The 55,566-nt window shown below is 63.5% G+C and carries 55 protein-coding genes, 1 tRNA gene and 1 riboswitch (2 of these 57 running past the window's edge); of the genes, 17 read left to right on the top strand and 39 right to left on the bottom strand.

The genetic code is table 11. From position 1 onward, the window contains the following. From E0473_RS10495 to E0473_RS10485, 3 genes are all read right to left on the bottom strand, one after another. Nucleotides 1-884: the 5' portion of a globin-coupled sensor protein gene (locus tag E0473_RS10495; protein WP_161981571.1), read on the bottom strand. It extends 544 nt beyond the left edge of the window; only the first 884 of its 1,428 coding nucleotides appear in the window; it begins with the start codon at nucleotides 882-884; the stop codon falls past the left edge of the window. Between the two features lie 154 nt (nucleotides 885-1,038). Continuing rightward, nucleotides 1,039-2,019 carry an NAD(P)H-dependent flavin oxidoreductase gene (locus E0473_RS10490; protein WP_137680784.1) on the bottom strand — a complete coding sequence of 327 codons (981 nt, stop codon included), beginning with the start codon at nucleotides 2,017-2,019 and terminating at the stop codon, nucleotides 1,039-1,041. 26 nt (nucleotides 2,020-2,045) lie between these two features. Next, entirely contained in the window at nucleotides 2,046-3,338 is a 1,293-nt protein-coding gene (locus tag E0473_RS10485; RefSeq protein ID WP_137680783.1) for an aspartate kinase, read from the bottom strand. A 56-nt stretch (nucleotides 3,339-3,394) separates the two neighbouring features. On the opposite strand from E0473_RS10485, the gene ubiG reads away from it, so the two are divergent. Both ubiG and E0473_RS10475 read left to right on the top strand, forming a co-directional pair. After that, complete coding sequence (ubiG, locus tag E0473_RS10480) at nucleotides 3,395-4,144, top strand: bifunctional 2-polyprenyl-6-hydroxyphenol methylase/3-demethylubiquinol 3-O-methyltransferase UbiG (protein ID WP_137680782.1); 750 nt, start codon at nucleotides 3,395-3,397, stop codon at nucleotides 4,142-4,144. Nucleotides 4,145-4,147: 3 nt separating this feature from the next. Further along, entirely contained in the window at nucleotides 4,148-5,041 is an 894-nt protein-coding gene (locus E0473_RS10475; protein WP_137680781.1) for a bestrophin family protein, read from the top strand. On the opposite strand, the gene E0473_RS10470 is transcribed toward E0473_RS10475, so the two are convergent. From E0473_RS10470 to E0473_RS10460, 3 genes are all read right to left on the bottom strand, one after another. Next, entirely contained in the window at nucleotides 5,034-6,080 is a 1,047-nt protein-coding gene (locus tag E0473_RS10470) for a glycerophosphodiester phosphodiesterase family protein (protein WP_421721785.1), read from the bottom strand. The genes E0473_RS10475 and E0473_RS10470 overlap by 8 nt on opposite strands. After that, entirely contained in the window at nucleotides 6,059-6,421 is a 363-nt protein-coding gene (locus E0473_RS10465) for an ArsC family reductase (protein WP_137680780.1), read from the bottom strand. The genes E0473_RS10470 and E0473_RS10465 overlap by 22 nt, the downstream gene beginning before the upstream one ends. Before the next feature lie 103 nt (nucleotides 6,422-6,524). Further along, nucleotides 6,525-7,265 (bottom strand): class I SAM-dependent methyltransferase, encoded by a 741-nt coding sequence (locus tag E0473_RS10460; RefSeq protein WP_137680779.1) that lies wholly within the window; start codon nucleotides 7,263-7,265, stop codon nucleotides 6,525-6,527. Nucleotides 7,266-7,473: 208 nt separating this feature from the next. Here E0473_RS10460 and E0473_RS10455 point away from each other — a divergent pair, with 208 nt between their 5' ends. Next, entirely contained in the window at nucleotides 7,474-8,277 is an 804-nt protein-coding gene (locus E0473_RS10455) for a sulfotransferase family protein (RefSeq protein ID WP_161981570.1), read from the top strand. A 75-nt stretch (nucleotides 8,278-8,352) separates the two neighbouring features. On the opposite strand, the gene E0473_RS10450 is transcribed toward E0473_RS10455, so the two are convergent. The 7 genes from E0473_RS10450 to E0473_RS10420 form a co-directional block, all read right to left on the bottom strand. Continuing rightward, complete coding sequence (locus E0473_RS10450; protein ID WP_137680777.1) at nucleotides 8,353-8,661, bottom strand: antibiotic biosynthesis monooxygenase family protein; 309 nt, start codon at nucleotides 8,659-8,661, stop codon at nucleotides 8,353-8,355. 59 nt (nucleotides 8,662-8,720) lie between these two features. Next, the gene (gene ruvC / locus E0473_RS10445; protein WP_137680776.1) at nucleotides 8,721-9,197 is read right to left on the bottom strand and encodes a crossover junction endodeoxyribonuclease RuvC; all 477 of its coding nucleotides are present in this window, start codon (nucleotides 9,195-9,197) and stop codon (nucleotides 8,721-8,723) included. A 114-nt stretch (nucleotides 9,198-9,311) separates the two neighbouring features. Beyond that, nucleotides 9,312-10,058 (bottom strand): YebC/PmpR family DNA-binding transcriptional regulator, encoded by a 747-nt coding sequence (locus E0473_RS10440; RefSeq protein ID WP_137680775.1) that lies wholly within the window; start codon nucleotides 10,056-10,058, stop codon nucleotides 9,312-9,314. Between the two features lie 83 nt (nucleotides 10,059-10,141). Further along, nucleotides 10,142-10,459 (bottom strand): heavy metal-binding domain-containing protein, encoded by a 318-nt coding sequence (locus E0473_RS10435; protein WP_137680937.1) that lies wholly within the window; start codon nucleotides 10,457-10,459, stop codon nucleotides 10,142-10,144. A 102-nt stretch (nucleotides 10,460-10,561) separates the two neighbouring features. After that, nucleotides 10,562-11,515, bottom strand: coding sequence for a hypothetical protein (locus E0473_RS10430; protein WP_137680774.1), 954 nt, complete (start codon nucleotides 11,513-11,515; stop codon nucleotides 10,562-10,564). A gap of 181 nt (nucleotides 11,516-11,696) precedes the next feature. After that, a complete protein-coding gene (locus E0473_RS10425; RefSeq protein ID WP_119591694.1) occupies nucleotides 11,697-11,933 on the bottom strand; it encodes a DUF2312 domain-containing protein in 237 nt (78 codons plus the stop codon). 92 nt (nucleotides 11,934-12,025) lie between these two features. Beyond that, a complete protein-coding gene (locus E0473_RS10420) occupies nucleotides 12,026-12,337 on the bottom strand; it encodes a DUF1244 domain-containing protein (RefSeq protein WP_137680773.1) in 312 nt (103 codons plus the stop codon). A 52-nt stretch (nucleotides 12,338-12,389) separates the two neighbouring features. Between E0473_RS10420 and pyk the strand changes: the two genes are divergently transcribed. Together pyk and E0473_RS10410 are read left to right on the top strand one after the other, a co-directional pair. After that, nucleotides 12,390-13,874, top strand: a complete 1,485-nt coding sequence (gene pyk / locus E0473_RS10415; protein ID WP_137680772.1) for a pyruvate kinase — start codon at nucleotides 12,390-12,392, stop codon at nucleotides 13,872-13,874. A 104-nt stretch (nucleotides 13,875-13,978) separates the two neighbouring features. After that, complete coding sequence (locus tag E0473_RS10410; RefSeq protein ID WP_137680771.1) at nucleotides 13,979-15,940, top strand: glycoside hydrolase family 127 protein; 1,962 nt, start codon at nucleotides 13,979-13,981, stop codon at nucleotides 15,938-15,940. A 67-nt stretch (nucleotides 15,941-16,007) separates the two neighbouring features. Here E0473_RS10410 and E0473_RS10405 read toward each other — a convergent pair. Next, nucleotides 16,008-16,082 (bottom strand) — tRNA-Gly (locus tag E0473_RS10405). Between the two features lie 193 nt (nucleotides 16,083-16,275). Between E0473_RS10405 and E0473_RS10400 the strand changes: the two genes are divergently transcribed. Further along, a complete protein-coding gene (locus E0473_RS10400) occupies nucleotides 16,276-17,184 on the top strand; it encodes a tetratricopeptide repeat protein (RefSeq protein WP_137680936.1) in 909 nt (302 codons plus the stop codon). Between the two features lie 16 nt (nucleotides 17,185-17,200). Beyond that, the gene (locus E0473_RS10395) at nucleotides 17,201-17,824 is read left to right on the top strand and encodes an LON peptidase substrate-binding domain-containing protein (protein WP_241657445.1); all 624 of its coding nucleotides are present in this window, start codon (nucleotides 17,201-17,203) and stop codon (nucleotides 17,822-17,824) included. A 24-nt stretch (nucleotides 17,825-17,848) separates the two neighbouring features. Here the strand turns inward: E0473_RS10395 and E0473_RS10390 are convergent, their stop codons facing one another. From E0473_RS10390 to E0473_RS10345, 11 genes are all read right to left on the bottom strand, one after another. Continuing rightward, the gene (locus E0473_RS10390; RefSeq protein WP_137680770.1) at nucleotides 17,849-18,469 is read right to left on the bottom strand and encodes a MarC family protein; all 621 of its coding nucleotides are present in this window, start codon (nucleotides 18,467-18,469) and stop codon (nucleotides 17,849-17,851) included. A 3-nt stretch (nucleotides 18,470-18,472) separates the two neighbouring features. Next, complete coding sequence (locus tag E0473_RS10385) at nucleotides 18,473-19,231, bottom strand: hypothetical protein (protein ID WP_137680769.1); 759 nt, start codon at nucleotides 19,229-19,231, stop codon at nucleotides 18,473-18,475. Nucleotides 19,232-19,248: 17 nt separating this feature from the next. Beyond that, on the bottom strand, nucleotides 19,249-19,542 hold the full coding sequence (locus E0473_RS10380) for a YggT family protein (RefSeq protein ID WP_137680768.1): 294 nt from the start codon (nucleotides 19,540-19,542) through the stop codon (nucleotides 19,249-19,251). A 99-nt stretch (nucleotides 19,543-19,641) separates the two neighbouring features. After that, the gene (gene argB / locus E0473_RS10375) at nucleotides 19,642-20,541 is read right to left on the bottom strand and encodes an acetylglutamate kinase (RefSeq protein ID WP_137680767.1); all 900 of its coding nucleotides are present in this window, start codon (nucleotides 20,539-20,541) and stop codon (nucleotides 19,642-19,644) included. A gap of 81 nt (nucleotides 20,542-20,622) precedes the next feature. Beyond that, a complete protein-coding gene (locus E0473_RS10370) occupies nucleotides 20,623-20,868 on the bottom strand; it encodes a hypothetical protein (protein WP_137680766.1) in 246 nt (81 codons plus the stop codon). A gap of 111 nt (nucleotides 20,869-20,979) precedes the next feature. Next, nucleotides 20,980-21,126, bottom strand: a complete 147-nt coding sequence (locus E0473_RS15510; RefSeq protein ID WP_162848945.1) for a hypothetical protein — start codon at nucleotides 21,124-21,126, stop codon at nucleotides 20,980-20,982. A 70-nt stretch (nucleotides 21,127-21,196) separates the two neighbouring features. Further along, nucleotides 21,197-21,442 (bottom strand): hypothetical protein, encoded by a 246-nt coding sequence (locus tag E0473_RS10365; RefSeq protein WP_137680765.1) that lies wholly within the window; start codon nucleotides 21,440-21,442, stop codon nucleotides 21,197-21,199. A 108-nt stretch (nucleotides 21,443-21,550) separates the two neighbouring features. Then, the gene (locus E0473_RS10360) at nucleotides 21,551-22,237 is read right to left on the bottom strand and encodes a hypothetical protein (protein ID WP_137680764.1); all 687 of its coding nucleotides are present in this window, start codon (nucleotides 22,235-22,237) and stop codon (nucleotides 21,551-21,553) included. Between the two features lie 9 nt (nucleotides 22,238-22,246). Further along, a complete protein-coding gene (locus tag E0473_RS10355; RefSeq protein ID WP_137680763.1) occupies nucleotides 22,247-23,311 on the bottom strand; it encodes a ribonucleotide-diphosphate reductase subunit beta in 1,065 nt (354 codons plus the stop codon). Between the two features lie 127 nt (nucleotides 23,312-23,438). Then, nucleotides 23,439-23,738 (bottom strand): hypothetical protein, encoded by a 300-nt coding sequence (locus tag E0473_RS10350; RefSeq protein WP_137680762.1) that lies wholly within the window; start codon nucleotides 23,736-23,738, stop codon nucleotides 23,439-23,441. A 126-nt stretch (nucleotides 23,739-23,864) separates the two neighbouring features. Continuing rightward, entirely contained in the window at nucleotides 23,865-25,904 is a 2,040-nt protein-coding gene (locus E0473_RS10345; RefSeq protein ID WP_137680761.1) for a ribonucleoside-diphosphate reductase subunit alpha, read from the bottom strand. A gap of 540 nt (nucleotides 25,905-26,444) precedes the next feature. On the opposite strand from E0473_RS10345, the gene E0473_RS10340 reads away from it, so the two are divergent. Further along, on the top strand, nucleotides 26,445-26,684 hold the full coding sequence (locus tag E0473_RS10340; RefSeq protein WP_241657444.1) for a hypothetical protein: 240 nt from the start codon (nucleotides 26,445-26,447) through the stop codon (nucleotides 26,682-26,684). Between the two features lie 37 nt (nucleotides 26,685-26,721). Here the strand turns inward: E0473_RS10340 and E0473_RS10335 are convergent, their stop codons facing one another. Together E0473_RS10335 and nadB are read right to left on the bottom strand one after the other, a co-directional pair. Continuing rightward, nucleotides 26,722-28,485: a methyl-accepting chemotaxis protein gene (locus E0473_RS10335; RefSeq protein WP_137680760.1), complete on the bottom strand. Its 1,764-nt coding sequence runs from the start codon at nucleotides 28,483-28,485 to the stop codon at nucleotides 26,722-26,724. A 130-nt stretch (nucleotides 28,486-28,615) separates the two neighbouring features. After that, nucleotides 28,616-30,202 (bottom strand): L-aspartate oxidase, encoded by a 1,587-nt coding sequence (gene nadB / locus E0473_RS10330; RefSeq protein WP_137680759.1) that lies wholly within the window; start codon nucleotides 30,200-30,202, stop codon nucleotides 28,616-28,618. Between the two features lie 171 nt (nucleotides 30,203-30,373). On the opposite strand from nadB, the gene gntA reads away from it, so the two are divergent. Next, nucleotides 30,374-31,048, top strand: a complete 675-nt coding sequence (gene gntA, locus E0473_RS10325; protein WP_137680758.1) for a guanitoxin biosynthesis heme-dependent pre-guanitoxin N-hydroxylase GntA — start codon at nucleotides 30,374-30,376, stop codon at nucleotides 31,046-31,048. A gap of 16 nt (nucleotides 31,049-31,064) precedes the next feature. Continuing rightward, nucleotides 31,065-31,655 carry a DUF1989 domain-containing protein gene (locus E0473_RS10320; protein ID WP_137680757.1) on the top strand — a complete coding sequence of 197 codons (591 nt, stop codon included), beginning with the start codon at nucleotides 31,065-31,067 and terminating at the stop codon, nucleotides 31,653-31,655. 103 nt (nucleotides 31,656-31,758) lie between these two features. Here the strand turns inward: E0473_RS10320 and E0473_RS10315 are convergent, their stop codons facing one another. Both E0473_RS10315 and E0473_RS10310 read right to left on the bottom strand, forming a co-directional pair. Further along, entirely contained in the window at nucleotides 31,759-33,618 is a 1,860-nt protein-coding gene (locus tag E0473_RS10315) for a GGDEF domain-containing protein (protein WP_241657443.1), read from the bottom strand. Between the two features lie 139 nt (nucleotides 33,619-33,757). Further along, nucleotides 33,758-34,696, bottom strand: coding sequence for an ABC transporter ATP-binding protein (locus E0473_RS10310; protein ID WP_137680755.1), 939 nt, complete (start codon nucleotides 34,694-34,696; stop codon nucleotides 33,758-33,760). Nucleotides 34,697-34,788: 92 nt separating this feature from the next. Here E0473_RS10310 and E0473_RS10305 point away from each other — a divergent pair, with 92 nt between their 5' ends. Beyond that, entirely contained in the window at nucleotides 34,789-35,016 is a 228-nt protein-coding gene (locus E0473_RS10305; protein WP_137680754.1) for a zinc-finger domain-containing protein, read from the top strand. 118 nt (nucleotides 35,017-35,134) lie between these two features. Then, a complete protein-coding gene (locus E0473_RS10300) occupies nucleotides 35,135-35,539 on the top strand; it encodes a hypothetical protein (protein ID WP_137680753.1) in 405 nt (134 codons plus the stop codon). A gap of 104 nt (nucleotides 35,540-35,643) precedes the next feature. Here the strand turns inward: E0473_RS10300 and E0473_RS10295 are convergent, their stop codons facing one another. From E0473_RS10295 to E0473_RS10270, 6 genes are all read right to left on the bottom strand, one after another. Beyond that, nucleotides 35,644-36,054, bottom strand: a complete 411-nt coding sequence (locus tag E0473_RS10295) for a hypothetical protein (protein WP_137680752.1) — start codon at nucleotides 36,052-36,054, stop codon at nucleotides 35,644-35,646. Nucleotides 36,055-36,206: 152 nt separating this feature from the next. Beyond that, complete coding sequence (locus E0473_RS10290; protein ID WP_137680751.1) at nucleotides 36,207-38,306, bottom strand: phosphocholine-specific phospholipase C; 2,100 nt, start codon at nucleotides 38,304-38,306, stop codon at nucleotides 36,207-36,209. Nucleotides 38,307-38,339: 33 nt separating this feature from the next. Beyond that, nucleotides 38,340-39,353 (bottom strand): phosphonate ABC transporter, permease protein PhnE, encoded by a 1,014-nt coding sequence (phnE, locus tag E0473_RS10285; RefSeq protein WP_137680750.1) that lies wholly within the window; start codon nucleotides 39,351-39,353, stop codon nucleotides 38,340-38,342. Then, nucleotides 39,350-40,144, bottom strand: a complete 795-nt coding sequence (locus tag E0473_RS10280; protein ID WP_241657442.1) for a phosphonate ABC transporter ATP-binding protein — start codon at nucleotides 40,142-40,144, stop codon at nucleotides 39,350-39,352. The genes phnE and E0473_RS10280 overlap by 4 nt, the downstream gene beginning before the upstream one ends. Nucleotide 40,145: 1 nt before the next feature. After that, on the bottom strand, nucleotides 40,146-41,072 hold the full coding sequence (locus E0473_RS10275) for a phosphate/phosphite/phosphonate ABC transporter substrate-binding protein (protein ID WP_241657441.1): 927 nt from the start codon (nucleotides 41,070-41,072) through the stop codon (nucleotides 40,146-40,148). A 151-nt stretch (nucleotides 41,073-41,223) separates the two neighbouring features. Next, on the bottom strand, nucleotides 41,224-43,869 hold the full coding sequence (locus E0473_RS10270; RefSeq protein WP_137680749.1) for a TonB-dependent receptor plug domain-containing protein: 2,646 nt from the start codon (nucleotides 43,867-43,869) through the stop codon (nucleotides 41,224-41,226). Between the two features lie 329 nt (nucleotides 43,870-44,198). On the opposite strand from E0473_RS10270, the gene E0473_RS10265 reads away from it, so the two are divergent. Continuing rightward, complete coding sequence (locus E0473_RS10265) at nucleotides 44,199-45,083, top strand: MurR/RpiR family transcriptional regulator (RefSeq protein WP_137680748.1); 885 nt, start codon at nucleotides 44,199-44,201, stop codon at nucleotides 45,081-45,083. On the opposite strand, the gene E0473_RS10260 is transcribed toward E0473_RS10265, so the two are convergent. Continuing rightward, nucleotides 45,080-45,781, bottom strand: a complete 702-nt coding sequence (locus E0473_RS10260) for an HAD-IIA family hydrolase (protein ID WP_137680747.1) — start codon at nucleotides 45,779-45,781, stop codon at nucleotides 45,080-45,082. The genes E0473_RS10265 and E0473_RS10260 overlap by 4 nt on opposite strands. A 160-nt stretch (nucleotides 45,782-45,941) precedes the next feature. Next, nucleotides 45,942-46,673: an endonuclease III domain-containing protein gene (locus E0473_RS10255; protein WP_137680746.1), complete on the bottom strand. Its 732-nt coding sequence runs from the start codon at nucleotides 46,671-46,673 to the stop codon at nucleotides 45,942-45,944. 132 nt (nucleotides 46,674-46,805) lie between these two features. Beyond that, nucleotides 46,806-46,992, top strand: a riboswitch (cobalamin riboswitch). Nucleotides 46,993-47,089: 97 nt separating this feature from the next. Between E0473_RS10255 and E0473_RS10250 the strand changes: the two genes are divergently transcribed. Continuing rightward, nucleotides 47,090-48,979: a TonB-dependent receptor plug domain-containing protein gene (locus E0473_RS10250; protein ID WP_241657440.1), complete on the top strand. Its 1,890-nt coding sequence runs from the start codon at nucleotides 47,090-47,092 to the stop codon at nucleotides 48,977-48,979. Nucleotides 48,980-49,093: 114 nt separating this feature from the next. Next, nucleotides 49,094-49,945, top strand: a complete 852-nt coding sequence (locus tag E0473_RS10245; RefSeq protein WP_137680745.1) for a DMT family transporter — start codon at nucleotides 49,094-49,096, stop codon at nucleotides 49,943-49,945. A 55-nt stretch (nucleotides 49,946-50,000) separates the two neighbouring features. Here the strand turns inward: E0473_RS10245 and guaA are convergent, their stop codons facing one another. Next, entirely contained in the window at nucleotides 50,001-51,575 is a 1,575-nt protein-coding gene (gene guaA / locus E0473_RS10240; protein WP_137680930.1) for a glutamine-hydrolyzing GMP synthase, read from the bottom strand. A 188-nt stretch (nucleotides 51,576-51,763) separates the two neighbouring features. Between guaA and E0473_RS10235 the strand changes: the two genes are divergently transcribed. Next, complete coding sequence (locus tag E0473_RS10235) at nucleotides 51,764-52,066, top strand: UrcA family protein (protein WP_137680744.1); 303 nt, start codon at nucleotides 51,764-51,766, stop codon at nucleotides 52,064-52,066. Nucleotides 52,067-52,537: 471 nt separating this feature from the next. On the opposite strand, the gene E0473_RS10230 is transcribed toward E0473_RS10235, so the two are convergent. Beyond that, a complete protein-coding gene (locus E0473_RS10230) occupies nucleotides 52,538-53,236 on the bottom strand; it encodes a ZIP family metal transporter (RefSeq protein ID WP_137680743.1) in 699 nt (232 codons plus the stop codon). A gap of 109 nt (nucleotides 53,237-53,345) precedes the next feature. Here E0473_RS10230 and gyrB point away from each other — a divergent pair, with 109 nt between their 5' ends. Continuing rightward, on the top strand, nucleotides 53,346-55,566 hold the 5' portion of the coding sequence (gyrB, locus tag E0473_RS10225) for a DNA topoisomerase (ATP-hydrolyzing) subunit B (RefSeq protein ID WP_137680742.1). It continues 302 nt past the right edge of the window; 2,221 of the gene's 2,523 nt are visible here — the first part of the coding sequence; the start codon lies at nucleotides 53,346-53,348; its stop codon lies off the right edge, out of view.

The raw sequence follows: 55,566 nt of genomic DNA, 5'->3' as shown, positions 1-55,566 counted from the left end.
TTGCGAGTGGCTTCCACCGCTTCGGAAACGGTCGAGCGGCCGGTATCGGCCGTGGAAAGCGTTTCGGCCAAAGCCGAGGACATTTCGCGCGTAGCCTTGGCGGTATCCTCGACGTCGCTCGCGAGACTCTTGGTTGTAGCCGAGGTTTCCTCGAGCGTTGCCGCCGTGGTCTGGGTGCGAATGGCGAGATCGTCGGTTGCCTGGCGGATCTCGGTGGCACCGCGATCGATCGATTCCGCGGCATTCGACACGCCCGAGAGCGCTTCGTTGACGGACTTGCGCATCCGCTCGAAGTCGGCGGCAAGGTTGGCATATTCCGGCGGAAGCTCGCCGAGCCCGCGCGAAAAGTCGCCATCGGCCATCCGGTTCAGGCCCGCTGCCAGCTCGTCCAGCGCTTCGGTGCGCTTGGTCTGCTCGGCGATGAAATAGGCCGAAAGCGCTATTTCCATGTCCAGAAGCGCCATCTTGATCAGCCCGCTCAGCTTGTCGGCAAGGCCGCGGCCTGCAACGCGCAGGATCGGCGACGCGCCGACCATCTTGCGCATTACCTGGCCAAGCACGCGGGCATAGCCGCCGATATACCAGCTCGGCTCGAGGCCGATCTTCGCATGGATGAAACCGATCTTGCGGCTGCGGCCGACCTGTGCCTCGTCGGGCTTGCCGGCGAACAGCGCCTGCCAGTGCGACAGCTGCGCCTGCTTGGCATGGTTCATGTGCTCGGCCGAGCGAAACTTCTCTCTAAGCTCGGGGCGCGCATTGATAGTGTCGTAAAGGTCATCAAGAGCCGCCGGCGCATGGCGGGCCAGCTGCTTGGCAACCGCAGAAAAGCTGCGGACGTCGTCTTCGCTAAGGTTGAAAAAGCGGGAGCGGTCTTCTGGAGTCATATTCTGCATCCGAATCTGGAACCGATGCAGAATATGGTTCGACGAGTTAATGTTGATTGCACATGACCTAGCAGAAAGCCGCAGGCAAACCAGCCAGATAGACACTGGATCTTAATGATAATACCAAAGCTGCCGCAGATCCGACCTCGCCAGCCTAACGCCGGGTAAGCGCAGCCTCGCTTTCACGCATCAACCGGGCGATGATATCGACCACCGGCTCTTCCTGTGTCACCATGCCAACGCTTTGCCCCGCCATCAGCGAGCCGTTCTCGATATCGCCATCGACCACCGCACGGCGCAGCGCGCCGGCCCAGTAGCGCTCGATCTGCAACTGCGCCTCGGCCATTTCGACGCTGCCCTGATCGAGCAACAAGGCGACCTCGCGCTGCTTGCTGGCGAATTCGTCCGTGCCCTTGTTCTTGAGCGCTCGGACCGGGATCACCGGCAGGCGCGTGTCGATCTGCACGCTCGCCTCGGCATCGCGGGCCTTGGCGCGGAAGAAGGCCTTCTTGAAATTGGGATGCGCGATAGACTCGCTGGCACAGGCAAAAGCCGTGCCCATCTGCACGCCCGCCGCGCCCATTTCGAGATAGGCCGCGATCATGTCGCCGCGCCCGATCCCGCCGGCCACGAACACCACATGCTCGGCGGCGAGCTCAGGCAGGAACTCCTGCGCCAGCACGCTGGTGGAGATCGGGCCGATATGGCCGCCCGCCTCGCTGCCCTCGATCACCAGCGCATCGGCGCCGCCACGGAACTGCTTTTTTGCGAGCGCCAGCGTCGGCGCGAACACGATCACCTTGGCTCCGAAGGCCTTGATCGCATCAATGGAGCCCTTGGGCGGAATGCCGCCCGCCAGCACCACATGGCTCACGCCATGCTTTTCGCAGACGCCGATCAGGTCGAACAGATCGGGGTGCATGGTGATGAGGTTCACGCCAAAGGGCTTGTCCGTCAGCGCCTTGGTCCCGGCAATTTCCGCATCGAGCAGCTCGGGCGTCATCGCCCCGCAGGCGATCACCCCGAAGCCGCCCGCATTGCTCATCGCGGCAACGAGGTTGCGCTCCGACACCCAGCTCATCGCGCCGCACAGGATCGCGGTTTCGCTGCCTAGGAACGCGCAGCCGCGCGCCATCAGCGCACTCGTTTTGGCAAAGGTGCTCAAGCGTCGGCCCCGTCAACCGCTGCTTCGGCATCGAGGTCATAGGCAGTGTGCAGCACGCGCACGGCCAGCTCAGTCTCGTCCGAATCGATCAGCACCGAAACCTTGATCTCGCTGGTCGAGATCGCCTGCACGTTGATGCCGCGGTCGGCCAGAGCCTTGAACATGGTGGCGGCAACGCCGGTGTGGCTCTTCATGCCCATGCCCACGACCGAGACCTTGGCCACCTTGGTATCGGTGATGATGCGGTTGAAGCCGATCTTGTCGCGCAGCGTTTCGAGCAGCGCCTGCGCGCGCGGCAGTTCGGCCTGCGGCACGGTGAAGGTCACGTCGGTCTCGCCCTTGTCGCGGCCCACGTTCTGGATAATCATGTCGACATTGATGCCGGCCTCGCCCAGCGGCAGGAAGATCTCGGCCACCGCGCCCGGCTTGTCGGGCACGCGGGTGAGGACAACGCGGGCTTCGTTCTTGTCGAGCGCGATCCCGGTGACGGTCTGGCGTTCCATGTTCTCTTTCTCCAGGTAGGCTTCCATCTCCGCTTCGGAGACGATCATCGTGCCGGGCAGGGTATCGGCGCTGGGGGCATCGGCATCGACGAAGCTGCTGAGCACCTGCAAGCGCACGTTCTTCTTCATCGCGAGGCTGACCGAGCGGGTCTGCAACACCTTCGCCCCGACCGAGGCAAGTTCCAGCATTTCCTCGAACGTGACATACTTCTGCTTGCGGGCGCGCGCGACGATGCGCGGATCGGTGGTGTAGACGCCGTCGACATCGGTATAGATGTCGCAGCGGTCGGCATTAACCGCCGCGGCGATGGCGACCGCCGAAGTGTCGGAACCGCCGCGCCCCATGGTGGCGACGCGGCCGTCTTCCGAAATGCCCTGGAAGCCGGGAATCACCGCGATTTCGCCAGCGCTCATCGCGGCGAGCACGTTGGCGGCGTCGAAATCGTCGACCCGGGCATTGGCATGGGCGCCGAAGGTCTTGACCGGCACCTGCCAGCCCATCCAGCTGCGCGCCTTGCAACCCATGGCCTGAAGGGTGAGCGCGAGCAGCCCCGCCGTCACCTGTTCGCCGCTGGCTACGACCGCGTCGTATTCGGCCGGATCATAGAGCGGGTTGGCCTCGCGGCAGAAGTTCACCAGCCGGTCGGTTTCGCCAGCCATGGCGGATACGACCACCGCGACCTCGTTGCCACCGGCAGCCTGCGCGCGCACCAGTTCGGCCACGCGGCGGATGCGCTCGGTCCCGGCCATGGAGGTGCCGCCAAATTTCATTACAATACGGGCCACGAACGTCCCTTGTCTGTTCTCTGGTTCAATTCCTCGGGCGCTGTTAGGAGCGAGTCATGACCGATGCAATATCTGGCAGTAGCGCGCAGGGCGCGACGATCCGCCCCGAAGAGGCGGCCCACTTCGGCCAGCTGGCCGCCGGGTGGTGGGATCCCAAGGGCTCTTCGGCCATGCTGCACAAGCTCAACCCGGTGCGGCTCGCCTTCCTGCGCGAGGCGATAGACCTGCACTGGGCAGGCGATGTCGAGAGCGTGAGGCCGCTGGCGGGCAAGGCCGCGCTCGATGTCGGCTGCGGCGCGGGGCTGCTGTGCGAGCCTTTGGCGCGACTGGGCGCGGAGGTGACCGGCGTCGATGCCGCGCCCGAGAACACCGCCGCCGCTGCGTCCCATGCCGAGGCCGCCGGGCTCGACATCCGTTATGTGCCGGGCGAGCTGGGAACGCTGGGGCTCGGCCAGTTCGACCTCGTCACCGCGATGGAGGTGATCGAGCACGTCGCCGACAAGCCTGCCTTCGTCGCGCAGTTGGCCGCGCGGCTCGCACAGGCCGGGCTGATGGTCCTCTCGACCCCCAACCGCACCCTGGCCAGCCGCGCGCTGCTGGTGGGCGCTGCCGAGACGTTCGGCATGGTGCCGCGCGGCACGCACCACTGGGACGACTTCCTCACCCCCGACGAACTGGCCGACCTGCTGGCCGAAGCAGGCCTCACCATGGGCGAGCCGCGCGGGATCGCCTTTTCGCCCGCCAAGGGCCTGCACCTGTCCGGCGACCTCTCGCTCAACTTCATCGTCACCGCGCGCCGCGACTGAGCCATGATCGTCCGCGACAAGCCCACGCCGTTCGCGCTGGCCTTTGCACTGCGCGGCTCGATCGTGCCGGTGATCGCGCCGGGCCTGCTGATGCTGGCGGCGCTGGCGGCGCTGGTCGTCTTCGTCCATCACCGCTGGCCCGGCATGGTGCCCGAGCTTGATGGCACCGGCTTCACCGTGTTCGGCATCGCACTCTCGCTGTTCCTAGGCTTCCGCAACAACGCTGCCTACGAGCGCTGGTGGGAGGCCCGCAAGCTGTGGGGCGGTTTGCTCGCCGACCTGCGCAGCTTTGCCCGCGAACTCGACCTGTTCGAGGCCGAACGCGAACGCCGCCGCGAGCTGCTGCGGCTCGCCCTCGCCTTCCTGCACCTGCACCGCGCCAACCTGCGCAAGCTTGCGGGCGACGAGCAGAGTGCCAGCCGCGGAGCCCGCTTCCTCAGCGCGCCCAACCCTCCCGATGCTGCGCTCAACGCCATGGCCGTGGCGCTCGCCGAGGCCCGCGCCGACGGGGCGATCGACGGCTTCGGCGCCAAGGCGCTGGCCGAGCGGCTCGCCTCCATGGCGCTCGCCCAGGCCGGGTGCGAGCGCATTGCCAACACCCCGCTGCCCTACGTCTACTCGCTGCTCATCTACCGCACGACCTACCTCTACTGCCTGCTCCTGCCGCTGGCGCTGGTCAGCCCGGTGGGCTGGTTCGCGCCGGTGTTCGTGGCCATCGTCGGTTACGTGTTCCTTGGCCTTGCCGAGGTGACCGAAGACCTCGCCCACCCCTTCGGCATGACACCCAATGCCCTGCCGCTCGACGCGATCTGCCGCGCCGCCGAGATCAGCATCGCCCCGCATCTGGGCGAGGAGCCGCCGGAGCCGTTCGCCCCGCGCGACTACTACCTCAGTTAGCCGCGCGCAGGCGCACCGCTTCGCCAGCGTGGTCGGTGAACAGCCCATCGATGCCCGCCGCGACCAGCACGCTCCACAGCTTCGCCGCATCGCCCACGCCCGCCGGATCGTCGCCCATCCGCAAGGCGGGCGGAAGGAAGGCGTTTTCGTGGCGCATGGTCCAGGGATGGACCGCCAGGCTGCGCGCGTGCGCTGCCGCCACCAGTCCGGTGGGGGTGCCATCGGGCTTGAGCACCTGCGAGATCGCCGGGCCGATCCCCTCGGCATAGGTGGCGATCATGGCGAGCCCGTCGTCGTCGAGCATCTGCGCATAGGTCCGCCCCGCGACGTCCGCCGGACCGCTGATGGGCGCGACCAGCTGGATCAGCGGGAACGCGGTAAGCTGGTTCAGCCGCACCAGCGGGGTCACCTCGAAGCACTGGATGAACACCGGATCGACGCCGGGTCGCATCCCCGCCGTCTCCAGCTCGGCCAGCAGCATGGCAGCAAGGTCGTAGCCGATACCGGCGAAGTAGGCGGGGTGCTTGATCTCGGGGTAGATGCCGATCTTGCGGCCCGTTTCCGCCTCCTTGCGCTTCACCAGCGCAAGCACCTCGGCGAAGGTCGGCACGGCATAGTCACCGTCATGCGCTGCGCTGGCGGGCCGTAGCTCGGGCAGCCGCTCTTTCGCGCGCAGCGTCTTCAGTTCGGCCAGCGTCAGGTCTTCGGTGAACCAGCCGGTCTGCTCCGCCCCGTCGATGATGCGGGTGGTCAGGCGGCTGGCGAACTCGGGGCGCAGATCGATATCGGTGGTGCCGCCGATCTCGTTCTCATGGCGGGCGACGAGCACGCCGTCCTTGGTCGCCACTAGGTCCATCTCGATGTAGTCCGCCCCGTCGTCGATGGCCTTCTCGTAAGCCGCGAGCGTGTGCTCGGGCAGATCGCCGCTGGCCCCGCGATGGGCGATGATCAGCATGTCGCTATCCTGCGCCACGGCCGGCGCTGTCAGCAGCAGCGCAGCAAGGCAGGCGAGCCACTTCACACCAGTTCTTCCTGCCACTTCGCCGCATCGAACCCGATCAAGAGGCCTGCTCCGTTTTTGGCATCGTGCTCGACCACCGGGCGCTTGATCATGCTTGGATGCTCGACCAGCAGCGCAGCCGCACCGATGGCATCGCCCGCAAGTGCCTTCTCGCCCTCGTCAAGCTTGCGCCAGGTCGTGCCGCGCCGGTTGAGCACCACGTCGATCCCCTCTGCGCCGATCCAGCGTTCGACCTTCACCGGGTCGGCCCCTTCCTTCTTGTAGTCGTGGAAGGTGTAGGCAAGCCCCTGCTCGTCCAGCCACTTGCGGGCCTTCTTGACGGTGTCGCAGTTGGGGATGCCGTAGAGGTCGATGGTCATGGGGTTCTCGCCAAGGTGTTACAGGTGTGACACTGTCCTAGAGGGAAAACAGGAGCCGCGAAACCGGCGCGCCGCAGCTCACCGCCAATGGCCTGGCAAGGCTTCATTTCGATGACCGGCGCGCAAGGATCATAACGGTGTCGGTTTCGCCGTGATTTTCATACCGAAGCAAGGTCTCGGTGAATCCATAGGTCTTGAATAGCCCGAGCACGGCATCGAGCGAATACTCGTTCATCTCCATCACCGGCGCATCGGACGCCTTGCGATCCAGCAGGTTCAGGACGGTTTGTCCGCCCGGCACCGAATGACGGATTTTGTAGACCAGCTCCCGCTTCCAGCCGTGATGTCGCTTCGTCGAGAAATGGATCAGGCACCCGCCGCCCACACGTATCCGGTCAAGCAACTGGCTCAGAATAACCATCCCGCGTGCGACGGGAATATGCTGGAAAACGATGCAGCTGTTCACAAAGTCGAACGAACCCTCGACCCGTGACAGGGCATCGTCCGACAGCAGATAATCGATCTGCCGCCCGTCACTGTTGCGCCGCGCTTCATCGAGCATCGCCTCGGACACGTCCAGGCCCACCACACTGCCAAATTGCTCTGACAGCGGAATTGTCAGCCGACCTACCCCGCAGCCAAAGTCCAGCGCGCGCTCCCGCGGCAGGGCACCAAAATGCCGTTCAAGCTCGGCCAGCCAGTGATTGACGAAACCACGGCCACTTTCGAAGAAAAGGTGCCGGTTCTCGTCGATGCGATCGCTGCGAAAACGAGGATCGGTGAGCACGGCGTAATAGGGATCGCGCTCACCCCAGATACGCCAGTTTTCGTCGCTATCGGCCATCGCGCCTCTTTATTCTTTTTCAGTGCTCATGCCAGAGGCATGGCACGGCTTTCCCGCTGTAGGAAAGGGCGGTCTATCGCGCTGCGCGACCCGTCAATGTACCGATTGTCGCAGCGCAGCATTGCAGCCCCATCATCGCGCTGGCATAAACTGCCTCTGCAATTGCCGGATCGGCTTCCCGACCCTTACCCTAACAATCCCAATTATCGTGGCAGAGAAGGCGCTTATGCAGCTATTCCGGAAGAAGGTAAAAGAGACTTCGCGCGAGCCCGAACTGCCGCTCGTTACCCCGGCAGAACGGCCGCTTGCAGTTGAAAGGATGCTGTTTGTCTGCGGGCTTCACCGCAGTGGAACGACCCTGCTCGAACATCTTCTTCGTTCGCATTTCCGGATTGCCGGCCTGCAGGCGCCAGTCCCGGAGAATGAGGGCCAGCATCTTCAGGATGTCTATCCTGCGGCGCGCGAATTTGGTGGCCCGGGCCGCTTTGCCTTCTCCCCGCAAATGCGGATGGCCCAGCCCGCGACGGATCCACAAACGGCGCAGCGCCGTCTGCTATGCTGCTGGGCGCCTTGGACACAGGGCGAGGATCGCATCTTGCTGGAAAAGAGCCCACCCAACCTGACCAAGATCGGCTGGTTGCGATCCGTGTTCCCCGGCAGCCGGTTTGTCATCATGACGCGTGACCCGCGAGTTGTGGCCTGTGCGACGCGCAAATGGTCGAACACATCCATTGAGGAACTGGTGTACCATTGGCACATAGCGCATGAAGCGGCGCTGGAGGACGAGAGTTCCGACTGCCTCAGGCTCCGCTACGAGGATTTGTGCGAAAATCCTTCCGCGGCACTTGAGGCGATAAGCCTGTTCGCCAATCTTGATCCCCGTGAGGTGCCGCTGGAAACAGAAGGCAGGTTTGCCGATATCCGGAACACCAACGCAAAATATCTTGAGACGCTGGCGCCTACACGGTTTGGCAGTGGCTCATGGCAGGAATTCCAATACCAGCTTGACTGATCCTGACCGGGCAAACTGCTCGGATAGCGCAATTGTCAGCCGCCCCAGCCCCGCGCAGCGTGTAGGAAAGGACGCTCAGCCCTGCGCCATGAACCGGTGTATGCGCGGATTGTCGCAGGTGAACAGGGTGTAGTCGGCGTAGTAGGCCTCGCGCCCGCGGGCCTGTGCTACGCGGTGTTCGGCCACGCGGCCCCAGTTGCGGGCCGCCCCCTCGCTCTCCCATTCGGACAGGGCAATCACCTCGCCATCGTCGGCGGCATAGCTCTTGAACGAGAGAAAGCCCGGTTGCTGGCGGGCCATGGCCTCCATCCGGGCAGCCTCGGCGGAGTAAGCCGCCTGATCGATGTCGGCGCGCTTGCGGTTGCGGAATACCACCAGGTACATTGTCGCTCCTCCAGCCCATTTCCGTTTGTGGTGAGGAGGGGACGAAGGGATATTCCAAGTCACCCCAGATGCGCATCGGCAATGGCCACCGCCAGCGCGTCGGCCGCATCCGCGCCCACCACCTTTACCCCCGGCAACAACACCTTGAGCATCGCCTGCACCTGTGCCTTCTCGGCAGCGCCGGTGCCCACCACCGATTTCTTCACCGCGCGCGCCGCATGTTCGCGCACCGCCAGCCCCATCCCATCGTAGGCCGCGCCGCAAGTCGCCAGCACGGCCCCGCGCGCCTGGGCCAGCTTCAGCGTCGACTGCGGGTTCTTGTTGAGAAATATCTCTTCAGCCGCAGCGCGATCGGGCCGGTAGCGCGCGATCACCTGCGCGAGCTCAGCCTGCAGGAAGGCCAGCCGCTCGGGCATCGGGGTGGCAGAGGCAGTCTTCACCTGGCCATGCGCGACATGGCTGATCCGGCTGCCCTCTGAACGGATCACGCCCCAGCCGGTGGAACTGAGCGAAGGATCGAGGCCGAGGATAATCATGGCAGGCCCGTCACAGGCCGAAGGCGAGCGACAGCCGCCAGACAATCGCCAAGAGCAGCGGGATGGCGATGATGAGCAGGATCGCCCAGTCGCGCCAGGGCCGCATCAACCAGCTCAGCCCGCCAGCTTCTCCATCAGCTCGTCGGAGATGTCGTAGTTGCCCCAGACGGTCTGCACGTCGTCATCATCGTCGAGCGCGTCCACCAGCTTCAGCAGCGTGGTCGCTTCCTTCTCTTCCATGTCGACGGTGATGTTGGGCTTCCACGCCAGCTTCACGGTCTCCGCATCGCCAAGCGACTTTTCCAGCTCGGCGGCGATCTGGTGCAGCTGATCGGCCTCGGTCCAGATGGTGTGGCCGTCTTCGCTCGATTCGATATCGTCGGCGCCCGCTTCCATCGCCGCTTCGAGGATCTTCTCCTCGTCGCCCGCGCTGGTCGGATATTCGATCAGGCCCTTGCGCTCGAACCCGTGCTGAACGCTGCCCTCGGTGCCCATGTTGCCGCCGTTCTTGGAGAACGCGGTGCGCACGTTGGTGGCGGTGCGGTTGCGGTTGTCGGTCAGCGTTTCCACGATCAGCGCCACGCCGCCCGGGCCATAGCCCTCGTAGCGGACCTCTTCGTAGTTCTCACCGTCCGAAGCCGAGGCCTTGTCGATCGCGCGCTGGATATTGTCCTTCGGCATCGACTGCGCCTTGGCGGCATTGACCGCAAGGCGCAGGCGCGGGTTCATGTCGGGATCGGGCATGCCCATCTTGGCGGCCACGGTGATTTCGCGGCTGAGCTTGGAAAAGAGGCCCGAGCGCTTCTTATCCTGCGCACCCTTGCGGTGCATGATGTTCTTGAATTTGGAATGGCCTGCCATGGTGATCCGTCGCTTGTGCGTCTGAAACTGGAAAGCGCCGCCTAGACCAGCGGCGCTTGTCCTTCAACTACCCGTAAGCAGTATCAGATTTTCACCGCCGTGCCGCTGGCGGAAACCATCAGCATCGAGCCTGACTGGCCGATCACCTCATAGTCGAGGTCGATCCCGACCACGGCATTGCCGCCGAGCGCGCCGCACTCGGCCTGCAATTCCTCGATCGCCTGCTTGCGCGCATCGGCGAGGATCCGCTCGTAGCTGCCCGAACGCCCGCCCACGATGTCACGGATATTGGCAAACAGATCGCGGAAGACATTGGCACCGACAATCACCTCTCCGGTGACGATGCCGAGATATTCCTGGATCGGGTGCCCCTCTATCGTGGGCGTAGTGGTAACGGGGATTCCGCGCGTCTTTCCAGGGGCCTGCCATTGTCGTGTCTCCTTGCGGACTGCTATTAGTGTATTGCTAATGCAATACAGCCGGTCTGCAAGCAAGCCCCCGATCTATTCTTCAGCTGGCGCGGTAATCTCGATATCGCGCTTGTCGCCCCAAGTGGTCGTCCGCGAGACTATGCGTCTTGCATTAATCACCTCGGCGACACGTTGCGGAGAAGGTAACCGGTCCTGCGGAGCAAACTGTGTGCTCACCTTCGCATTGTGCAAAGCGATGTCGAAGCGCGGCGCGGCCGCACTTCCGGGCTCAGACAGCAGGCCGCTGAGCGTGTCGCGGTAGACTTGCACGGCCACCCCGCTATCACCCAGCGCCAGCAAGTATCCATCCGTCTGTTCATCGGCACGATAGATGGTCTGAACTCCGCCGAGCGTGCTATCGATGCACCATTGGGCTCCGGCTGTCTTTTCCGAAAGCGTCTCCGGCTTATCCTCCTGTTGCAGGAGCAGATCATTCATCAAGCCGCCGAGCAAGTTGGCGCCAATATCCTCAGGAGCATCCTGCACCGCATTATCGAAGCTCAGCGGCGCGCTGCATTCGATCACGGGCATCGCGACCGGTGAATTTGCCGTGGGCAGATCGAGCTCGGAGATTGCCGCCTGCATCCATTGCTCAAGCTCCGCAGGCGTACGCCGTGCGGAGGATGCCCGCACTTTGACCAGCCAGCCGTCAAGCGCGAACAAGGCCAGACCGGTGCTGCGGAACGGTGCCTCGGCTCCAAGTCTGAAGACAGCCTTCAGACCCGAGGCATGCGACTGCCCGGGCGGCACGAAAGCCTCTGTCGAGCCGACGATTTCCGGGATGCCAAAATTGCCGCGGGCCGTGATCGCTGCCTGCGCCTGTGCCATCCAGACCGGCACCGCGCCGCTGGTTTGCCGAAAGAAATAAAGACTCAGCAGCTCGTCGGTATCGGGAGTTTCGAACTGGAAACCGACATTGAGGAAGTCGTCGGCAAAGGCGATTGCCTCTTCTCGCGACAACCCGCCCCATTTGGCGGGCACCACCACATGACTATGCGGGTGTTCCCAGCTTGCGGCAGGATCCAGATCGATCCGCTCCTGCGCGTGACCGGCGAAAGGCGTCAGCGCGAGAATCGCGGCTACAAAGGCAGTGCACCGTAGATCCATAGAAAAGCCCCTTCCCACAAGCAGCCTTCCACAGGCGCCGCCAATGCACAAGCAGGCGTAATCACCCCAACCCGAGCGCGGCCTTGTAGGTGTCGAGGATCATTTCCATTTCGCTGCGGTCGTTCGGGTCCATCTTCCGCAGGCGCACGATCTGGCGCATGATCTTGGGGTCATAACCCACAGCCTTGGCCTCGGCGTAGACGTCGCGGATATCGTCGGCGATGCCCTTCTTTTCTTCTTCGAGGCGTTCGATGCGCTCGATCAGCAGGCGCAGGCGGTCGTCAGTGGCTTCGGCCATCGGGGTGCTCCATCAAAATTCGAGAATCGTTAATGGCAGCCCGATAGCCAGCCATAAGCGCCGGGTGAAGGCCCGGATCACGCGCTGCGCGATTAATCTTGTGCGTTCTTTTTCAGGCTCTCGTCCATTCGGGCAAGCTGCTCGGGGGTGGCCTCGGTCTGATATTTCGCCTTCCATTCGTCCATCGGCATACCGTGAATCAGCGCGCGCGCATCGGCCTTGTCGCCTTCGTATCCGGCATCGCGAATCCAGTCGGCAAGGCAATTGCGGCAGAAGCCCGAGAGCCCCATCAACTCGATGTTCTGCGCGTCGTGGCGGTGGCGCAGATGGCGCACCAGACGGCGAAATGCGGCAGCCGCCACGTCGTCGGGCAGCTGGTCCAGCGGATCGTGTGTGTCGCTCATGGTCTCATGTGTCCTTGTCTTGTCGTGGGATGGTGCGATAGGCGTTCAGATGATGACAAAATTCGCCCCCCGCAACCGCAAGGTCAAAATCCTTGCCACCACCGGCCCCGCCACCGAAGATCCGGAAGTGCTGCGCGCCTTGTTCCGCGCCGGTGCCGATGCCTTCCGCGTCAACATGAGCCATGGCGAGCACGCATTCCACGCGCAGACGATCGCCAAGATCCGCGCGCTGGAGGCAGAGTTCGGCCGCCCGATCGCGATCCTTGCCGACCTGCAGGGGCCGAAGCTGCGCGTCGGCAAGATCGCTGGCGGGCGCGCCACGATCCCGCACGGAGGCACGTTCACCTTCGACCGTGACCCGACACCGGGCGACGCCACCCGCGCCGAACTTCCGCACGATGAAATCTTCCGCGTGATCGAGGCGGGCCAGCGGTTGCTGGTGAACGACGGCAAGATCCGCCTGCGCGTGAAAAGCGCCAGCGCCGAAGCCATCGTCTGCACCGCCGAAGTCGGCGGAGTAATTTCCGACCGCAAGGGCGTGAACGTGCCCGACGCCGAGATTCCGATCCCCGCGCTGACCGAGAAAGATCGCCGCGACCTCGCCTTTGCGCTCGATCAGAATGTCGACTGGATCGGCCTGAGCTTCGTCCAGCGTCCGGAAGATCTGATCGAGGCGCGCGACCTGATGCTCACACCAGAGGGCGAGAAGCGCGCCTTCCTCTGCGCCAAGATCGAAAAGCCTCAGGCGGTGAAGTGCCTCGATGAGATCATCGCTCAGTCCGACGGGATCATGGTGGCGCGCGGCGATCTGGGCGTCGAGCTGAACCCCGAGGAAGTGCCGCCGCTGCAGAAGAAAATCGTCAACGCCACCCGGCTCACCGGCAAGCCGGTGATCGTGGCAACGCAGATGCTCGAATCGATGATCGAAAGCCCCACGCCCACGCGCGCCGAGGTCTCCGACGTCGCCAATGCGGTTTACGACGGGGTCGATGCGGTGATGCTGAGCGCCGAAACCGCCGCTGGCGACTGGCCCGAAGAGGCCGTGATGATGATGGACGCGATCGCGCGTCAGGTCGAACGCGACGATGGCTATCGCTCGCGCATTCGCGCTCTGGAAACCCCGCCCGACAAGACCACCGCCGATGCGCTGGCCAATGCCTGTATGCACATCGCCGATACGATGGACATCGATGCGATTGCCGTGTTCACCTGGTCCGGCTCATCTGCCCGGCGCGTGTCGCGCGAACGGCCCGCCGTGCCGCTGATGGCGCTGACCCCGCAGCTGAGCGTGGCGCGGCGGATGGCGCTGCTCTGGGGCGCGCACGCGGTCGCCACGCGCGATATCGAAAGTTTCGAAGAAATGGTCGGCAAGGGCAAGCGCATGGCGCTGCGCAACGGCCTTGGCGAGTCCGGCTCGCAACTGGCGGTGATGGCGGGCGTACCGTTCGGCCAGCCGGGCGCGACCAACCTCGTCCATATCGTCACACTCGATGGCAGCGAGCTTGAGGGATACGAAGGCGAAGCGCTTACAGACTAGCGCCGCGCCGGGGAGAGCAGCGCTCACAAAGCGGCTTTGATAGCGGTATCAAGCTGATAGGGTAAGTGTGCGGCCGAGAGAGCCGACCACGAGAGGACTTGCCCATGATAGCCGCCGATTTTGCCCGCCCCTCCCGACGTGCCTTCCTCACCGGCACGGCGTCGGGCGCGATTGCTCTCGCGGCCGCTCAACCGGCCGGCGCGCAAGCTCTCGCCGCCGCTTCCACTCCGGCAGATATCCCCGCTTTGGCGGCGCAGCCGTTCGACATGGCCGACGTGGCCCTTCACGAAGGGCCGTTCCTTCACGCCCAGCGGATGACGGAGCGCTATCTGCTCAGCCTGTCGCCCGACCGAATGCTGCACAATTTCCGCGTCAATGCCGGCTTGGAGCCGAAGGCCCCAGTCTACGGCGGTTGGGAATCGGAGCCAACCTGGGCCGACATCAACTGTCACGGGCACACGCTGGGCCATTACCTCTCGGCCTGCGCGCTGGCCTACCGCGCGACCGGCACGCCCGACTATCGTGAACGGATCGACTATATCGCGAGCGAGCTGGCTGCCTGCCAGGAGGCCGCAGGCAGCGGGCTGGTGACAGCCTTCCCGCAAGGCGCAGCGCTGGTTGCGGCGCATATCGCCGGCGAGCCGATCACCGGCGTGCCGTGGTACACGCTCCACAAGGTCTACGCGGGCCTGCGCGACGGCGCCGAACTCGCTGGGAGCGAGACGGCGCGCGAGGTGTTGCTGCGGCTTGCCGACTGGGGTGTCGTCGCGACCAGAGACCTTACTGACGCTCAGTTCGAGGCCATGCTGGCCACCGAGCACGGCGGCATGAATGAAATCTACGCCGACCTTTACGCGATGACCGGCAAGCCTGAATACCGCGCGCTGGCCGAAAGCTTCTCGCACAAGGCGCTGCTGGTGCCGCTGACACGCGAACACGATCACCTCGATGGCCTGCACGCCAACACGCAAGTGCCCAAGGTCGTCGGTTTCGAGCGGGTCGCGCAGATCGGAGCGGATGAGGGCTATCACGCAGCCGCAGAGTTCTTCTGGCAAACCGTCACCCGCACCCGGTCTTACGCGACCGGCGGACACGGCGATAACGAGCACTTTTTTGCCATGGCCGATGTGGCCGACCATGTGTTCTCGGCCAAGGGCTCGGAAACCTGCTGCCAGCATAACATGGCAAAGCTCACCCGCGCACTGTTCCTCACCCAGCCGCGCGCCGACTATGCCGATTTCTACGAGCGCACGCTGTTCAACGGCATCCTCGCCTCGCAAGACCCGGACAGCGGAATGGCGACCTATTTCCAGGGCGCGCGGCCCGGATACATGAAGCTGTATCACACGCCGGAAGACAGCTTCTGGTGCTGCACCGGCACCGGCATGGAGAACCACGTCAAATATCGCGATTCGATCTACTTCCACGCTGGCAATACCTTGTGGGTGAACCTGCTGATCCCCTCCTCGGTGCAATGGCACGAGCACGGCGCGGCGCTGACTCAGGATACCCGCTTTCCCGAGGAACCGGCCACGCGGCTGACGTGGACGCTCGATCAGCCGAAAGAGCTGACACTCAAGCTGCGGCATCCGGGCTGGAGCCCGACCGCCCGCGTAATTGTCAACGGCGAGCCAGTGATCGCATCCGATCAGCCCGGCCGCTATCTCGATGTCGCGCAGCGTTGGCGCGATGGCGACACGGTCGAACTGGTGCTGGAAATGGCCGTAACCGCAGAGCCGCTGGCTGCCGCACCGCATATCGCCGCCTTCACCTACGGCCCGCTCGTGTTAGCTGCGGAGCTCGGCGAGGAGGCCCTGCCCCCCGGTGCCGACATCGTGATCAACGAGCGCAAGTATGGCCAATACAACGATGCGCCGGTGCAGGTGCCGCGCCTTACCGGCAGCCCCGAGGACGTGGCGGGGCGAATCGCGCCCGCCGCGGGCGGTGCGCCGCTGACCTTCGCGGTCAAAGCCACCGATGGCAGCGAAGTGACGCTGGTTCCCTATCACCGCATCGCGCATCAGCGCTATGCGACCTACTGGGATCTGTCGCCACACACGGCCTGAGGGGCAGGCGAAGAGTTTGATTTTCGGAGGATACCCGGCGCGTTTGCGTCGGGACTTCCCTGAAAACTGGAGCGGGCGAGGCGATTCGAACGCCCGACCCTCACCTTGGCAAGGTGATGCTCTACCCCTGAGCTACGCCCGCTCACTGACGTTTCCGAAGCCGAAGCCCCGGTGGGGAGCGGCGCAACTAGCAGCGGTTATTCGCCCCTGCAAGCGGAAAAATGCGCCTTTTTGCAGAACCGCTCATTTGCGCGCTCTGCCCTTCACAAATCGCGCAAAAGGCCCACATTGGCATCTTACCGAAAACGCCGACGGGAGCACACGACGTGGCAAGTATGGGCCTCAATATCGACGAACAGAAAGCGGTGGAGCGATTCCGCAAGGAAGTGGTCGATCCCAGCCAGAACAAGCTCGTAATCGTGGATTTCTGGGCCGAATGGTGCGGCCCGTGCAAGGCGCTGACCCCGGTGCTGGAGAAGGTCTGCGCCGAATATGCCGAAAAGGGCGTGGTGCTGGCCAAGATCAATGTCGATGAAGAAGGCTTCATCGCCAGCCAGTTTCAGGTCCAGTCAATTCCTACGGTCTATGCCATCTTTCAGGGCCAGCCGGTGGCCGACCTCACCCCGGCGCGCAGCGAATCGCAATTGAAGGGCGCGCTGGACCAGATCCTCGCGCAGGTGCCGGTAACGCCGGGCGCCGCAGGTGACGAGGCCGCGCCCGACATCGACCAGCTGCTTGCCATGGGTGAAGAGGTGCTGGCAGGCGGTGATGCCCAGCGCGCCGGCTCGATCTTCATGCAGATCGCGCAGATGGCGCCCGACAATGCCGCTGCGCATTCGGGACTCATTCGCGCGCTGCTGGCCGCCGACATGACGGAAGAGGCCAAGGCCGCCTTCGCAGAGCTGCCCGACACCGTGAAGGACGATCCCGCGCTGGCGCAGGCCAAGGCCGCGCTCGATCTGGCCGGGCCGCAGGTCGATACCGAGGAACTTTCCGCGCTGCGGCAAGCCGCAGAGGCCAGCCCCGACGATGCCGAGGCGCAGATCGCCTATTCCGAAGCGGCCTTTGCCGCTAGCGACCGCGATCTTGCGGCAGACACCCTGCTCGCCGCCATCGGGCGGGAACCGGAAGGCGGCGATGGTGCGGCCAAGGCCAAGCTGTTGCAGTTCTTCGAAGCGGTAGGGCTGGAAGATCCCTGGGTTGCAACCCAGCGTCGCAAGCTATCCTTGTTGCTGTTCGGGTGAGGCGGGAGCGGCCGCGATGGGACAGATGAGCAAGGTCCGCCTTTCGATCTTCCCGTTGACCGGGGCCATCCTCTATCCGGGGCTGCACCTGCCGTTGCACATTTTCGAGCCGCGTTACCGTGCGATGGTGGGCGATGCCTTAGCGCGTGATCGCCGCATCGCGATGATCCAGCCGAGCGACCCGGATGATGATACGCCGCTTTTCGAAGTGGGCTGCGTGGGCCGGATTTCCGAGGTGGAGACAAGCGAAGACGGCCGCTACAATATCCTCCTCACGGGCGAGAGCCGGTTCCGCCTGCTGCGCGAGCTGGAGGTAACCACGCCGTTCCGCCAGATCGAGGCCGAGCTGATCGAAGAGCCCGAGGATGAAATGCTCACCTTGGGCGAGCGCGCCGCATTCGAATACGAGTCGCGCAAATTCGCCAAGGCGCAAGGATACGAGATCGACTGGGATTCGGTCGCGCGCCTGGACGACGTGTCATTGGTAAACGGCGTCTCGCAAATCGCGCCGTTCGACGCGGCAGCGAAGCAGGCGTTGCTCGAAGCGCCCAACCTGAGGATTCGCTGCGATCTCTTGGTGCAGCTGATGGAATTCTTCGGCAAGGGCGACCCCGATGAGGGGAATGTGACTCTTCAGTAGTTACGCAGCCCCATCCGGGCCGGCTTACGAAAACGAATCCCGCAATCCGTCGATCACATATTGCGCTGCGAGCGCGGCCAGCAGCACGCCCAGCAACCGCGTAATCACCGCCTCCACCTTGTCGCCGAACACGCGCATCAGCGGGCTCGCTGCGAGCAGCGCCATCAAGGTCAGAACCAGCACCAGGCCAAGCGCGGCCAGCACCACCAGCGTGCCCTCCACGCCCTTGGCGTTGCCTGCCAGCAGCATGATCGAAGCGATCGCCCCCGGCCCCGCCAGCATCGGCATAGCCATGGGAAATACCGAGACGTCCTCATGCTCGGGATCTTCGCGCACCCGGTCGGCGCGGTCGTTGCGGCGCTCGGTGCGCTTTTCGAACACCATTTCGAGCGCGATCAGGAACAGCATGATCCCGCCCGCCACACGAAACGCATCAAGCTCAATGTGCATCGCTGCCAGCAGCGCTTCGCCGAACAGCGCGAAGCCGAGCAGGATCACCGCCGCGATCAGGCAAGCGCGGATCGCCATCGAGCGACGCGCGGCGGATGTGGCGTTGGCCGTCAGCCCGGCATAGATCGGCGCGCACCCAGGAGGGTCGATCACCACGAACAGCGTCACGAAGGCCGACATGAACAGTTCGATCATCGCCTATTCCTCCCTGTCCGGCACGGCGAAGGCAAGCGCTTCCTGCCACTTGCCGTCGCGCTGCCATTCGACCACCATGCGCCAGCTTTCCGGCCCGGTCTGATCGACCCGCCAGGCCAGCGTGCCATCGCGCGAGCGGGTGAGCACATCGGACGAATCTCCGGCAAGCCGCTCGGGACGATCCGCGCCCTGCTCGCAATCGGCGGTGCTCGCGGTGATCGCCTGCAGCGCGCCGACGATGATCGTGTCCTCATCGGGTTCGGCCTCTGGCGGACGTGGCGGCGGCTGCGGGACATCGGGCGTGCCGATATCATAGGTCCACCTGTAGGAACCGTCGCGGCGGCGCTGCCACACGGTAGCATAGCGGCCGATTACGCCCTCAGCATCGCTATAGCGCCCGAAGCTGACCGCAAGCGATCCATCGCAGCTCGACCATACCTCACGCGGAGCCCAGGCTATCGACTGCGCCGGATCGGCCCTCCCGCCCAGAAACTGGCGCGCGTCTACCGCTTCGCCGCCAATGACCATTCGCGCGTCCGGCGCGGCATATTCGCGAAAGGCGGTCCACTGGCCTTCGTCGCGGGCCATCCGGGCGAAGGCAAAGTCGGCGGCGGCGGCGCGGCCCGGATCGGCCCTGACACCGGCGTTATCCAGCGCCCGCTCCGCGATTCTGGCCCGCTCGTTGCGGCGCTGCTGCCCCCCGCTCGCGCAGCTCGCCAGCAGGGCGAGGCAGCCAGCGGTAAGAAAAGTACGCGTCAGCATCGGGCAGCAGGCACGCGTCAGAGCGTCGACATGGCCGCGTTGGTGAGCACGATATCGAGCACGCGCAAGCCCACGATCAGCACCAGCGGCGAGAAGTCGATCGCGCCCGTGTTCGGCATGATCTTGCGGATCGGCCCGAGCAGCGGATCGAGCAGTGCATTCACCGCACGGTAGATAGCCACCACGAAATCGTTCGAGGTGTTGATCACATTGAAGGCCATCAGCAGACTGAGGACAAACTGCACGATTACCAGAAAGATGATGATCGAAATCAGATAGCCGACGATCTGCGACAAGGTCAGAAGCAACACTGGCAAAACCCTTTATGTCTACGTCCCGTGCGCCAGTTTAGGCGTTCGGACGAGGTGTATCAACTGAGTAACACGCAATGCGTGTGGCGCAAACCGCCCTCAGCCTTTGCTGACCAGCGTACCTGCCCCGCGACTGGTGAAGAATTCGAGAAGCATCGCATGGGGCACACGCCCATCGAGCACCACCGCCGCCTCACACCCGGCCTCGACCGCCTGCACGCAGGTTTGCAGCTTGGGTATCATTCCGCCGGTGATCACGCCCTGATCTTCCAGCCGCGCGATATCGTGCGGGCGCAGATCGGTGAGCAGCGTGCCCTCCTTGTCGAGCACGCCCGCCACATCGGTCAGCAGGAACAGCCGCGCCGCGCCCAGCGCCGCCGCGATGGCGCCTGCCATGGTGTCGGCGTTGATATTGTAGGTCTGGCCGTGGCCGTCGGTGGCGATGGGGGCGATGATCGGGATCATGCCCGCCGCGCTCAGCGTGTTGAGCACGGTGGTGTCGACCTCCTTCGGCTCACCCACGAAGCCCAGGTCCACCGCCTGTTCGATCTGGCTGTCGGGATCCTTGACCGTCCGCTTGACCTTCTCGGCGCGGACCATCTTGCCATCTTTACCCGAAAGGCCGATCGCGGTGCCGCCGGCGCGGTTGATCCAGCTCACCAGCTCTTTGTTGATCGCACCCGAAAGGACCATTTCGGCCACCGAAGCGGTCTGCTGATCGGTCACGCGCAGGCCGCCGACGAACTCGCTTTCCACGCCCAGCTTCTTGAGCATGGCACCGATCTGCGGGCCGCCGCCGTGGACCACCACCGGGTTGATCCCCACGGCTTTCAGCAGCACGATATCTTCAGCGAAGTCGCGCGCGGCATCGGGATTGCCCATCGCGTGGCCGCCATATTTCACCACGAAGCTGCGCCCGGCATAACGCTGGAAATAGGGCAGCGCCTCGATCAGCGTCTCGGCCTTGGCAAGCATCTGTTTTTCGGTGGTCTGGGTCATGGCGCGGGCCTTAGCCGGTCGGGAAGGCAAAGCCTAGACCGATCAGGGCCTAGACCGATCCGGCACGGCCCGCGCAGGGGATTACATGCCCTCTTCGGAGCTTTCCGAAATCTCGGGCGCGCCGGTGCCAACCGGGGTCATCGGCGTTTCAGGCAGATCGACATCGACCGCCTCTTCATCGGCAGGGGTGGCGATCAGTTCGCCGCCGCTCATATCCACGGTTTCGACTTCGGTGGTCGGCTCGGTCTCTTCGCTCTGGCAGGCGGCGAGCGCAAAGGCACCGGAAAGCGCAAGAACGGTGGCGGTGCGGGCGGAAATACGACGCATTGGGGTCTCCTTGAAGCGTTCAGTGGGCACGGCGCGGATGATGCCCGTGCGGCGCGGCGCTGGCCAGTGCAATGTTGAGCAAACCAAACCTGGCGCGCCCGTTTGCGAGCGTCAGTCGGCCAGAACCTTCTTGAGGACGGCAACCCGCTCGCGCTCGGCGGTCATCTCGTGTTCGGGGTGGGCGGCGATCTTGTCGAGCAGAACCTTCAGTTCCTTGCGGCGATCTTCGTCGGTGGTTTCGTGCTTTGCGTCAGTCATCGACTTGCTCCTTTCCTTATTTTGCAATTCGCAAGGGCAGGAGAGGTTCCGCGCTTTACGCGCGCGAGGGTCAGGGCTGCTCGCTATCGGGCTGCTTGGCCCAGGGATTGACGTGTTTTTTGGGAGAACTTTCCGCGGAGCCGCCCGCTGCCTCGACCAGCGCGGCGACCGCCTGCTCCTCGGCCTGAGCGTCGGCGTCGTTTTCGGGGCCATCGTCGGCATGGGGGACGGCGCAATAGGCGGTCAGGCAGACCCCACCCGCCCAGAGCAACGCCCGCCAGCGGCTGCGAAAGACTGCCTGGTACTTGCCGAACATGGCGGCGGATATGACATGGGGAGGGTTAAGGTTTGGTGGTGTGGCTGGCGCTGATGATCCCTCCTGCTTCTGGGAAGGGAGATGAAATAAGCTGCAGCAAAAGATTTCTTATACAACCGCCTCTTCTAAAGCGCTGTCAAGCGACTGCATAGCTAAAGCATAGCCACCACAGCTTATAGCAGCCACCAAGAAAAATACCATAACAAGTCGTTGCACCAAAACTTCGGTTTCAGTTCCGATGGGCTCCACACTAAACAGGAAGAAAAAACCCGTCACATATGGAATTAGGCACACAGCAAGAATCACCGCACCAGAGGTCGTGGCGAATGCGAGGTACCAAAACTTGAATCCTGAACCCGGCAACGATTTCCACACGTCAATAACGTTACCAGAGATCATTGCTCCTCCGAAATATCCTCGAGCAATGACTTTTTCCCTGTCCCCAAGCTTTATCTTCGAAATCAACTTAATCAGATGTTGGTAATAGGTAGCATCAGCCGCCCTTAAGGCGGCGTAAGAAAAGCAAACTATAGAAAACAAAGGGAAAAAGAAATACGAATTTGGAATGTCGACGAAATCAAGCTCAAATATCTTTATATTAAAATCAATTCCGAAATACTTCAAAAAGAACAAGGCCGAAAAAATCATGGACGCCACGAAGAACCTATTTGATTCCACGAACGGCCCCTCATGCTGCTCTCGATATCTATCAAGCAACCCGTGAACCTCATCTCTTGCGAGATTCTGATTATCTAGCCATGACTTAATGTCTGCGAAATGATTTCCTGAATTCACGCGCAGTCCCTACTCCGCCGCAACGCTCCCGCCGGAAACCTCACCGAACATATCCGGCCCGGTCTCTTCCTCGCCCTCGTTCGCGGCGACGGCTTTCGCGTTCTGGCGCTTGTCGAAGCTCGCCCAGACGTCCTGCCAATTGCCCTTGGTCGCACCCTTCGAATATTCGGTCGAGCGGGTCTCGAAGAAGTTGGCGTGCTCCACCCCGTTCAGCAGCGGGGTCAGCCAGGGCAGCGGGTGCTCGTCGATCATGTAGATCGCGGGCAGGCCCAGCTGGCTCAGCCGCCAGTCGGCGATGTAGCGGATATATTTCTTGATCTCCTTCGCCGTCATGCCGGGCACCGGGCCCTGCTCGAAGGCGAGGTCGATGAAGGCATCTTCCAGCCGCACCGTCTTCTGGCACATGTCCATGATGTCTTCCTTCACCGGCTTGGTGAGGCAGTCACGCTCGGCGCAGAAGGCGTGGAACAGGCGGGTGATGCCCTCGCAGTGCAGGCTCTCGTCGCGCACCGACCAGCTGACGATCTGCCCCATGCCCTTCATCTTGTTGAAGCGCGGGAAGTTCATCAGCATCGCGAACGAGGCGAACAGCTGCAGCCCCTCGGTGAAACCGCCGAACATCGCCAGCGTGCGCGCGATATCCTCGTCGTTGTCGACGCCGAATTCCTGCAGATAGTCGTGCTTGGCCTTCATCTCCTCGTATTCGAGGAACATGCCATATTCGCTTTCGGGCATGCCGATGGTGTCAAGCAGGTGCGAATAGGCGGCGATATGGATCGTCTCCATATTCGAGAAAGCCGCGAGCATCATCTTGACCTCGGTCGGCTTGAACACGCGGCCGTATTTCTCGTGGTAGCAATCCTGCACCTCGACATCGGCCTGAGTGAAGAAGCGGAAGATCTGCGTGAGCAGGTTGCGCTCGTGATCGGTGAGGTTCTGCGCCCAGTCGCGGCAGTCCTCGCCGAGCGGCACTTCCTCGGGCATCCAGTGGACCTGCTGCTGGCGCTTCCAGAACTCGTAGGCCCAGGGGTATTCGAACGGCTTGTAGGTCTTGCGGGCTTCGAGCAGCGACATGTTGTGGTCCCCTGGGTTGATTGCGAAGCGACGATATAGCGATTCGGCGACCATTTTCGAAGCCGGGCCGGGGTGATTCGGCGGGGATAAGACGCAGCTCAGCGCAAGAACAGTGAGGGAACGCGGCTCAGTCCTGCGAACGCCCTACCCGGCGCGATATTTCCAGCGCGATCAGGATCGGCGTGCCCCACAGCCATGTGAGCAAGCCCGCCTCGCGCCACTGGCCGCTTTCGGGCAGGCGGATCGAGCAGGCATAGATTTCGAACAGATCGTCGGGCCTGCAGGTCGAGGGCCAGCGGGCCGTGATGTAAAGATAGACCCCGAGCCCGACCCATCCGAGCAGCACCGCATAAAGCGCCAGATACCGTGAGATCTTGACCTCGCCGTAGCCGTGGTGCGTCGGAAATCGTTTCGCGCGCGGTTTCATGGTGGGTTTGGCATAACAGCGGGCGGTTAACGCTGGCTTGCGGAGCCCCATCCGGACTTGCCCCATGCCAAAACGGCGGCGAACCCGCGCGAGGTTCGCCGCCGCCTGATCAGCTTGCCCTGCGCCTTACTGGCAGGCGAGGCATTCCTCGTAGTCGGTCTGGTCGCCGCCCTGCGCGCTGAGTTCAAACTTCTGCGCATCGGGCGTGTTGTCGGCCTCGACCCCGCCCGCGAACCCGGCGCGCTGCACCGACTTCGACCGCAGGTAATAGAGCGACTTGATGCCCTTCTCCCACGCCTGGAAGTGCAGCATCATCAGATCCCACTTGTCGACATCGGCGGGGATGAACAGGTTCAGGCTCTGCGCCTGATCGATGAACGGCGCGCGGTCGGCGGCGAATTCGAGCAGCCAGCGCTGATCGATTTCGAAGCTGGTCTTGAAGGTGTTCTTCTCTTCCGCGGTCAGGAAGTCGAGGTGCTGGACCGAGCCGTTCTTCTCGAGGATCGAATTCCACACGTTGGTGGAGTTCTTGCTCTTCTTGTCGAGCACCTTTTCCAGGTACGGGTTCTTCACCACGAAGCTGCCCGAAAGCGTCTTGTGGGTGTAGATGTTGGCGGGGATCGGCTCGATACAGGCCGAGGTGCCGCCGCAGATGATGCTGATCGACGCGGTCGGCGCGATCGCCATCTTGCAGCTGAACCGCTCCATCGCGCCCACTTCCGCCGCATCGGGGCACGGCCCGCGCTCCTGCGCCAGCATCAACGAAGCCTCGTTGGCCTTGGCGTTGATGTGCTTGAACATCTTGAGGTTCCACGCCTTGGCCATGGCGCTTTCCATGCCGATGCTCTTCATCTGCAGGAACGAGTGGAAGCCCATCACGCCCATGCCGACCGACCGCTCACGCGCAGCCGAATACTTGGCGCGGGCCATCTCGTCAGGCGCGCGGTCGATATAGTCCTGCAGGACGTTATCGAGGAAGCGCATCACGTCTTCGATGAACTGCTTGTCGGTGTTCCACTCGTCCCACTTTTCAAGGTTGAGCGAGGAGAGGCAGCACACCGCGGTGCGGTCGTTGCCGAGGTGGTCGATCCCGGTGGGCAGCGTGATTTCCGAGCACAGGTTCGAGGTGGAAACCTTGAGGCCCAGCTCGCGGTGATGCTTGGGCATCATCCGGTTCACGGTGTCGGAGAAGACGATATAGGGCTCACCCGTGGCGAGCCGCACCTCGACCAGCTTCTGGAACAGCGAGCGGGCATTGACCTTGCCGCGCACAGAGCCGTCCTTCGGGCTCAGAAGTTCGAAGTCCTCGCCCGCGCGCACGGCCTCCATGAAGGCGTCGGTCAGCAGCACGCCGTGGTGCAGGTTCAATGCCTTGCGGTTGAAGTCGCCGCTGGTCTTGCGGATTTCAAGGAACTCCTCGATTTCCGGGTGGTGCACGTCGATGTAGCAGGCCGCCGAGCCGCGCCGCAGCGAGCCCTGCGAGATCGCCAGCGTGAGGCTGTCCATCACGCGCACGAAAGGGATGATGCCGCTGGTCTTGCCGTTAAGGCCAACCGGCTCACCAATGCCGCGCACATTGCCCCAATAGGTGCCGATGCCGCCGCCCTTCGAGGCCAGCCACACGTTCTCGTTCCAGGTGTTGACGATGCCATCAAGGCTGTCGGACACCGAATTCAGGTAGCACGAGATCGGCAGGCCGCGCCCGGTGCCGCCGTTCGAGAGCACCGGGGTGGCGGGCATGAACCACAAGTTCGAGATATAATCGTAGATGCGCTGGGCGTGCTCCTGATCGTCCGAATAGGCATCGGCCACGCGCGCGAACAGATCCTGATAGGTCTCGTTCGGGAGCAGGTAGCGGTCCTTCAGCGTTTCCTTGCCGAAATCGGTGAGGTTCGCATCGCGGGCGGCGTCGGTGACAATGGTGAACCGGCGCGGGTTCACGGTCTTCGAATCGGCCTTGGCGGCCTGCGTCACCGCCTCTGCCGCACCGGCCATCGCGCCGGAAACCGCGCTGGCCACGGCATCGGCATCCACCAGCTGTTCGCTGCCCTGGTCCTTGCGGTCCATCGTCACTGCCTTCCTGCTCTTTTCCTTCGGCGCGCCAGTGGCCGCGCCCGTCGTCTCATCAAGTGCCAAGTTCGCCTCGTCGGTGTTGCGAAATTCCATTTGCGTCTTGCTCCAGGCCCTTGCTTGCAACACCGGACAAGGCCGCTGCCACACATGATATGTTCCGCACATGTTCCAAACAAGCGACAATCACCTTGCCACCCGTTTTTCAAGAACCCGTGCCCCCGTGGCCTTGACCGCCAACCCCTTGTTTCGCCCCGAATCCTCGCTCGCCTGCCCCGGGCAGTTGCGTAGGAGTTCATCTAGGGAGTGGGTGTCACTCGCGGCATAACCACAACCCATAGTGAATCGGTGCGTGCCGAGACGCAATAGGCTGAAGCCAGTTTTGCGTCCGCCAGACGCCAGCTGCACCGGGTGCTATACCCAAGCAACACACCGCGACGCGTGGAGCGTCCTCGGGTCTTGGCCGATGCAAGACCAAAAACGCAGCTGCGGAAAAATATCTCCGCCATTTTTGCCTTGCCTAGCATTCGAATCGAACGCCGTAACAAAGCTGCGCAGGCAAGGATTTCTTAACCCTGTTTACGCTAACCGCAAAGCCCGTCGAGCACGCGGGCACCGCCGGTTGCCCTTGCCGCAATGCAGGAGATCGCGACGATGATTGCCTTGCTCAAGGCCATACCCTTCGGAATTTTCCTGAGCTTGCTCGTCGCCCTGTTCATGGGCTCGGGCGGCGCGACCGGCGGGATGCTCGCCGTACATCGGCTCGATGTCAATCTGGCCCAGTACGGGATCGACATGAAGCTCTACTGGAGCTGGTATCTGTTCCTCGGCGGCACCGCGCTAAGCTGGTTTCTGCTGCTGATGATGGGGGACTAAAGCCCCCACCACAACGCGAGAGGTTGGCGGGCAACCCTCAGGCCGCGAGATCCTGCATCACCGAAACTGCGCGCACACGGTCGCTGCCTTTGTGATCGGCGCTATCGGTCCGAAAGACCTGCACCTGCTCGATCAGCGCGTCTGCCTCGTGCGACAGCGAGCGGGTCGAGGCAGAGCATTCTTCGACCATGGCGGCATTGGCCTGCGTCATCTGGTCCATGGATGCCGTGGCCCGGTCGACCTCGTGCAGACGTTGCGATTGCTCCTCGGCCGAACGCGCGATGTCCCCCGCGAGTGCGCTCATCTTGCCAACCGCGGTGACGATCTCGTCAAGGTTGGTGCCACTGGCACCGACCAGTTTGACGCCCTCTGCCACTTCGGAGGCGCTGTTCGCAATGAGGGCCCGAATCTCTTCGGCCGCTTCGGCCGAGCGCTGGGCAAGAGCACGCACCTCGGTTGCGACGACCGCAAAGCCCTTGCCGGATTCGCCTGCACGCGCCGCCTCGACCCCGGCATTCAGCGCGAGGAGGTTTGTCTGGAAGGCGATGCCGTCGATCACTTCCACGATCTTGGCGATATCCTGCGCGGACTGTTCGATCGCGTTCATCGCATTCACCGCCCGCGAGACCACCCGGTGTCCCTCGCTGGCCCGCGCCTGCGTGTCGTCCATCGAGCCGTGCATGGCTACCGCGTCCTGCGAAACCTTTCCAATCGCGCCGGTTACCTGGGTCAGTGCCTGGGCGGTTTCGGCAAGACGCGACGACTGTACCTCGTTGCGCGAGGCAAGGTCTTCGGTTGCCAATCGGATTTCGGCGATCGATTGCTGCACATTGCCAGCGCCCGAGCTGACCGTTTCCAGCGCCTGCGACAGGGCTTCGAGCGCACGATTGAAATCGGCGCGCAGACTTTCGTAAGTGCCGGGGAACGGGGTGGCGAAGCGGAAGGTGAGGTTCTTGTCGGCCAGAGCCGTGATGCCTTCCGATAGCGCCCCGACAACCTGACGCTGTTCGGCCTCACCCGCGCGCTGTGCAATCGCAGCCTGCCGGAAAGTTTCCAGTGCGCCGGCCATGGCGCCAATCTCGTCCTGCCTGTTGGCGCCCTCCACCTGCTGCGTGAGGTCGCCTTGGGCCATGGCTTCCATTGCGCCCGAAATCCGGACCATAGGCTCGATAGCACGCTGGCGGATTGCCCGCGCGGCATAGACCACTGCGGCGACCAGCGCGAGCGCCAGAGCACCCGCAACCGCCAGCAGAACGGCGGTGAGCCAGTAGTTTTCCGCAACCATTGTCTTGCGGTAGGCGTTCGACATCTCGACCAGCGTCAGCACGTGGCCATGCTGCGCTTCGTAGGCGCGGGCCAGCTCGCCTTCCTGAATGGCGCGCATCGCGGCCTGATCGCCAGCCTTGAATGCCGGCAAGAAACGGTTGTCGACAACATCCCAGAACGCGTCTGCCGAAGCCATCGTGGCTGCGACCTGATCGGTCAGTTCGGCCGGAAGATCGCTGTCGGTCCAGAACTGCTTGCGTTCGCGGAACTCACTGCGGGTAACTTCGAGCCGCTCGAGATATTGGGAGCCGCGCGCAGGGTTCGATGCCATGAGCGTGGTCAGCAGGTATGGCTCTACACTGTAGGCCGGCGGCGGCAGAATGTCGGCCAGCAAGGCGTCTTGCAGCGTGTTTTCCCGCGTCATCGGGCCGCCGAAGCGCACCAGCGCGATAGTCACCACCGTCATGGCGACCGCGAGTGCGATCAGCACCATGATAATGCGGCTACCGAGCTGGACCTGCTTCTTAATCAGCATTGCATTCCCTTTTTGATTGCAATGCGTCCCCTATCGGCAGCCCATTTCGCAAGATCGCCTGCTTACATAAATGATATCACCTATAGCCGTCGAAACTTGCGTTCGCTTTGCGTTAACCCGTTCGGCCTGTTCAGGGCACCAGCACCGTATCGACGGGTAGCGGTGCGGTCTGCGGATAATCGAGGATAGAGTGCAGCCCCCGGCTCTCGTGCCGCTTAAGCGCGCTCTGCACGATCAGGTCAGCGCATTGCAGCAGGTTGCGCAGCTCAACGAGGTCGGTGGTGACGGTGAAGTGGCCGTAATAGTCCTCCACCTCGGTGTGCAGCAGCTTGATCCGGTGCGCCGCGCGTTCGAGCCGTTTGGTGGTGCGCACGATGCCGACATAGTTCCACATGAAGCGGCGGATTTCGGTCCAGTTCTGCTTGATCACCACCTCTTCGTCCGAATCGGTGACGCGGCTTTCGTCCCAGCCGCGGATCGGCGGCACAGCCTCGAAACGGTCCCACCGCGCGAGGATGTCGCGCGCGGCGGCATCGCCGAATACGAAGCATTCGAGCAGGCTGTTGGACGCAAGGCGGTTCGCCCCGTGCAGCCCGCTCTCGGTGCATTCGCCCGCCGCATAGAGGCCGGGCAGGTCGGTGCGTCCCTCCAGATCGATCACTATCCCGCCGCAGGTATAGTGCTGCGCGGGTACGACCGGGATCGGCTCCTTCGTCATGTCGATGCCGAGCGTTTCGAGCTTGTCGTAGATGGTGGGGAAATGCTCCATCACGAACTCGGGCGGCTGGTGGCTGATGTCGAGATGGACATAGTCGAGACCATAGCGCTTGATCTGATCGTCGATCGCGCGGGCCACGACGTCGCGCGGGGCCAGCTCCATGCGCTCGGGATCGTAGTCGACCATGAAGCGGTGACCGGTCTCGGGGTGTAGCAGGTGCCCGCCTTCGCCCCGCACGGCCTCGGTGATGAGGAAGTTCTTGACCTCGAGGTTGTAAAGGCAGGTGGGGTGGAACTGCATCATTTCCATGTTGGAGACGCGCGCGCCTGCCCGCCAGGCCATGGCGATGCCATCGCCCGTGGCCCCGCGCGGGGCGGTGGAGAACTGGTAAACGCGCCCCGCCCCGCCGCTCGCCATCACCGTGGCGCGCGCGGTGTGGGCGACGACCTTGCCGCTTTCGGTGTCGAGAGCATAGCAGCCCCAGACCCGGCCCGAGCCTGAGTAGCGCTCCTCGTGCCGTCCGGTGATCAGCTCCACACAGGTCTGGTTGGGCAGGAGGGTAATATTGGGGTTTTCTTCCGCCGCCTTGAGCAAGGCCGCCTGGACCGCCCAGCCGGTGGCATCGTCGACATGGACGATCCGGCGGTGCGAATGGCCGCCCTCGCGAGTAAGGTGGAGGTGGTCGCTCTCGCGGTTGAACGGCACGCCCAGTTCGCACAAACGGTCGATCGCCTCTGGCGCGTGCGAAATCACGAACTCGACCGTCTCGCGATCGTTCAGCCCGGCGCCTGCGACCATGGTATCGCGGATATGGTTCTCGAACGTGTCGCCCGCATCGAGCACGGCAGCGATGCCGCCTTGCGCCCAGGCGGTGGAGCCGCTGGTGAGCTTGCCCTTGGCCAGCACCAGCACCTTGAGCTTCGTGGCGAGCGTGAGCGCAGCGGTAAGGCCGGCCGCGCCAGAGCCGATAATGAGGACGTCGTAAGGCTTGTCTGTCATCGCGCGGTAATGGCGTCTGCGGAGACGACACACAAGCGCCACGCCTGCCGCCATCGGCTTTCGCAGCAGTTTTCGACCTCTGCACCATCGCAGCATAGGCGAGCAGCGACAGGCGAACGGACCCATCTGTGCAGCAAGGCGTTTATCTTCAGGAATCGTTCCGGAGTATATATGTCCGACATCGTAGAAGAATTCCTGAAACCGATCCGGGCACCCGATTTCCCCTGCGTGGGCGCCAAGTCGGCGCTCGCCAAGGGATTGCTCAAGGTGATGACCTGCCGAGACCTGACGAGCGCGTGGAACGATGTGGCGATCCAGGCCGCCTTGATGGAGTGGGCCTGGGCCTATCGCCGGCAGACGCCCGAACGTGACGGGCGCGGGGACCTGCGCAGCTTTGCCGTGGTGTTCGAAGGACCGAAGGATATGAGTGAAACGGCGTTCGAAGACGCAATGTGGGAGCGGCTCCAGTCGCTCGCCGACAAGGATGCCTGGCGCGGCCAGTCGTTCGACCGATCGACGAGTGGCGATCCGCAAGACCCCAAGTTCTCGGTCAGCTTCGGCGGCGAGGCCTTCTTCGTGGTGGGCCTCCATCCGCACGCCTCACGCCCGGCGCGCCGGTTTCCGCGTCCGACGATGGTGTTCAACGTCCACGACCAGTTCGAGCGGCTGCGCGAAGAGGGGCGCTACGAACGAATGCGCGAGGCGATTCTCCAGCGCGACGTTGCCCTTGCAGGGGACATCAATCCGATGCTGGTGCGTCACGGCGAGGGCAGTGCCGCACCGCAGTACAGTGGCCGACGCGTCGATGCGGACTGGGTGTGCCCGTTTCGCGATCCGCGCGCCTGAACGAAAGGAACCAGCAATGCCCACCGCCACCACCAACCGTATCGCACCGCGCAGCGGCACTGCCTTCCGGCTTGAGGCCGGACAACTTCTCACCGTGACTGACCCAGAGGGGGTGCAGGTCGCCGATCTTCTTGCCTTCCGCGAGGGAGATGTAGGCGAGGTCATCTCGAACGGGCGAACTTTCGATTACGAGGAAACAATCAGCCTCACCACGGGCAACGTGCTTTGGTCGAACCGCTCCAATCCGATGCTCAAGATCGAGCATGACAGCGTCGGCTGCCACGATTTCCTGCTGACGCCTTGCAGCGAAGCCACTTTCCGCCATTTCTATCCCGAAATGCCCGTCCACCGCGGGTGCTTCGGAAACCTCGCCGAAGCGCTCGCCCCCTATGGGGTCGTCCCCGATGCGATCCCGGTCGCCTTCAACGTGTTCATGAACGTCCCACTCGCCTCAGATGGCAGCCTCAGCGTCGAGCCCCCGGTCAGCCGCGCAGGCGATTCGATCAGCCTGCGCGCGCAAATGGATCTAATTATCGGGCTGACCGCCTGCTCGGCCTATTCATCGAATGGTGGCAGTTTCAAGCCGATCGACTATGCCATCGCGTGAGGCGAGGGAGCGTCAGTGCCGCAGCTTCGAGGCTGCGCAAGTTTTTCGTCACACCACACCCCGGCATCTCCGCGCGCCCGCTCCTGTGCAACCGCGCGCGCGATCAGCCGGGCTGGAGCCCCTCTTCCGCGGTCGGGCCGTGATCCCCTTCTTCATCGCCAGTGCACGTCCGATCGCGGCCCTGCTCCTTCGCGCGATAGAGCCTTTTGTCGGCAAGCGAGATACACTCGTCTATCCGCTCGGCCTCGTTCAATCTGGCGACACCTGCGCTGAACCGCAGCCGATAGCCTGACGAAAAGTCGAACCGCTCCTGATCCGCGGCAGTGCGAATGCGGTCGATAATCTGCGCCGTCTCCTGCTCGGTGGCCCCGGGCGCGATCAGCAGGAATTCCTCCCCGCCCCAGCGCCCGACAACGTCGCCCGGCCGCACCTTGCCTTCGATGATTTTGGCAAAAGTGCTCAGCACCTGATCGCCTGCCTCGTGACCATAGGTATCGTTGCAGACCTTGAAGTGGTCGACATCGATCACCGCCAGCGACGCGCGCGGCCTTGCCGGGCTGGTGTTGCGCAACGCCTCGTCGGCCCGTTCCAGCGTGGCCCGGCGATTGCGAAGGCCGGTCAGCGGGTCAGTCATGGCGAGATCGCGAAACCGGCGCCGGTGGCGCAGCAGGATGAACACGATTGCGCCAAGCAGGGAAAAGATGATGATCGCCCCGACGATAACGACAGCAACCATCCGCAAGCGCGCTTCGCTTCTGCGTTGCTCATGTGCTAGACTGCCCTCCAGTTCCTCCGTTTTGAAGCGCGCCCGCATGGCCGTTAACCCGCTTTGCTGCTCCAACTCGTAGTGGGCCTCCGCCACTTCAGCGGCTCTGCGCAAATCGGCGTAGGCCTCACCATTCCGGTTCAGCAAGGCGAGGGCCCGGGCACGCGTTTTCAGCGCCAGGATCAGATCGCTCTCCTGCGCCGTCTCGGTTTCGTTTGCGATCAGCGGATCGAGCAGACGCAGGGCTCCGGCTGCGTCACCGCGTTCGACCAGCAACCGGGCCATCAGCGCAGTGGCCGCAAACCGCATGAGTTCTCCGCTGTCCGTCAAGGCCGCATAGGCCGCCTCGCAGGCGCTGCTTACCTGTGCAAAGGCCTCGCCCTGCAGCGCGGCGCGGCACATGCCGAGCTGCGCATAGGCGACTGCATAGTCGTTGCCCACCTGGCGCGCCCAAGCGGTCGAAGCCTCGAAATCGCCCAGCGCGCTCTGCCAGTCACCGGCAGAAAGCTCGGTATAGCCACGCATGACAAGCTCGTTCGCGGCCAGATCGCTCATGTCCAGGGCGCGCTGTATTTCGAGAGCTTCCGAATGCAGCTGCTTCGCGAAGTCGAAATCGTACCCGAGCGAGACGAAATAGGCGAGCATTGAAGCCGCCTGCGCTCTGGGCACCGAGATGCCCTCGCCGACGCTGTTGCGATAGGCCTGCGCCGCAAAGGAGAACGCTTCACGCGGCCTGTCGACCTCGGCAAAGTTATAGGCCAGATCGAGCGCCCGGCAGACCCTGGCACCGCTGCCCGGCGGCAACGAGCGCACATCGCGCGCCAGCCCTTCAAACATCTGCGCGCGTTCGCCGCGATCCTCCACCTGGCGTATGTCATCGACGCGCCGGAACAACCGCAGATGGTCGGACGAAGCGAGCGTCGCGAGCGCATGACGCGCCTTATCATCGAGATCCGTGCCGAATTTCCCGCTCATCGCAAGAGCGATGGTCTGCACGGCATATAGCTCGGCTATGCGGAGCTCTTGTCTCGGATTGGTATCGGCGATTTCTCTTGCGATGATGGCAACCGCGGCGACAGGATCGCGCCCAACCTCGATCTCTGCCCGGGTAACGACCGGGTCGTCGCTACCAAGGCAACGCGCGAAAACCGCCTGGCTTTCCAGTGCGACGAAGGCCGCAATCAGAATGGCGAACACGTGCCATCGGCATGCTGGCGGCAACCAAAAAGAGCCCAGTTCTCGCACGCAATTTTCTTACGCACCGGGCCTTTAGCAATGGTTACAATTCGGCAGGCATAGTGGAACCTCTTAGTGCTCCGCAGTGCGCTAGCCTCGCTCAGCCCTCTCTGGTGCTGGTCAGCTGCACGAACACGTCTTCGAGGTCAGCCTCGCGCGTCGTCACGTCCTCGATTGCAAAGCCGGCCTCCTGAAGCCGCGCCAGCACCTTGCCCGCGTTGCTCTCGCGCTTGTCGTAGGTGACTTCGATCAGACGCTCACCCGCCTTTTCCACTTTGCGGAAATGCGGGTCGGACGGCAGCTCGGTCACATCCTTGTCGACCGTTACGGCAACGATCTTCTCGCCCATCTGGCCGATGAGCTCGGCGGTGGGCTTGTTGGCCACCAGTTCGCCATGATTGATGATCGCGATGCGGTCGCACAGTTGCTCGGCCTCTTCGAGATAGTGCGTAGTCAAGACCACGGTGACGCCTTGCGCGTTCAGTTCCTGCACCAGCTCCCACAACTGCCGCCGCAGTTCCACATCGACGCCTGCGGTCGGCTCGTCGAGCACGAGGATAGGCGGCGAGTGAACCATGGCCTTGGCGATCAGCAGGCGCCGCTTCATCCCGCCCGACAGCGTGCGCGCATAGGCGTCGCGCTTGTCTTCCAGCCGCACCGCGCGCAGCAGCTCTTCGGAACGGCGCAGCGCCTTGGCGATGCCGTACATCCCGCCCTGATTCTCCAGCACCTCGAACGGGGTGAAGAACGGGTCGAACACGATTTCTTGCGGGACGATCCCGATCGAGAGCTTCGCATTGCGCGGGTTGGTGTCGATATCGTGGCCCCAGATGCTGATCGAACCCGAAGTCTTGTTGACCAGCCCGGCCATGATGTTGATCAGGGTCGACTTGCCCGCACCGTTGGGACCAAGCAGGCCGAACACGCCGCCCTGCGGCACATCGAAGGAAAGACCTTTGAGCGCCAGCTTGGGCTCAGCCTTGCCGGACCCTGCATAACGCTTCACCACATCGCGGATTTCAATCGCTGCCTCGCTCATGGCGCATCCAATGCGCGTTCGCCCGGCCAGAGGCAAGGGGCAGCACACCGAGCATATTGCGAATCCGCCCGCTCCGCAGTAGAGCGGCCAGCATGGATAGCGCACCTGAAACCACCATCGTCGACACCCACCGCGTCTGGTGCGATGGCGCTGGCGACATTCGCGGCGGCGAAAACTATCGCCCCGCCTCGCTCGGCCACCCGCGCGTGTGGATGGAAATCGACGAAAAAGGCTATGTCGATTGCGGCTATTGCGACCGGCGCTTCGTTCTGGCCGGCGGCGCTGCCGACGAGGGCACCGTGACCGGGGCCGCTGCCTGACGGGCTATTCGCCTGCGGCCGGTGGCGACAGCCCGAAAAAACTCTCCTGACCGTTCTGAGGTCATGGCACGTTCATTCCGTCTATGAGATGGTAGAGCCATAAGCACAGGAGAGCATCATGAAGACCCTTATCGCACTTGCAGCCGCCTCCACGCTGGCGCTTGGCGCGGCGCCGGTCTCCGCAGAAACGCCGTCCGAACGGGCGGAAGCCCGTCTTGCCGAACGCCTCGAAGGCCGCACCGCGGGTGAACCGGAAAGCTGCATCACCGTATTCAACAACAACAGGCTCGAAGTGGTCGAGCGGATTGGCCTCGTTTACGAGCAGGGCGACACCATATGGGTGGCGCGCACCAGCAGCCCCAACCAGCTGCGCTTCGACGACATTCCGATCATCGAACGTATGGGCAGCCAGCTGTGCCGGCAGGATGTGATGCGCACCGTCGACCGTTCGACCGGCTCCTTCACGGGCGCGCTGTTCCTTGAGGACTTCGTTCCCTACACCCGGCCCGAAAACGAGGGCTGATAGCCCGGCGGGATATCGTCCCCAAGAAAAGGCCCGCCCGCGCCAAGCGCGAGGCGGGCTTTTTTTGCGCAGTTTAGGGCAGATCCGCGAGGATGTGCCATGCCTCAGCGGTTCGCGACGGTTGGATCAGGCCGAGGACAAGGGACGCAAGCCATCATGATGCGCGTCGAGCAGATGGCACAATCGAGCGCGGTGGCCGGACCTGCAGCACAATCGATACAAACGCGGCGCGGCTTCGATCCATCGACCAGCCCCAGCAACAGATGCTCGTCTCCCGAAAGCTCGACCGACCGGCCGACCACCAATGCGCGCCCTAGCGCACTTTCGCACAGATGCATCAGGCTGTCGAACACAGGGGCCAGCATCTCGCATCTATGAGAGGCCAGAATGGTGAACAGAAAAGGCTGCGGCGGCTCGCCTTCGTCGCGCGCATTGCGCCAACACCGCGCCGCTTCGACCAGCAATGTCCGATGCAAGGAATCATCGAGTCTCGGCGGCGGGAACTGGCGGCTCATCGGTCTGTCCTTTCTGCGCTAATACCTCATGTCGCTTATTGCGAATCACTCGCAAGTGTTAGCTGCTGATTGCGGCCTCTGCAAGCCGAATGCCGATGCTCCATCTGCCAGTCGCTGCTCTGCGGCCCGGGGAGGGGCCGCACGCAGTCGGATCACCGGGTCAGTAAAGGATCGCTGTAGCTGTCGCTGCCGTCTTCCACCCGTCCGGCGAAGTGAATCGCGCTGTTGCCGCAGGTCAGCACGAAGTCGTACCACCCGTGGCTTTCTTCGGCAGGCCAGCTCAGCTGCGCCGTCTCGCCCGACGCGGCGCTCAGCTGCCGAGGTTCGCCTGGACGATAGAGGTCTTGCGTGAGCGTGATCTTCGCCGGGCTATCCTCCGGCGCAGCCAGCGACAGAAGCAAGCTTTTGCCGCGCGGGACGTAGCGCGCCTTCACCGCCGGAAGCGCGCGGGCATCGGTGCCGGTAAAGGCGCGCATGAAGCCGTTAGGGCCAAGCACCAGCAGGTCGAACGCGCCATCTTCGCCGGGCTGCCAGCTGTCACTCAGGCTCTGCCCGGCTTCCACCGCATAGCGGCGCGGCAGCCGGTCAAGGTGCCTGCGGTCATAGACGTGGAAGTTCACGCCCGCCGCGCCTTCGTTGACGAAATCGAGCGTAATCGCGTCAGCCCCGCCCCGGGCATCGACATGCAGCATGTAAGGCAATGCGCGCGAGCGGCGCAGGCCAGGCTCCTGGAACAGCTCTTCCGGCGCGCGCGGCGGCAAGGCCTTGGGCCGCTCGAGATGCGCCGCCAGCGCCACCTGCGATCCGGCGGTATCGGGCAATGGAGGAAAGTCGCGGTCCGCTTCCAGCCCGAAATCGAAACACGAGGTGAGATCGCCGCAGATCGCACGGTGCCAGGGGCTGATTGCCGGAATCGTGATGTCGAACCGCTTTTCGAGGAACTGGCCAAGCGAGGTATGATCGAACACCTCGCTGTTGACCCAGCCGCCCTTGCTCCACGGCGAGACAACATACATCGGCACGCGCGGCCCCAGCGCCCACGGGCGCGTCGTGCCGGTCGCATCGTCCTCGGGGAAGGTATATTCGTCCTTGTGATCGTCGAAGTAGTGTCCCGCCAGCGCAAACGTGGCCTTGCCGGCCGGAGTGCCATCCTTTTCGAGAGACGGCGGGGCGGGCGGCGGCACATGGTCAAACAGACCGTCATTCTCGTCGAAGGTCTGGAAGAAAGCGGTGCTGCCCCAGACATCGGGATTGGCTGTCAGCGCTTCGAGCACGCGGGCGGTGAACTCGGCGCCCTCGATGGGCGATGAGGCGGAGGGGTGTTCCGACCATTCGCGCGGCGGCAGCACCCACGACACGGCCGGCAAGGTGTCGTTCTCCACATCGCGGGCGAGCTGTTCCAGCGACCAGTGTCGCATTCCGCGCTCATAGAGCGGTTCGCCCGGCTGCGCATTGCGGAAGCCCGCGAAGGCGAGTCCGCCGTGCATCGCCCCGGTCCAGTTGTTGTTCGGGTCCTGATAGATGCGCCATTCGATGCCGTTCTGTTCCAGCACTTCGGGAATGGTCGGCCATTCGAGCGCGTTGGCGGCATAGGTATAGCCCGGCTCGGGCAAGGCGCCCTTGACCCAGCAGCGCAGGTTGTTCGGCTCCGAGCGGTCATCCCGGCAATTGATGCCTTGCGCGCGCAACGCCGGATCGAACTGAGAGCCTGACCAGAAGGCAACGCGGTTGGGATCGGTGCCCGATGTGACCGTGCAGTGATAGGCGTCGCACAGCGTGAAGGCCTCAGCCAGCGCGAACTGGAACGGGATGTCGTCGCGCTTGAAATAGCCCATCGAATAGTTGGTCTTGAACTTGGGCCAGAGCCCGAAGCTGCCCTGATTCCAAGCCGCCTGTGCATCGCTAAAGCTGTGCGGCGTGCCGGGAACCTTCATGCCGTTGGTATGCGCGGTGTCGAGCCAGAAGGGAGGCATGATCCGCGAACCGTTCGATTGCTCCCATACCGTACGGCCATCGGGCAGCGGCACGGTATGGCGGTCGCCGAAGCCGCGCACGCCGCGCATTGTGCCAAAGTAGTGATCGAAGGAGCGGTTCTCCTGCATCAGCACGACGATGTGCTTCACATCCTTGATCGTGCCGGTGACCCGCCGTGCGGGCAAAGCGAGCGCACGGTCTATGCTGGTCGGCAGGGAGGCTGCGGCGCCAAGGACGGCAGCGGTCTTGAGGAAATCACGCCTGTTGTTCTTCGGCACGGGGACAGTCTCCTAGGCTTGGGGGATGGAGCTTCACAGGAAATGACGGCGCAGACGCTGCGACAGACGGTCAAGCAGCAGGACGACGATGAAAGTGGCGAGCAGGATCGTGCCGACATGGCCATAATCGTACATGTCGTAGCGGCCCTTCAGCTCCTGCCCGATGCCGCCCGCCCCCACGAGCCCGATCACGGTGGCCATCCGCACATTGCGGTCGAGCACGTAGAGCGTGCTTCCGATGTGATGCGGCATGACCTGCGGCAGCACGGCCAGCCGCCAGATGGCGAGCCGCCTAGCCCCGATGGCAGCCAGCGCCTCCTGTGGTCGCCAGTCGGCATGTTCGGTCTCGTCGGCAAAGAAGCGCCCCAGCGCGCCCGCCCCGTGCAGGCCGAGCGCAACGTAGCCCGCGATAGGGCCAAAGCCGTAGACGAGGACAAGGAACAGCGCGCTGATCAGTTCGGGTGTCGCGCGCATCACGCTCACCGCCGACCGCGACACAAAGCGCACCAACGGCGAAGGCGTGATGTTGCTTGCGCTCAACAAGGCCAGCGGCAGGCCGAGCAGCACCGCGATCAGCGTGCCCCATAGCGCGATCTCCAGCGTCTCGACCATCTTTGCGGCGACGTGTTGGAGATAGCCGAAGGGGCGCACGAGATAGGTTCGCTCGACACTATGGTCTTCGAGTTCGAGTGTTTCGGGATCGAGCGCCTGCTCGTTTATTCGCTCGGTCTCGATATGGGCGAACGGTGGCAGATGATCGGGGTCGAAGCCCTCGATCCGCGAGACCTCCTGCCGGTCGGAAACCTGCAACGGAAACAACCGGGCAACAACTTCACCAAGGCCCGTTGTACCCTGATCCTCGTCGGTGAGACCCAGATCGGCGAGCACGGAATGGCTGGTCAGCGAGACGAGCCGACCAACCTGCACCCGCTCACCCGAATAGAACAGCAGCGCCAGCACACCAAGTACCACCAGCACCGCACGCGGGCCGAAAGGCTGGGGATAGGTCCAGCCGGAGCTGGCGGCCGAGGAAGCGCTCGCGCTCATCCCGTCTTCCTCAACGCCAAGGGCACGACACGCGGCGCAGGCGTCTCGCGGCGGGTGTAGATCGTGGCCAGATCACCGTTGCGCAGATCTCGGGGCGCGCCGTCAAACACGATCCGGCCACGCTGAAGCGCCACGATCCGGTCGGCAAATTCGCGCGCCAGCTCGACCTGATGCAGGCTGCACAGGACAGTGGCGCCGCGCTCTTTCGCCTGCTCGCGCAACAGCGACAGCACATCGCGGCTGATCTCGGGGTCGAGGCTGGCAACAGGCTCGTCGGCCAGAATGATCGCCGGATCGGCCATGAAGGCGCGGGCCAGCCCCAGCCGCTGCTGCTGCCCGCCCGAAAGCTGCTCCGCGCGGCGGTCCAGGTGGGACTCTTCCAGCCCCACCGCCCGCAGCAGTTCGCAGGTCCGGCGCTTGAGCGCGGAGGGATAGATACCGCTCATGATCCGCCACAGCGGCAGCAGCGGAACCGCCCCCGCCATCACATTTGCCGCCCCGCTCGCCCTTGGCACCAGCCCGAAGTGCTGATGGACCATGGCGATCCGGCGGCGCAGCTTGGACAGCGAGGCCTTGTCGACAGGTCGACCGCCGATGGAAACCGCGCCGTCGCTCGGCACCTCCAACCCGTTGACACAGCGCAGCAAGGTAGACTTGCCCGCGCCCGAATGGCCGAGCAGCACACAGAATTGCCCTGCAGGCACGGTCAGGTCGATCCCGTCGAGTGCATGGGTGCCATCGGCCCAGGTCTTGCGCAGCTGGTTGAAGCGGATGTCCATCGCGCCCGCCATCTCAGTGCTCCGCCGATTTCTTGAGGATTTCGCCGCGCAGATCGTCGCTCAGCAGCGCCATTTCGCGCGCGGCGCTGTCGAAGTTCTCTGGCGGGAATTCGGCATCGTAGCCATCGACCTGCTTGCCCCCATAGCCGCGGATCATTTCGGGGCGCACCTCGGGTGAACTGGCGACGTTGTGGAAGGCGCCGCGCAGCTCGCTCTTCAGCTCCGGCGCGAGGCGGGTGTTCATCGCCAGCGGCGGGTAAGGAATGGGCTGACTGCGGGCGATCACCCGCACATCGCGCGCGCCCGGCACACCGGCACGCACCGCTTTCTCGTAAGAATCGAGAGAAAGCGCGGCGGCATCCACGCGGCCTTCGGTCAGCGCCGCCAGGCTGTTGGCATGGGTCCCGGTCAGCCGCAGCGCGCCGAGATCCTTGACCGGGTCCAGCCCGCCTTTCAGCAGCATCGCCACCGGATAGACGAAGGAGGACGTGGAGTTGACGTCGCCAAAAGCCACGCTGCGCCCGCGCAGATCGTCAAGCTTCTGCACTGGGGAATCCGCGCGTGCGAATAGACCCGCATAGTAGACCGACTGGCCCTCCTCGACCGCTACTGCGAGCAGCTCGGCGCAGCCGCGCTCCTTTGCCTGCAGATAGGTGACCGGGCCGACGAAGGCGATGTCGGCACTGCCGTTGCACATGGCCTCCACCACGGCCCCATAGGCCTGCGCGACCTTCAGTTCGAAGCGCAGACCGGTCGCTTTGCCGACGGCCGCAAACAGGGGTTCGTAATCGGCTTTGGTGCCGTCTTCGGTCCCGCCGTCGGCAGGAATCAACAGGACCTGCAATGTCTCTGCCTCGTCCGCCGCCGGCCCCGCGTCTGAGCAGGCCGTGAGCGAGGCCAGCATGGCAAGCGCGAGCAGCCCGATCCGGTTTATCAGCATGATGCCTTTCCTCCTTGCAAACGCGGCCCGAAGACAGCGCCCGGATCGACTAGGCCATTCCCGTGACGTGCCGATGAAGCGCCCGCGCTAGGCATTCGGAAACGCCAGCAGGCACGAGGAGCGCCCGCATGGCAGGCGCTCCTCACTCGGTTCAGAAGTTGTATTCGTATTGCACCCAGATCGAGCGCGGCTTGCCGTTCCAGCCGTACTGGCGGTAGTAAGCGCTATCTTCCGGGCCGATCTCGCCGCGCACCGCAGCGCGTGAGATGCGCAGGTCCGATCCACCTGACGCGCGTTCGAAGTAATCTTCGTCGAGGATGTTCACGAGGCGGACCATGAAGCGGTGCTGCTTCTCTTCGCCCATGTAATACTGGATCGAGCCGTTGAGCACGAAGTACTCGCCGAAGTTGACGTCGCGCAGCACCCGCTCGCCATTGGCATCGACCAGACGTGCGGCCGAAGTCCCGGCATAGGCCCACTCGGGGCCCTGATAGCGCGGGTTGAGCGCGAAGACCCAGCGGTCGCTCGGCGTCAGCGTGATCAGGCCAGAGAGCGCCCATTCCGGGCGCTCGGCCGACTGGCGGAACTCGTTGTTCCCGGCCGGCCCCGGCACCACGAAGTCCAGATTGGTGGTGGTGCCATCAAGGCGCGCCGCCACTCCGTAGACGGGGTTAGGTTCGAGCGATTCGCTCTTGGTGAAGGAGATGTCGAACTGCACGAGGTCAAGATCGAGCGCCATGTCGACGGTCCAGCCCTTGATGTCCTGCGACGACAGTTGGTTTACCGCAACGGTCTGGTCACCCGACAGGTCGGCCGCTGCCGCCGTGGCGCAGAATGCGTCGGGCGGCACAATCAGGCTGCGGTTCGCCTCGATCACGTCGCGGCTCAGCTCACCATCGGGCCGCACATCGTTGGCATATTCAAGGCAGACCGCCTCGACCGCACGATTGGAGAACAGGTTGGTGATCTCGGTATCGTAGTAGCCGACTTCGATGTTGAAGGTGCCGTCGCCGATATGGCCGTTGATACCGGCACCCACGCTGTAGCTCTCGACCTCCTGCGGTTGGAGGCCGGGATTGAGGTTGGCGCTGGCGCCAAATGCGCCCAGTTCGTTGATCGTGGGCAGGCTGTACGACGTGCCGCCGTTGCCGCGCAGGTAGAAGCCGCCGGGCAGTTCCTGCCGCAGGCCCACTTTCCACAGGGTCTCGTTTGAGAAATTGTTATTGAAATCGTGGCGGCCCGCAATCGATGCGTTGAAGCCTTCAAGCAGCGGCAACGTGAAGCGCAGATCGCCATAAACGCCGGTCGAGCTGAGCGTCACGTCGCGAACGCCGAAGATCTCATCGGAGTTGTCGTGGTAGCTGGTGTTCTGGACGCCCACCACCGTTTCGAACCAGTCGTTCCAGCGATAGGTCAGCCGACCGTTTATGCCGTAATCGACATAGCTGGAGGTGTACTGATCGCCCTCGCCGATGCCCTTGAAAGGCGCGCCGCTGCCGAAGTTTGCCACCGACTGCGTCACAAACCCCATCGGGTTTCCGATCGGGAACGGGTTGTCGAGCGTGCCGTAAATCTCGCCCGTTTCCGGATTGACGTAGATGCCTTCCTGAGCCTCCACGTTGGCGCGCCCGAAATTGAACTGCGGGTTGGTTACGCAGCCAGCGGGCAAGTCGTTGGCGGCGGCGAAAGCCTCGTAGTCAGCCGCCGTGGCGAAACCGCCGGCAGGGGCACTGCCGCGCACGCCGGCGGGCAGATCCTGCACGCGCGGGATCGAGCAAACGAGCGGGTCCAGTTCGGTGTTGCGCAGCTTGGGTGCCTGATAGTGACCTTCCACCACCAGCCGCGCCCGGTCGTTCAGCTGGCTCTTGAAGCTGGCATTGAAGATCGGAAACTCGGTCTTGTTCGGGGCATAGGGCGTGGAGTTGGGGAAGGTATCCTCGAAATCCACACTGGCGAGCTGGAAGGCTGCCCGAAACTCGGTATCGGGATCGATCTGCCAGAGGTACTTCGCGCCGAGGTTGTTGTAACTGTATGGATACTCGCGGAAACCGCCCAGCTCCAGCAGGGTATCGGCAAAGGCGTCGCGATCGAACAGGATATTCGAATCCGTCTCGTAAGAGCGGCCGAACACCATGATCGAATGTTCGCCCTCTTCGCCGATGGGCAGCGGCACCGAGACGTTGCCGTAGATCTCGCGGGTTTTGAACGAGCCGCCATAGACGCCGATCTCGCCTTCGAAGCGGCCATCAGGCTCCTTCGAATTGACCGAAACCACGCCCAAGCCGCCGTTGGACCCGAAATAAAGGCTCTGCCCGCCGCGGAATACTTCGACATTGTCGATCATGCGCGGATCGATTGCCGTGGCCGGCCAGATCGTTTCCGAAGGCGATGAGCGGTCGAAGTAAGGAACACCGTCGACCAGCAGCAGCGTGTCGCGGTCGGTGCCGCCGTCGATACGGATCGTGAACTCACCTTCGTCAGGTGAATAACCGATGTTCGCGCCGCGGATCAGCCCGGCGGCCAGTTCGCCGAAGTTGGTGAATCCGCCTGTGTCGATCTCGTCATCGGAGATGATCTGCACCTGCGTGCCGAAATCCACGAAGTCGGCCGCGAGTTCGGTCTGGTCGATCCTAACGCGTTGCCCTTCGACGATAACCACATTGTCACTGTCGTAATCATTTTGCGCAGGCTGGTCGGCCTCGGGCTGCGTTGATTGGCCAGCTTGCGCCAGCGCCAGCGATGAACACGACAAGGACGATGCTACCACGAGCAATCGGATTGAACGGCGAACGTGCATCTTACCCCTCCTTCGGGTGACCAAGGACGAAAACCCCAACAAGCACGAACCAAGGCCACTCTCGGCGCAGCGGGAACTAGCCGCTGCGAAACCGAGCCCTCGGCTGCTGCTGCCGGGCTCGCTAACGATTCGATGTGACAGGAAAGTGAAATTTGCTCAGTTTTAGGACTGAATAAAATGCGTCATATATACTTCACATTGAGCGCATAGCCGCCGAAACGTCGGAATTTGGCGCGCTTGGCGCGCCAGATGTGCGACTGAAGAAAACTCAATACTGGCGTTTTCCGATGTGAGCCCACATGGTGCGCCAACCCTCAAGAGGAGGCACGATGACCCGCAAGGCACAAAAAGGGCAGAACGGGATTCGCCCGGTGGATAATGCGCTGGGCCGGATTCGAATTGCCCAGCCCGGCATGGCGAAAAGCGCCCAACGCATCGCCCGCTTCATTCTCGAACGGCCCGAGGATGTGGTCGGCATGTCGGTCACCGAACTGGCCGAGGCGACCGAGGTGAGCGAAGGCAGCGTAATCAATTTCTGCCGCAGCATCGGCCTCTCCGGCTTCCAGCAGATGAAGCTCAGCCTCGCGCAGGAGACGGTCCAGCCGGTCCAGTTCATTCACGAGGATCTTGACCGCGAGGACGATGCGGAGACGATCTGCCGCAAGGTGTTCCATTCGGGCATGCAAGCGCTGCGCGACACACTTTCGGTGCTTGATCCCACATCGCTCACGCGCGCCGTCGAGGTGGTTCGCGCGGCCAAGCGGGTCGAGGTCTACGGGATCGGCTCTTCGGCCCCGATTGCGGAGGACACGCAATACCGGATGCTGCGCATCGGTCTCGATGTGCGCGCCGTCACCGATAGCCACGTTCAGGCCATCAGCGCCTCTCGGTGCGATCCGGATGTGGCGGTGCTCACCATTTCGCATAGCGGCGCCACGCATGAAACGGTGGCCGCCACGCGCCTTGCCCGAGAAGCGGGGGCGAAGACCATCGTCGTCACCAATTTCGCGCGCTCGCCGATCCAGGCCCATGCCGACGTGCTATTGTTTACCATGGCGCGCGAAACGCGGTTCCGAACCGAGGCGATGACCAGCCGAATCGCGCAGTTGTGCGTGGTTGATGCGCTGATCGCGGCACTGGCGCTGGCCGACTACGATCGCTCGACCGAAACGCTCAAGAAGACTTTCGACGTGCTTTCCATCAAGCGCTTCTAGCCCTCCGGCCAGGCGATCAGATCCTCCAGCCCGAGAGGCGAATTGCCGCCGATCATGATAGACTGAATACCGGCATTCTCCGCCCCCTTGCCATCGGTGGCGGGGTTGTCGCCGATCATCACCGCTTCTGGGGGCGCGAGGCCAAGCACTGCGCAGGCGCGCTCGAACAGGAAGGGGCCGGGCTTGCCGATCAGCCGGAGATCTGGCTGATCTTCACCTGCGCAGGCCTGCAAGGCGGCGAGCAGCGCGCCGGTTTCCGGGACGACCCGCCCTTGCGGCCCCGGGTGAGTCATGTCGGTATTGGCAACGATCAGCCTTGCACCGCTTCTGATTGCATTGGCCGCGAGATCGAGCTTGGCGTAGCTGAAAGTCGCGTCGCGCATCAGCACCACCAAATCGACATCGCGCTGCACCAGTGTGATGCCAAACCCGCGCGCATAGTCCATCATTCTGGGCGCAGAGAGTAGCAGCACACGCGCATCTTCTTCAGCAATCGCCCGGATGGTTTCGGCCCCGGCGAGGAAGATACGGTCCTGCGGAATGGCAAGGCCATGCTCCGCCAGCACCTTCTCGAAATCGGTCGGGAGATGGGTCGAATTGTTCGAGACGATCGCGACCCGTTCCGCATGTTGCGAGATCAGCAGCCTGGCTAGCGGCAGAACCTCGTTTCCGATTGCGATACATCCGTCCCAATCCATCAGGATGCCCTTGGCTGTATCGAGCGCTCGGCGTTGCTGGCGGCCGATAGACGCTGATGCACGTTCCGACAAAGTAACTCTCTCCACACGAACAAGTGGCCAGAGTATTCACAAATTATGACGATTATGTTGAATTTCACTCATTTTTAGAATGAGGGTTTCAGCTAGTAGGCACTGCCTCGGTGTCCTTCTCGCGCTTCCCCATCTCGCACAGCAATTGCGCTACGCAGTTCGCGCAGTCGGTCCGTGCCGGGCGGCACCAGGTCTGTCCGACCTTCTTCATCAGCAGGTGGTGCTCGTCATAGTCGGCGGCGCTCCATTCGGGCGGCATGGCGGGCATGATCGCAGCATAGGCGCGCGCCGTATCCGCCTTCGCCGGAACGAGCTCCATGCGCTGGAGGATGCGGCGGTGATGGCTGTCGAGCACCAGCACCGGGCGGTCGAGCGTAGAGGCGTTCATCACCCCGGCGGCGATCTTGCGCCCCACACCGGGCAGCTGTTCAAGCCAGTCCATCGCCTCCTGCGTGGCCATGCCCTCAAGATGCGACAGGTCTACCGAGCCGCGCCGCGCGATAAGATCGGTGAGCGAGGCTTTCAGCCGCTCTGCGGCAATATTGGGATAGGTCTGGGTGGAAAGCTCGTCCTGCAATTGCGCCACCGGCGCATTGGCAACGCTTTCCCAACTGCCGTAGCGCTTCAGCAGGCGGTCGGTCGCCGCATTCGAAACTTCGGACTTGGTTCGCGCTCCGATCACACCCTGGACCAGCACCCATTCCGGAGCCCTCCACGCCGCCGCCGCGCGCTGAATATGCCCGAACCGCTGCACCAGCAGCGGCTGAAGGCGGCGCAGCGTTTCGGTACGCGGATCGAGGCCGAGGGGGAGCTGGGTCATCTTTCAAGAATTATCGGATCATGATCAGAGAAGCGCCCCTGATGCAATCGATACCGAGGCAAAATGGTGCCGCGTGCAAACAGTTTTTCTCTCTCACCGCAAAAGCACTGGACCAGCCGGGCGGGTTTCTGCTCAAGACGCCACGCCATGGGTTCCCGCTTCGGCGGGGAGCAAAAGGGAAGTCCGGTGCAAGGCCGGCGCTGTTCCCGCAACTGTGACCGGGTAGCCCGGCGCCAACATGCCACTGTCGCAAGATGGGAAGGCGGCGCCGCAGCGATGATCCGCAAGCCAGGAGACCTGCCCTTGGCCGTCTGTCTTTCGCCGGTCGGGAGTTACCGGGCGATCGGGGCCGAAACCCCCGCGTGACGACATGAACAAGGGGCAAGCGCAACCGGCTTATTGCCGGATGCATCCTCGTGCGCGAAGGGTATACAGTGGTGAACAGGGAAGTGATTTGCGGAGCGTCGGTCCTGGCGCTTGGTCTTGTTCCATACGGGGCATCGGCCCAGGCGAGCGATCCGGTCTCTATCGTGGTGACCGCCACCGGCTTCGAACAGGATCGCACCGATAGCGGCCAGGCCGTGAGCGTGATCGACGCGAGCACGCTCGAACAGCGCCAGGCCCGAAGTGTGGCCTCGGCGCTGCAACAAGTCCCCTCGGTGCGGGTTAACCGCAATGGCAGCCGCGGTTCGGTGACCGGCGTTTCGCTGCGCGGCGCGGCAACCGGGCAGACGCTGGTTCTGCTTGATGGCGTGCGGATCAACGATCCCTCCAGCACGGGCGGTGCGGTCGACTTCGGCAATCTCCTGCTCGGCAGTATCCGCCGGATTGAGGTGATGCGCGGAGCCAATGCCATCGCTTATGGCTCGGAGGCCATCGGCGGTGTGATCGACCTGTCGACGAGCGATCCCGCCGCCCCGAATGGCTTGAGCTTGCGCGCAATGGCCGAGGGCGGTTCTGCCGAGACGGTCCAGGGTATTGCCGACCTCGGCTACCGCGATGGAGACCTGCGGCTCGACGCCGGGATTACGGGGCTCAGCACCGCCGGTATCAGCAGCGCTGCCGAACGCTTCGGCGCCAGCGAGCGCGACGGCCTGCGCAACTGGACCGCCCATGCCCGCGCCCAGGTGCCGCTGAGCGATGCCGTAGCGGTGGACCTGCGCGGCTATGCCATCGATTCCAAGCTCGACTACGACAACTTCTTCGGCACCCCTGCCGACAGCGCCGATGTCAGCGCGTTCGGGCAGGAAACCCTGTATGGCGGGCTTGAGGCGAAAAGCTTCGGCGGCAAGCTGACCAGCCGGCTTGCCCTCACCTACCTCACCAACCGGCGCGACTATCGCTCCGCGCCCGATGCGCCGGTGAATTTCGGCTATCGCGGCGAAACGCTGCGCTTCGAGTACAAGGGCAAGCTCGCGCTGGGGGGAATCGGGCACGCGGTGTTCGGCTATGGCCACGATGCGCCCGAATATCGCTTCTTCGGCTTCGGTTCCGACGAGACTCATAGCGCCGAGACCGACAGCGTGTTCGGTATGATGACGCTGAAACCCGTCCAGCGCCTGAGCCTGACGGGCGGGGTCCGCTATGACGAGCACAGCGCATTTGGCGGCATCACCACCTTTGGCGCCAACGCAAACTATGGCCTGGGCGACGGCCTCACCCGCCTTCGCGTGGCTTTCGGAGAAGGCTTCAGAACGCCGTCGCTTTACCAGCTCTATGACAGCTACAGCGGCAATGGTGCGCTCGCCCCCGAACGCTCGACCAGTTTCGATGCGGGGGTCGACCGCAGCTTCGCCGATGGGCGCGGTAGGGTTTCCCTGTCGGCGTTCACGCGCCTCACGCGTGATCAGATCGACTACGACATGACGACCTACCGCTACACTAACATTGCTCGCACACGCTCTCGCGGAGTGGAGGCCGAGCTGGCCTTCGCGCCGGGCGACGGGCTGGACCTCGCGCTTGCCTACAGCCTGCTTGACGCGCGCAACCTTTCGAGCGGCGCCGATGAGGCCCGCCTGCCCCGCCGCCCGGTCCATGCCGTCAATCTCTCGCTCGACAAGACCTGGCGTATGGGTCTGTCGCTCGGCACCACCTTGCGCATAGCGAGCGACTCGACCGATCCGGTGGCGCCCAACGGATCGATCGATGGTTACAGCCTGCTCGATCTGCGCGCGCGCTGGCAGGTGGTAGAGCAATACGACATCTTCCTGCGCCTCGAAAACGCCCTGGATGCCACCTACGAGACGGCCTATGGCTACGGGACCGAACCGCGCTCGGTCTTCGCAGGTATTCAGCTTCGCTATTAGCTGGCGGATCAGGCGCGCTGCTTCTGGCGCGCCTGCCGCTTCAACGGAGAAGCTGTGCTGAAACACGGCCAGCCGCAATAGCCACGCTCGCCCTCGCTGCTATAGCGCCAGGCCATGAGCATGGGCGTTTTCTTCGTAGTTATTCTGGCGGCCGGACTTCACGCAGCGTGGAACGCCATGCTGAAGGGCGGGCAGGACAAGTATCTCGGCACGGCAGCCGTGGTGATCGGCCAAGCGATTTTCGCCATACCGACGCTCTTTTTCGTGCCAGCGCCCGATCCATCCAGCTTCATGCTGATCCTTGCCGGGGCAGGCCTGCATCTTGGCTACCAGTTCTTCCTGATGGCTTCCTATAGCTCGGGCGATCTGACGCAGGTCTACCCGCTCGCACGCGGCAGCGCGCCGCTCATCGTCGCCTTGGTTTCCGTTAGTCTTCTGGGCGTGAGCCTCGAACCCATAGAGCTGATAGCGGTGGCGGTGATCGGCCTGGGGATTATGTCGATTGCGGTGGTTGGGACACGCGACGGGCTGCATGATCGCAAGTCGGCGGTGCTGGCGATTATCACCGGATGCTTCATCGCCTCCTATTCCCTGATCGATGGCCTCGGTGCGCGGCAAGCGGGCACGGCGCTGGGCTATTATGGCTGGCTGGCCATCGGGAATGCCTTGGCGTTCTGTGCCATCGCCGCGGTTGCCCGGCCTTCGGTCCTGCGGCGGATACCGACAGAGGGACTGCGGCTGACCCTGTTTGGAGGCGGGGCGTCCTACGCTGCCTATGCGCTGGTGGTCTGGTCGTTTACGCAAGCGCCGATCGCGCTGGTCACGGCCCTGCGCGAAACGTCGATCATCTTCGCGCTGCTGATTGGCGTGTTCGTGCTCAAGGAACGGCTCAGCCTGGCGAAAGTGGCCTCCACCGCTATCGTTCTGGCAGGCGTTATAATGACCCGATTGGGCCGATCGGCCTAGAAGCGGACGACGCCACCCGGTCGTATAGGCCCGCGCTCTTCTTACGCGACCCGGATCATTCCCACTCGATCGTGCCGGGCGGCTTCGAGGTATAGTCGTAGACCACGCGGTTGATGCCCTGCACCTCGTTGACGATCCGCGTGGCGCAATTGGTCAGGAAGGCGGCATCGAACGGATAGACATCGGCGGTCATACCATCGGTGCTGGTCACCGCGCGCAGGCCGCAAACCGAATCGTAGGTCCGGTGATCGCCCATCACGCCCACCGTCTTGACCGGCAGCAGCACGGCAAAGGCCTGCCAGATCGCGTCATAAAGCCCCGCCTTGCGAATCTCGTCGAGATAGATCGCGTCGGCCTTGCGCAGGATATCGCAGCGCTCCTTCGTCACCTCGCCGGGGATGCGGATTGCAAGGCCCGGGCCGGGGAACGGATGGCGGCCCACGAACTGGTCGTTGAGGCCCAGCTCGCGGCCCAGCTCGCGCACCTCGTCCTTGAACAATTCGCGCAGCGGCTCGACAAGCTTCATGTTCATCCGCTCGGGCAAGCCGCCCACGTTGTGGTGGCTCTTGATCGTCACCGAGGGGCCGCCGGTGAAGCTGACGCTCTCGATCACGTCGGGATAGAGCGTCCCTTGCGCGAGGAAATCGGCGCCGCCGATCCGGTTGGCCTCTTCCTCGAACACGGCGATGAACTCCGCGCCGATGAACTTGCGCTTCTTTTCCGGGTCGGTGACACCGTCGAGCCCGGCCATGAACCGGGCCTCGGCATCGACCACCACCAGCGGGATATTGTAATGGTCGCGGAACAGCGTCTCGACCTGCTCGCGCTCGTTCAGCCGCAACAGGCCGTGATCGACGAACACGCAGGTCAGCTGGTCGCCGATCGCCTCGTGGATGAGGATTGCGGCCACCGAGCTATCAACCCCGCCCGACAGGCCGCAGATCACCTTGCCATCACCGACCTGCTGGCGGATTTCGGCCACCTTGGTGTCGCGATAGGCGGCCATGGTCCAGTCGCCGGCAAGGCCGCAGACCTTGTGCACGAAGTTCGCCAGCAGCTTGCCGCCGTCAGGGGTATGGACGACCTCGGGGTGGAACTGGGTGCCGTAGAACTTGCGCGCCTCGTCGGCGATCACCGCGAAGGGCGCGCCATCCGATACGGCGACGATCTCGAAACCGGGAGCAAAGCGCGTGACGGTGTCGCCGTGGCTCATCCACACCTGATGGCGTTCACCCTCCGCCCACAGGCCATCGAACAGCGCGCAGTCCTTCGTCACGGTGAGATAGGCGCGGCCGAACTCGCCGCCATCGCCGACCTCGTGGCCGGGCCGCACTTCGCCGCCGAGCTGCTTGCTCATCACCTGCTGGCCATAGCAGATGCCGAGGATCGGCACGCCCGCCTCGAACAGCATCATCGGCGCGCGCGGGCTGCCCTCTTCGGGCACGCCGGCGGGGCTGCCCGAGAGGATGATGCCCTTGGGCTGCATCCGGGAGAAGGCCTCTTCGGCGAGCGTGAAAGGCGCGATCTCGCAATAGACGCCCGCCTCGCGCACGCGGCGCGCGATCAGCTGGGTCACCTGGCTGCCGAAATCGACGATAAGGATGGAATCGGGGAGGATATGTGCCGTCATGATGTGCCGATAGGAAGCAGGCGCGCCGCTGTCCAGCGCGTGAGGCTTCATCATACACCGCGCGGTTCCCGCAACACTGATCCGATTTTTTGCAATTGCGATGATTTGTTCGCACCCGCACAATACGCAGACAGTCTAAGGGATGGACCTGTCAAAGGCGTTTGCAACCTTATCAAGGAGATAACGCCATGAAAAAACTAACTACTCTCGCAGTGCTTGCCACTCTTGCTGTTTCGTCGACGGCTCAGGCTCAGTCGGCCTTCGTGATGGTCGTTGGCGAGCGCACATACGAGCTGGACCGCCCGGACCACGCCCCGTTGAGCGACGAGCGCCGGATCGAGATTGCTGCCGAGCAGGCCTGCGAAAAACCCTTCATCCGCGACCTGAAGGGCCAGCGCCTCTATGCCGAATGCCTGAGCGAAGCGCGCGCGCAGGCTGTTGCACAACTGGCCGCGAACGAGGTCAGGGGAACGCAGCTCTCGCTTCGTTAATCGTTTATTACAAAGGGCTTAGGGACTAAAACGCAACTTTCCCCCTTTGTTGCATAATACGCAACAGATGCCGAATTTTTCGCATTTGCACAATAATGTTGCGGCGCACATATGCGGCTCAAGCCAAGGGGCGATCAACAAGACCCCGGCAATGCAGGAGCACTACAATGCGTCATTTCGCCCAGATCATGTTCACCACGCTCGCCGCGGTGGCGATCAGCGGCACGCTGTTCACCAGCGTCCTCGCCTGATCCCGTCCGCGCCGCGCCAGCCCTCTCTTCCCTTTTCAGGAGACCTTCGATGAAAGCTCTGATGATCCGTATTTTCAACGCCTACTTCGATAGCCTGGCGCGCAGCCCTTATCCCGCCGCTTGGATGTTCTGATCTCTCCTCTCCCTAAGGAGCATCCAGATGGCGATTGGCCGCCTTCCCGCATCGGGGAGGCGGCCATTTGCTTTTTGGGGTAGCTAGTTAGCCAAGCTCGCCCAACCCCAGCGCCAGCAACAGGCCCAGCATCGTCGCTACCCCCGCCCAGTGATGGTCATCTTTAAATGCCTCCGGGAAAACTTCGGTGGCAAGACTAGCCACAACTGCACCTGCCGCCACGCAGCGAATGAAGGCGAGCTGATGCTGGTCCGCACCGCCCAGCAGCAGGTTGCCCGCGATGGCCGCCGCCGAGAGCAGCGCGGCGGTTCCCACCCACAGCAAAAGCGCTTGCCTATGCGCAATACCGCTTTCGCGCATCTGACGCGCACCGCCAGCGGCTTCGGGCAGGTTGGAAAGCAGGATCGATCCCGCCAGCGCCGCGACCTCGATGGGCGTTGCCCCGATCAGCGCCACGCCCAGCGCCAGATTCTCAGGAATGCCATCGAGCGTAATCGCTGCCAGCAGTCCGCCGCCCTTGCTTGGCCCCCAGTGTTCATCAATCAGGTAGTCCACACCAGAGAACACGATCGCTCCGAGCGCTACGCCAAGCGAGCTGACCAAGAGCGTTGAGCTCTCCATCGAGGGTTCGATCAGTTCGGTCACCACCGAGAGGAGCAGAGCCCCGCCTGCCAGCGCAACCAGAAAGCCCTGAACCTTCCCGGGGAGGGGCCAGTATAGCCCCCAGACGGCGCCCAGAACGAGCGCGCCGGAGACGACCAGCACCACGATCAGCGTCATTGTCATGCCGCGACAACGCTCCATCCGGGCAATGGGTGCCACAGGCAGTGGAAAAGCGGGCCGCTAGAGAGCGGTTACGCTTGGGAAACGCGCCCGCCGCGCCTATATAATGGCCATGAGCGAGAACAATGGGAACGCCCCCCGCCAGGGCGAATACGGTGCCGATTCGATCAAGGTCCTCAAGGGGCTCGATGCGGTCCGCAAGCGGCCAGGCATGTATATCGGCGATACCGACGACGGGTCGGGCCTGCACCATATGGTGTTCGAAGTGTCCGATAACGCCATTGACGAGGCGCTGGCCGGCCACTGCGATCTCGTTCTGATCGAGCTTAACCCCGATGGCTCCGTTGCGGTGGAAGACAACGGTCGCGGCATCCCGGTCGACATGCACAAGGGAGAAGGCGTTTCCGCCGCCGAGGTCATCATGACCCAGCTGCATGCGGGCGGGAAGTTCGAGAACACCTCGGATGACAACGCCTACAAGGTGTCGGGGGGCCTGCACGGCGTGGGCGTCTCGGTGGTCAACGCGCTCAGCGAATGGCTCGAACTCACCATCTGGCGCGACGGCAAGGAGCACTGGATGCGCTTCGAGCATGGCGATGCGGTGGAATCCTTGCGCGTCGTGGGCGATGCGCCGCCGGTCGAATCGAACGGCGATGCCAATGGCCTCAAGAAGGGCACGCGCGTCACCTTCCTCGCCAGCACCGATACCTTCAAGAACGTGAACGAGTTCGATTTCGACAAGCTCGAACACCGTTACCGTGAGCTGGCCTTTCTCAATTCGGGCGTGCGCATCAAATTGCGCGACAAGCGTCACGAGGAGGTGAACGAGCACGACCTGTATTACGAGGGCGGGATCGCCGCCTTCGTGAAGTATCTCGACCGCAACAAGCAGCCGCTGGTGGCCGAACCTATCGCCGTCTCGGCTGACAAGGACGGGATCGGGATCGATGTCGCGCTGCAGTGGAACGACAGCTATTACGAAAACGTCCTCTGCTTCACCAACAACATCCCCCAGCGCGATGGCGGCACCCACCTCGCCGCCTTCCGCGCCGCGCTGACCCGTACGCTCAACAACTATGCCACTGCCGCCGGGCTGATGAAGAAGGAGAAGGTCTCCCTCACTGGCGAAGACATGCGCGAGGGGCTGAGCGCGATCGTCAGCGTTAAGCTGCCCGACCCCAAGTTCTCCAGCCAGACCAAGGACAAGCTGGTCTCCTCCGAGGTGCGTCAGCCGCTCGAAGGCCTGATGGGCGAGAAGATGACCGAGTGGCTGGAGGAAAACCCCGCCGACGCCAAGCAGATCATCCAGAAGATCATCGACGCCGCCGCCGCGCGCGAGGCCGCCAAGCGCGCCCGCGAGATGAGCCGCAAGGGCGCGATGAGCGTCGCCAGCCTGCCCGGCAAGCTGTCCGACTGCCGCGAACGTGACGCCAGCAAGGCCGAACTGTTCCTGGTCGAGGGTGATTCGGCCGGTGGCTCGGCCAAGTCCGGGCGCGATTCGAAGTATCAGGCGATCCTTCCGCTGCGCGGCAAGATCCTGAACGTGGAACGCGCCCGGTTCGATCGGATCATCTCGTCGAAGGAAGTCGGCACGCTGATTCAGGCCATGGGCACAGGCCTGCGCGACGAGTTTAACCTTGAAAAGCTGCGCTATCACAAGATCGTGATCATGACCGACGCCGACGTCGACGGCGCACATATCCGCACGCTGCTGCTCACCTTCTTCCATCGCCAGATGCCCGAGATTATCAAGGCCGGACACCTGTTCATCGCCCAGCCGCCGTTGTTCAAGGTCGCCAAGGGCCGCAGCGAAGTCTACCTCAAGGATCAGGGTTCGCTCGATCGCTATCTGGTCAGCAACGGCCTGCAGGACCGGGTGCTGGAAACCAGTGGCGGGGCGCGATCGGGCGGGGATCTTGCCGACCTCGTCGAGCAGGCGCTGCACCTGAAGAACCTGATCGGTTTCGCCCCGCGCAAGTATAACTCGGCCGTGATCGAGGTGATGGCGCTGGCTGGCGCGCTAGAACCGGGCCTTGCGCCTTCCGCGCGCGATGCCGTGCTGGCGCGCGCCGCGGCGTGGTTACAGACCGGCGATCCCGAAGCCGAATGGAGCGCCAGCGTAACCGACAACGGCGATGTGCGCTTCAACCGCGTCTGGCGCGGCGTCACCGACGTGCACCTGATCGAGGAACGCTTCCTCGACAGCGCCGAGGCCCGCAAACTGCACACGCGCGGCGTGGCGCAGGCCGAAGCCTATGCCACCCCCTCGCGGCTGGTACGCGCCGGGCAGGTGGCCGAGCCGGAAGCGGTGGACGACGATGCGGGCGAGGAGA

It is taken from the genome of Aurantiacibacter suaedae (assembly GCF_005434915.1).
Taxonomy (GTDB): Bacteria; Pseudomonadota; Alphaproteobacteria; order Sphingomonadales; family Sphingomonadaceae; genus Alteraurantiacibacter; species Alteraurantiacibacter suaedae.
Note: the sequence above shows the minus strand (reverse complement) of the source record. Positions and strands in the feature narration are given on the sequence as shown.

Excerpts from the sequence above, each read along its gene's own strand:
- E0473_RS10490 (WP_137680784.1), bottom strand. The coding sequence starts at position 2,019 with ATGGCGCGCGGCTGCGCGTTCCTAGGCAGCGAAACCGCGATCCTGTGC.
- ubiG (WP_137680782.1), top strand. The coding sequence starts at position 3,395 with ATGACCGATGCAATATCTGGCAGTAGCGCGCAGGGCGCGACGATCCGC.
- E0473_RS10475 (WP_137680781.1), top strand. The coding sequence starts at position 4,148 with ATGATCGTCCGCGACAAGCCCACGCCGTTCGCGCTGGCCTTTGCACTG.
- E0473_RS10465 (WP_137680780.1), bottom strand. The coding sequence starts at position 6,421 with ATGACCATCGACCTCTACGGCATCCCCAACTGCGACACCGTCAAGAAG.
- E0473_RS10460 (WP_137680779.1), bottom strand. The coding sequence starts at position 7,265 with ATGGCCGATAGCGACGAAAACTGGCGTATCTGGGGTGAGCGCGATCCC.
- E0473_RS10450 (WP_137680777.1), bottom strand. The coding sequence starts at position 8,661 with ATGTACCTGGTGGTATTCCGCAACCGCAAGCGCGCCGACATCGATCAG.
- ruvC (WP_137680776.1), bottom strand. The coding sequence starts at position 9,197 with ATGATTATCCTCGGCCTCGATCCTTCGCTCAGTTCCACCGGCTGGGGC.
- E0473_RS10440 (WP_137680775.1), bottom strand. The coding sequence starts at position 10,058 with ATGGCAGGCCATTCCAAATTCAAGAACATCATGCACCGCAAGGGTGCG.
- E0473_RS10425 (WP_119591694.1), bottom strand. The coding sequence starts at position 11,933 with ATGGCCGAAGCCACTGACGACCGCCTGCGCCTGCTGATCGAGCGCATC.
- E0473_RS10420 (WP_137680773.1), bottom strand. The coding sequence starts at position 12,337 with ATGAGCGACACACACGATCCGCTGGACCAGCTGCCCGACGACGTGGCG.
- pyk (WP_137680772.1), top strand. The coding sequence starts at position 12,390 with ATGACAAAATTCGCCCCCCGCAACCGCAAGGTCAAAATCCTTGCCACC.
- E0473_RS10410 (WP_137680771.1), top strand. The coding sequence starts at position 13,979 with ATGATAGCCGCCGATTTTGCCCGCCCCTCCCGACGTGCCTTCCTCACC.
- E0473_RS10400 (WP_137680936.1), top strand. The coding sequence starts at position 16,276 with ATGGGCCTCAATATCGACGAACAGAAAGCGGTGGAGCGATTCCGCAAG.
- E0473_RS10395 (WP_241657445.1), top strand. The coding sequence starts at position 17,201 with ATGGGACAGATGAGCAAGGTCCGCCTTTCGATCTTCCCGTTGACCGGG.
- E0473_RS10390 (WP_137680770.1), bottom strand. The coding sequence starts at position 18,469 with ATGATCGAACTGTTCATGTCGGCCTTCGTGACGCTGTTCGTGGTGATC.
- E0473_RS10385 (WP_137680769.1), bottom strand. The coding sequence starts at position 19,231 with ATGCTGACGCGTACTTTTCTTACCGCTGGCTGCCTCGCCCTGCTGGCG.
- argB (WP_137680767.1), bottom strand. The coding sequence starts at position 20,541 with ATGACCCAGACCACCGAAAAACAGATGCTTGCCAAGGCCGAGACGCTG.
- E0473_RS10370 (WP_137680766.1), bottom strand. The coding sequence starts at position 20,868 with ATGCGTCGTATTTCCGCCCGCACCGCCACCGTTCTTGCGCTTTCCGGT.
- E0473_RS15510 (WP_162848945.1), bottom strand. The coding sequence starts at position 21,126 with ATGACTGACGCAAAGCACGAAACCACCGACGAAGATCGCCGCAAGGAA.
- E0473_RS10365 (WP_137680765.1), bottom strand. The coding sequence starts at position 21,442 with ATGTTCGGCAAGTACCAGGCAGTCTTTCGCAGCCGCTGGCGGGCGTTG.
- E0473_RS10355 (WP_137680763.1), bottom strand. The coding sequence starts at position 23,311 with ATGTCGCTGCTCGAAGCCCGCAAGACCTACAAGCCGTTCGAATACCCC.
- E0473_RS10350 (WP_137680762.1), bottom strand. The coding sequence starts at position 23,738 with ATGAAACCGCGCGCGAAACGATTTCCGACGCACCACGGCTACGGCGAG.
- E0473_RS10345 (WP_137680761.1), bottom strand. The coding sequence starts at position 25,904 with ATGGAATTTCGCAACACCGACGAGGCGAACTTGGCACTTGATGAGACG.
- E0473_RS10340 (WP_241657444.1), top strand. The coding sequence starts at position 26,445 with ATGCAGGAGATCGCGACGATGATTGCCTTGCTCAAGGCCATACCCTTC.
- E0473_RS10335 (WP_137680760.1), bottom strand. The coding sequence starts at position 28,485 with ATGCTGATTAAGAAGCAGGTCCAGCTCGGTAGCCGCATTATCATGGTG.
- nadB (WP_137680759.1), bottom strand. The coding sequence starts at position 30,202 with ATGACAGACAAGCCTTACGACGTCCTCATTATCGGCTCTGGCGCGGCC.
- gntA (WP_137680758.1), top strand. The coding sequence starts at position 30,374 with ATGTCCGACATCGTAGAAGAATTCCTGAAACCGATCCGGGCACCCGAT.
- E0473_RS10320 (WP_137680757.1), top strand. The coding sequence starts at position 31,065 with ATGCCCACCGCCACCACCAACCGTATCGCACCGCGCAGCGGCACTGCC.
- E0473_RS10310 (WP_137680755.1), bottom strand. The coding sequence starts at position 34,696 with ATGAGCGAGGCAGCGATTGAAATCCGCGATGTGGTGAAGCGTTATGCA.
- E0473_RS10305 (WP_137680754.1), top strand. The coding sequence starts at position 34,789 with ATGGATAGCGCACCTGAAACCACCATCGTCGACACCCACCGCGTCTGG.
- E0473_RS10300 (WP_137680753.1), top strand. The coding sequence starts at position 35,135 with ATGAAGACCCTTATCGCACTTGCAGCCGCCTCCACGCTGGCGCTTGGC.
- E0473_RS10295 (WP_137680752.1), bottom strand. The coding sequence starts at position 36,054 with ATGAGCCGCCAGTTCCCGCCGCCGAGACTCGATGATTCCTTGCATCGG.
- phnE (WP_137680750.1), bottom strand. The coding sequence starts at position 39,353 with ATGAGCGCGAGCGCTTCCTCGGCCGCCAGCTCCGGCTGGACCTATCCC.
- E0473_RS10280 (WP_241657442.1), bottom strand. The coding sequence starts at position 40,144 with ATGGCGGGCGCGATGGACATCCGCTTCAACCAGCTGCGCAAGACCTGG.
- E0473_RS10275 (WP_241657441.1), bottom strand. The coding sequence starts at position 41,072 with ATGCTGATAAACCGGATCGGGCTGCTCGCGCTTGCCATGCTGGCCTCG.
- E0473_RS10270 (WP_137680749.1), bottom strand. The coding sequence starts at position 43,869 with ATGCACGTTCGCCGTTCAATCCGATTGCTCGTGGTAGCATCGTCCTTG.
- E0473_RS10265 (WP_137680748.1), top strand. The coding sequence starts at position 44,199 with ATGACCCGCAAGGCACAAAAAGGGCAGAACGGGATTCGCCCGGTGGAT.
- E0473_RS10260 (WP_137680747.1), bottom strand. The coding sequence starts at position 45,781 with ATGGATTGGGACGGATGTATCGCAATCGGAAACGAGGTTCTGCCGCTA.
- E0473_RS10255 (WP_137680746.1), bottom strand. The coding sequence starts at position 46,673 with ATGACCCAGCTCCCCCTCGGCCTCGATCCGCGTACCGAAACGCTGCGC.
- E0473_RS10245 (WP_137680745.1), top strand. The coding sequence starts at position 49,094 with ATGAGCATGGGCGTTTTCTTCGTAGTTATTCTGGCGGCCGGACTTCAC.
- guaA (WP_137680930.1), bottom strand. The coding sequence starts at position 51,575 with ATGACGGCACATATCCTCCCCGATTCCATCCTTATCGTCGATTTCGGC.
- E0473_RS10235 (WP_137680744.1), top strand. The coding sequence starts at position 51,764 with ATGAAAAAACTAACTACTCTCGCAGTGCTTGCCACTCTTGCTGTTTCG.
- E0473_RS10230 (WP_137680743.1), bottom strand. The coding sequence starts at position 53,236 with ATGACAATGACGCTGATCGTGGTGCTGGTCGTCTCCGGCGCGCTCGTT.